General features: G+C 56.8%; 55 protein-coding genes and 1 riboswitch (1 of these 56 cut by a window edge). Of the genes, 30 read left to right on the top strand and 25 right to left on the bottom strand.

Features of this window, described 5'->3' with window-relative positions:
• Nucleotides 1-307: 307 nt before the first annotated feature.
• Nucleotides 308-970, bottom strand: coding sequence for a fructose-6-phosphate aldolase (fsa, locus tag ACRDD5_RS07415; protein ID WP_438676355.1), 663 nt, complete (start codon nucleotides 968-970; stop codon nucleotides 308-310).
• 127 nt (nucleotides 971-1,097) lie between these two features.
• Between fsa and ACRDD5_RS07420 the strand changes: the two genes are divergently transcribed.
• From ACRDD5_RS07420 to ACRDD5_RS07435, 4 genes are all read left to right on the top strand, one after another.
• Entirely contained in the window at nucleotides 1,098-1,997 is a 900-nt protein-coding gene (locus ACRDD5_RS07420) for a glycyl-radical enzyme activating protein (protein WP_438676356.1), read from the top strand.
• A 4-nt stretch (nucleotides 1,998-2,001) separates the two neighbouring features.
• Nucleotides 2,002-4,434, top strand: coding sequence for a formate C-acetyltransferase/glycerol dehydratase family glycyl radical enzyme (locus ACRDD5_RS07425; protein WP_438676357.1), 2,433 nt, complete (start codon nucleotides 2,002-2,004; stop codon nucleotides 4,432-4,434).
• 175 nt (nucleotides 4,435-4,609) lie between these two features.
• Nucleotides 4,610-5,425 (top strand): Cof-type HAD-IIB family hydrolase, encoded by an 816-nt coding sequence (locus ACRDD5_RS07430; RefSeq protein WP_438676358.1) that lies wholly within the window; start codon nucleotides 4,610-4,612, stop codon nucleotides 5,423-5,425.
• 151 nt (nucleotides 5,426-5,576) lie between these two features.
• Nucleotides 5,577-6,839 (top strand): DUF1479 domain-containing protein, encoded by a 1,263-nt coding sequence (locus ACRDD5_RS07435; RefSeq protein ID WP_271281602.1) that lies wholly within the window; start codon nucleotides 5,577-5,579, stop codon nucleotides 6,837-6,839.
• Here the strand turns inward: ACRDD5_RS07435 and ACRDD5_RS07440 are convergent.
• Nucleotides 6,836-7,909, bottom strand: coding sequence for a LacI family DNA-binding transcriptional regulator (locus tag ACRDD5_RS07440; protein WP_438676359.1), 1,074 nt, complete (start codon nucleotides 7,907-7,909; stop codon nucleotides 6,836-6,838). The genes ACRDD5_RS07435 and ACRDD5_RS07440 overlap by 4 nt on opposite strands.
• Nucleotides 7,910-8,177: 268 nt before the next feature.
• Here ACRDD5_RS07440 and ACRDD5_RS07445 point away from each other — a divergent pair, with 268 nt between their 5' ends.
• Both ACRDD5_RS07445 and ACRDD5_RS07450 read left to right on the top strand, forming a co-directional pair.
• Nucleotides 8,178-9,479, top strand: a complete 1,302-nt coding sequence (locus tag ACRDD5_RS07445; protein WP_271281600.1) for an MFS transporter — start codon at nucleotides 8,178-8,180, stop codon at nucleotides 9,477-9,479.
• Between the two features lie 17 nt (nucleotides 9,480-9,496).
• A complete protein-coding gene (locus ACRDD5_RS07450; RefSeq protein WP_438676360.1) occupies nucleotides 9,497-11,860 on the top strand; it encodes a TIM-barrel domain-containing protein in 2,364 nt (787 codons plus the stop codon).
• 90 nt (nucleotides 11,861-11,950) lie between these two features.
• Here ACRDD5_RS07450 and ACRDD5_RS07455 read toward each other — a convergent pair whose 3' ends face one another.
• Nucleotides 11,951-13,546 carry an ABC-F family ATPase gene (locus ACRDD5_RS07455; RefSeq protein WP_271281598.1) on the bottom strand — a complete coding sequence of 532 codons (1,596 nt, stop codon included), beginning with the start codon at nucleotides 13,544-13,546 and terminating at the stop codon, nucleotides 11,951-11,953.
• Between the two features lie 218 nt (nucleotides 13,547-13,764).
• Between ACRDD5_RS07455 and ldtB the strand changes: the two genes are divergently transcribed.
• Nucleotides 13,765-14,685, top strand: coding sequence for a L,D-transpeptidase (gene ldtB / locus ACRDD5_RS07460; protein ID WP_271281597.1), 921 nt, complete (start codon nucleotides 13,765-13,767; stop codon nucleotides 14,683-14,685).
• 50 nt (nucleotides 14,686-14,735) lie between these two features.
• Here ldtB and ACRDD5_RS07465 read toward each other — a convergent pair whose 3' ends face one another.
• Together ACRDD5_RS07465 and mntR are read right to left on the bottom strand one after the other, a co-directional pair.
• Nucleotides 14,736-15,851, bottom strand: coding sequence for an anion transporter (locus tag ACRDD5_RS07465; protein WP_438676361.1), 1,116 nt, complete (start codon nucleotides 15,849-15,851; stop codon nucleotides 14,736-14,738).
• Nucleotides 15,848-16,321 (bottom strand): manganese-binding transcriptional regulator MntR, encoded by a 474-nt coding sequence (gene mntR, locus ACRDD5_RS07470; protein WP_271281596.1) that lies wholly within the window; start codon nucleotides 16,319-16,321, stop codon nucleotides 15,848-15,850. Before mntR ends, ACRDD5_RS07465 begins: the two co-directional genes overlap by 4 nt.
• Before the next feature lie 185 nt (nucleotides 16,322-16,506).
• Between mntR and mntS the strand changes: the two genes are divergently transcribed.
• Both mntS and ACRDD5_RS07480 read left to right on the top strand, forming a co-directional pair.
• Nucleotides 16,507-16,635 (top strand): manganase accumulation protein MntS, encoded by a 129-nt coding sequence (gene mntS / locus ACRDD5_RS07475; protein WP_271281595.1) that lies wholly within the window; start codon nucleotides 16,507-16,509, stop codon nucleotides 16,633-16,635.
• Between the two features lie 279 nt (nucleotides 16,636-16,914).
• Nucleotides 16,915-18,498, top strand: coding sequence for a phosphoethanolamine transferase (locus ACRDD5_RS07480; RefSeq protein ID WP_438676362.1), 1,584 nt, complete (start codon nucleotides 16,915-16,917; stop codon nucleotides 18,496-18,498).
• Between the two features lie 69 nt (nucleotides 18,499-18,567).
• On the opposite strand, the gene ompX is transcribed toward ACRDD5_RS07480, so the two are convergent.
• Nucleotides 18,568-19,086 (bottom strand): outer membrane protein OmpX, encoded by a 519-nt coding sequence (gene ompX, locus ACRDD5_RS07485; protein ID WP_271281593.1) that lies wholly within the window; start codon nucleotides 19,084-19,086, stop codon nucleotides 18,568-18,570.
• Nucleotides 19,087-19,440: 354 nt separating this feature from the next.
• Here ompX and rhtA point away from each other — a divergent pair, with 354 nt between their 5' ends.
• The 6 genes from rhtA to ybiO all read left to right on the top strand — a co-directional run bounded on the left by rhtA (nucleotide 19,441) and on the right by ybiO (nucleotide 26,027).
• Nucleotides 19,441-20,328, top strand: coding sequence for a threonine/homoserine exporter RhtA (rhtA, locus tag ACRDD5_RS07490; protein ID WP_271281592.1), 888 nt, complete (start codon nucleotides 19,441-19,443; stop codon nucleotides 20,326-20,328).
• A 302-nt stretch (nucleotides 20,329-20,630) separates the two neighbouring features.
• Entirely contained in the window at nucleotides 20,631-21,134 is a 504-nt protein-coding gene (dps, locus tag ACRDD5_RS07495; RefSeq protein WP_271281591.1) for a DNA starvation/stationary phase protection protein Dps, read from the top strand.
• Nucleotides 21,135-21,496: 362 nt separating this feature from the next.
• Nucleotides 21,497-22,243: a glutamine ABC transporter substrate-binding protein GlnH gene (gene glnH / locus ACRDD5_RS07500; RefSeq protein ID WP_271281590.1), complete on the top strand. Its 747-nt coding sequence runs from the start codon at nucleotides 21,497-21,499 to the stop codon at nucleotides 22,241-22,243.
• Between the two features lie 77 nt (nucleotides 22,244-22,320).
• The gene (gene glnP / locus ACRDD5_RS07505; RefSeq protein WP_271281589.1) at nucleotides 22,321-22,980 is read left to right on the top strand and encodes a glutamine ABC transporter permease GlnP; all 660 of its coding nucleotides are present in this window, start codon (nucleotides 22,321-22,323) and stop codon (nucleotides 22,978-22,980) included.
• Nucleotides 22,977-23,699, top strand: a complete 723-nt coding sequence (gene glnQ, locus ACRDD5_RS07510; RefSeq protein WP_271281588.1) for a glutamine ABC transporter ATP-binding protein GlnQ — start codon at nucleotides 22,977-22,979, stop codon at nucleotides 23,697-23,699. Before glnP ends, glnQ begins: the two co-directional genes overlap by 4 nt.
• A gap of 123 nt (nucleotides 23,700-23,822) precedes the next feature.
• On the top strand, nucleotides 23,823-26,027 hold the full coding sequence (gene ybiO, locus ACRDD5_RS07515; protein WP_271281587.1) for a mechanosensitive channel protein: 2,205 nt from the start codon (nucleotides 23,823-23,825) through the stop codon (nucleotides 26,025-26,027).
• A gap of 5 nt (nucleotides 26,028-26,032) precedes the next feature.
• Here ybiO and rlmF read toward each other — a convergent pair whose 3' ends face one another.
• Nucleotides 26,033-26,947, bottom strand: a complete 915-nt coding sequence (gene rlmF, locus ACRDD5_RS07520) for a 23S rRNA (adenine(1618)-N(6))-methyltransferase RlmF (protein ID WP_438676363.1) — start codon at nucleotides 26,945-26,947, stop codon at nucleotides 26,033-26,035.
• Between the two features lie 241 nt (nucleotides 26,948-27,188).
• Between rlmF and mcbA the strand changes: the two genes are divergently transcribed.
• The 5 genes from mcbA (at nucleotide 27,189) to ybiJ (ending at nucleotide 31,614) form a co-directional block, all read left to right on the top strand.
• The gene (gene mcbA / locus ACRDD5_RS07525; protein WP_271281585.1) at nucleotides 27,189-27,449 is read left to right on the top strand and encodes a DUF1471 family periplasmic protein McbA; all 261 of its coding nucleotides are present in this window, start codon (nucleotides 27,189-27,191) and stop codon (nucleotides 27,447-27,449) included.
• Nucleotides 27,450-27,721: 272 nt separating this feature from the next.
• On the top strand, nucleotides 27,722-30,010 hold the full coding sequence (locus ACRDD5_RS07530; RefSeq protein ID WP_438676364.1) for a catecholate siderophore receptor Fiu: 2,289 nt from the start codon (nucleotides 27,722-27,724) through the stop codon (nucleotides 30,008-30,010).
• Between the two features lie 41 nt (nucleotides 30,011-30,051).
• A complete protein-coding gene (ybiX, locus tag ACRDD5_RS07535; RefSeq protein ID WP_438676365.1) occupies nucleotides 30,052-30,729 on the top strand; it encodes a PKHD-type hydroxylase YbiX in 678 nt (225 codons plus the stop codon).
• Nucleotides 30,730-30,802: 73 nt separating this feature from the next.
• Nucleotides 30,803-31,069: a DksA/TraR family C4-type zinc finger protein gene (locus ACRDD5_RS07540; RefSeq protein WP_271281582.1), complete on the top strand. Its 267-nt coding sequence runs from the start codon at nucleotides 30,803-30,805 to the stop codon at nucleotides 31,067-31,069.
• A 284-nt stretch (nucleotides 31,070-31,353) separates the two neighbouring features.
• A complete protein-coding gene (gene ybiJ, locus ACRDD5_RS07545; protein WP_271281581.1) occupies nucleotides 31,354-31,614 on the top strand; it encodes a DUF1471 family protein YbiJ in 261 nt (86 codons plus the stop codon).
• A 110-nt stretch (nucleotides 31,615-31,724) separates the two neighbouring features.
• Here the strand turns inward: ybiJ and ybiB are convergent, their stop codons facing one another.
• From ybiB to rhlE, 3 genes are all read right to left on the bottom strand, one after another.
• On the bottom strand, nucleotides 31,725-32,687 hold the full coding sequence (gene ybiB / locus ACRDD5_RS07550) for a DNA-binding protein YbiB (protein ID WP_438676366.1): 963 nt from the start codon (nucleotides 32,685-32,687) through the stop codon (nucleotides 31,725-31,727).
• A 260-nt stretch (nucleotides 32,688-32,947) separates the two neighbouring features.
• The gene (gene dinG / locus ACRDD5_RS07555; RefSeq protein WP_438676367.1) at nucleotides 32,948-35,125 is read right to left on the bottom strand and encodes an ATP-dependent DNA helicase DinG; all 2,178 of its coding nucleotides are present in this window, start codon (nucleotides 35,123-35,125) and stop codon (nucleotides 32,948-32,950) included.
• 96 nt (nucleotides 35,126-35,221) lie between these two features.
• The gene (gene rhlE / locus ACRDD5_RS07560; RefSeq protein ID WP_438676368.1) at nucleotides 35,222-36,598 is read right to left on the bottom strand and encodes an ATP-dependent RNA helicase RhlE; all 1,377 of its coding nucleotides are present in this window, start codon (nucleotides 36,596-36,598) and stop codon (nucleotides 35,222-35,224) included.
• 230 nt (nucleotides 36,599-36,828) lie between these two features.
• Between rhlE and cecR the strand changes: the two genes are divergently transcribed.
• From cecR to ACRDD5_RS07585, 5 genes are read left to right on the top strand one after another with little or no spacing between them, the layout of a single operon-like run.
• Complete coding sequence (gene cecR, locus ACRDD5_RS07565; RefSeq protein WP_438676369.1) at nucleotides 36,829-37,506, top strand: transcriptional regulator CecR; 678 nt, start codon at nucleotides 36,829-36,831, stop codon at nucleotides 37,504-37,506.
• Nucleotides 37,503-38,498, top strand: a complete 996-nt coding sequence (gene hlyD, locus ACRDD5_RS07570; RefSeq protein ID WP_271281571.1) for a secretion protein HlyD — start codon at nucleotides 37,503-37,505, stop codon at nucleotides 38,496-38,498. The genes cecR and hlyD overlap by 4 nt, the downstream gene beginning before the upstream one ends.
• Nucleotides 38,491-40,230, top strand: coding sequence for an ATP-binding cassette domain-containing protein (locus ACRDD5_RS07575; protein ID WP_438676370.1), 1,740 nt, complete (start codon nucleotides 38,491-38,493; stop codon nucleotides 40,228-40,230). Before hlyD ends, ACRDD5_RS07575 begins: the two co-directional genes overlap by 8 nt.
• Nucleotides 40,220-41,353 carry an ABC transporter permease gene (locus ACRDD5_RS07580; protein WP_438676371.1) on the top strand — a complete coding sequence of 378 codons (1,134 nt, stop codon included), beginning with the start codon at nucleotides 40,220-40,222 and terminating at the stop codon, nucleotides 41,351-41,353. Before ACRDD5_RS07575 ends, ACRDD5_RS07580 begins: the two co-directional genes overlap by 11 nt.
• A gap of 9 nt (nucleotides 41,354-41,362) precedes the next feature.
• Nucleotides 41,363-42,469 (top strand): ABC transporter permease, encoded by a 1,107-nt coding sequence (locus tag ACRDD5_RS07585; protein ID WP_438676372.1) that lies wholly within the window; start codon nucleotides 41,363-41,365, stop codon nucleotides 42,467-42,469.
• Here the strand turns inward: ACRDD5_RS07585 and ACRDD5_RS07590 are convergent.
• Nucleotides 42,431-42,841, bottom strand: coding sequence for a YbhQ family protein (locus ACRDD5_RS07590; protein ID WP_271281567.1), 411 nt, complete (start codon nucleotides 42,839-42,841; stop codon nucleotides 42,431-42,433). The two genes, ACRDD5_RS07585 and ACRDD5_RS07590, sit on opposite strands and share 39 nt — an antisense overlap.
• Nucleotides 42,842-42,974: 133 nt before the next feature.
• Here ACRDD5_RS07590 and ACRDD5_RS07595 point away from each other — a divergent pair, with 133 nt between their 5' ends.
• Genes ACRDD5_RS07595 through ACRDD5_RS07605 form a run of 3 tightly spaced genes read left to right on the top strand, consistent with a single transcriptional unit; the run spans nucleotide 42,975 to nucleotide 45,936 of the window.
• The gene (locus ACRDD5_RS07595) at nucleotides 42,975-43,736 is read left to right on the top strand and encodes an endonuclease/exonuclease/phosphatase family protein (protein ID WP_271281566.1); all 762 of its coding nucleotides are present in this window, start codon (nucleotides 42,975-42,977) and stop codon (nucleotides 43,734-43,736) included.
• Entirely contained in the window at nucleotides 43,733-44,974 is a 1,242-nt protein-coding gene (gene clsB / locus ACRDD5_RS07600) for a cardiolipin synthase ClsB (protein WP_271281565.1), read from the top strand. The genes ACRDD5_RS07595 and clsB overlap by 4 nt, the downstream gene beginning before the upstream one ends.
• Complete coding sequence (locus ACRDD5_RS07605) at nucleotides 44,974-45,936, top strand: lysylphosphatidylglycerol synthase domain-containing protein (RefSeq protein WP_438676373.1); 963 nt, start codon at nucleotides 44,974-44,976, stop codon at nucleotides 45,934-45,936. The genes clsB and ACRDD5_RS07605 overlap by 1 nt, the downstream gene beginning before the upstream one ends.
• A 31-nt stretch (nucleotides 45,937-45,967) precedes the next feature.
• On the opposite strand, the gene ACRDD5_RS07610 is transcribed toward ACRDD5_RS07605, so the two are convergent.
• The 4 genes from ACRDD5_RS07610 to ACRDD5_RS07625 form a co-directional block, all read right to left on the bottom strand.
• Entirely contained in the window at nucleotides 45,968-46,312 is a 345-nt protein-coding gene (locus tag ACRDD5_RS07610) for a bestrophin family ion channel (RefSeq protein WP_438676374.1), read from the bottom strand.
• The gene (locus ACRDD5_RS07615) at nucleotides 46,309-46,587 is read right to left on the bottom strand and encodes a bestrophin family ion channel (protein ID WP_438676375.1); all 279 of its coding nucleotides are present in this window, start codon (nucleotides 46,585-46,587) and stop codon (nucleotides 46,309-46,311) included. Before ACRDD5_RS07615 ends, ACRDD5_RS07610 begins: the two co-directional genes overlap by 4 nt.
• Nucleotides 46,584-46,994 (bottom strand): hypothetical protein, encoded by a 411-nt coding sequence (locus ACRDD5_RS07620; RefSeq protein ID WP_438676376.1) that lies wholly within the window; start codon nucleotides 46,992-46,994, stop codon nucleotides 46,584-46,586. Before ACRDD5_RS07620 ends, ACRDD5_RS07615 begins: the two co-directional genes overlap by 4 nt.
• 350 nt (nucleotides 46,995-47,344) lie before the next feature.
• Entirely contained in the window at nucleotides 47,345-47,521 is a 177-nt protein-coding gene (locus tag ACRDD5_RS07625) for a helix-turn-helix domain-containing protein (protein WP_438676377.1), read from the bottom strand.
• A gap of 214 nt (nucleotides 47,522-47,735) precedes the next feature.
• Between ACRDD5_RS07625 and ACRDD5_RS07630 the strand changes: the two genes are divergently transcribed.
• Nucleotides 47,736-47,894 carry a hypothetical protein gene (locus ACRDD5_RS07630; protein WP_438676378.1) on the top strand — a complete coding sequence of 53 codons (159 nt, stop codon included), beginning with the start codon at nucleotides 47,736-47,738 and terminating at the stop codon, nucleotides 47,892-47,894.
• Nucleotides 47,895-47,978: 84 nt separating this feature from the next.
• Here ACRDD5_RS07630 and ACRDD5_RS07635 read toward each other — a convergent pair whose 3' ends face one another.
• From ACRDD5_RS07635 to moaA, 6 genes are all read right to left on the bottom strand, one after another.
• A complete protein-coding gene (locus ACRDD5_RS07635; protein ID WP_438676379.1) occupies nucleotides 47,979-48,686 on the bottom strand; it encodes a Bax inhibitor-1/YccA family protein in 708 nt (235 codons plus the stop codon).
• A gap of 58 nt (nucleotides 48,687-48,744) precedes the next feature.
• A complete protein-coding gene (gene moaE, locus ACRDD5_RS07640; protein WP_438676380.1) occupies nucleotides 48,745-49,197 on the bottom strand; it encodes a molybdopterin synthase catalytic subunit MoaE in 453 nt (150 codons plus the stop codon).
• Between the two features lies 1 nt (nucleotide 49,198).
• Complete coding sequence (gene moaD, locus ACRDD5_RS07645; RefSeq protein WP_271281557.1) at nucleotides 49,199-49,444, bottom strand: molybdopterin synthase sulfur carrier subunit; 246 nt, start codon at nucleotides 49,442-49,444, stop codon at nucleotides 49,199-49,201.
• Nucleotides 49,437-49,922 (bottom strand): cyclic pyranopterin monophosphate synthase MoaC, encoded by a 486-nt coding sequence (gene moaC, locus ACRDD5_RS07650; RefSeq protein WP_438676381.1) that lies wholly within the window; start codon nucleotides 49,920-49,922, stop codon nucleotides 49,437-49,439. Before moaC ends, moaD begins: the two co-directional genes overlap by 8 nt.
• A 3-nt stretch (nucleotides 49,923-49,925) precedes the next feature.
• A complete protein-coding gene (moaB, locus tag ACRDD5_RS07655) occupies nucleotides 49,926-50,438 on the bottom strand; it encodes a molybdenum cofactor biosynthesis protein B (RefSeq protein WP_271281555.1) in 513 nt (170 codons plus the stop codon).
• A gap of 20 nt (nucleotides 50,439-50,458) precedes the next feature.
• Nucleotides 50,459-51,448, bottom strand: coding sequence for a GTP 3',8-cyclase MoaA (gene moaA / locus ACRDD5_RS07660; protein ID WP_438676382.1), 990 nt, complete (start codon nucleotides 51,446-51,448; stop codon nucleotides 50,459-50,461).
• Nucleotides 51,436-51,570: riboswitch (molybdenum cofactor riboswitch) on the bottom strand. Its footprint overlaps the gene before it by 13 nt.
• Nucleotides 51,571-51,795: 225 nt before the next feature.
• On the opposite strand from moaA, the gene yvcK reads away from it, so the two are divergent.
• Entirely contained in the window at nucleotides 51,796-52,704 is a 909-nt protein-coding gene (gene yvcK, locus ACRDD5_RS07665; RefSeq protein WP_271281553.1) for a uridine diphosphate-N-acetylglucosamine-binding protein YvcK, read from the top strand.
• Between the two features lie 10 nt (nucleotides 52,705-52,714).
• Here yvcK and ACRDD5_RS07670 read toward each other — a convergent pair whose 3' ends face one another.
• The 4 genes in view from ACRDD5_RS07670 to tssG are tightly spaced (at most 24 nt apart) and all read right to left on the bottom strand, a layout consistent with a single transcriptional unit that may run on beyond the window.
• Complete coding sequence (locus ACRDD5_RS07670) at nucleotides 52,715-53,821, bottom strand: VasL domain-containing protein (RefSeq protein WP_438676383.1); 1,107 nt, start codon at nucleotides 53,819-53,821, stop codon at nucleotides 52,715-52,717.
• Between the two features lie 24 nt (nucleotides 53,822-53,845).
• Entirely contained in the window at nucleotides 53,846-54,301 is a 456-nt protein-coding gene (gene tssE / locus ACRDD5_RS07675) for a type VI secretion system baseplate subunit TssE (RefSeq protein ID WP_438676384.1), read from the bottom strand.
• Nucleotides 54,301-54,846, bottom strand: coding sequence for a type VI secretion system lipoprotein TssJ (gene tssJ / locus ACRDD5_RS07680; protein ID WP_438676385.1), 546 nt, complete (start codon nucleotides 54,844-54,846; stop codon nucleotides 54,301-54,303). The genes tssE and tssJ overlap by 1 nt, the downstream gene beginning before the upstream one ends.
• Nucleotides 54,824-55,870, bottom strand: partial view of a type VI secretion system baseplate subunit TssG gene (gene tssG, locus ACRDD5_RS07685; protein ID WP_438676386.1) — the 3' portion only. Its footprint extends 39 nt past the window's final position; 1,047 of the gene's 1,086 nt are visible here — the last part of the coding sequence; the start codon falls outside the window, past its right edge — the gene reads right to left on this strand; the stop codon is at nucleotides 54,824-54,826. Before tssG ends, tssJ begins: the two co-directional genes overlap by 23 nt.

Genomic DNA, 55,870 nt, shown 5'->3' on the forward strand with positions numbered 1-55,870 from the left:
CGTGACCTACATGGATGTAGGATCGCGCCCGACCCGAAGCCGGAAGGAATAAGCTGAGGGTATCGCGTAGCGACGATTTTCTTGCCGGGAGCCCGGGTAGCCAGGGCGGTGGCGATTGAGCCGCCCTGGCACGTTCACGTGTGACGCGACTGACAGAGAAGCACAACACTTAAAGTGAACGGAACCACCACCGGAGCCGCATGCTCCCCCTCACCCCAACCCTCTCCCTGAATGGAGAGGGGGCCGACCGTGCCAATTTTTTGTGGGGATCCCTCAGCCCTGTGGGAGAGGGACAGTTCCGTGCGCGTTAAATCGATGTCCGTCCAAACGCGCCCTGCCAGTCCTGCTCGAACTTCGCAATCGCAGCATCGACCGCCGGAGAGGTAATCAGCTGCTGCGCCACGTCCAGCGGCAGGGTGATAGATTCACAGCCTGCCAGCAGGCAATCCAGCGCCTGACGCGGGGTTTTAAAGCTCGCCGCCAGCACTTTTGAATTCGGTACATGAAGCGTCAGCAGCTGCTGTAATTCGGCAACGGTCTGGATCCCGTCCCCGCCCTGCGCATCCACGCGGTTAACGTACGGAGCAACATATTCCGCCCCGGCCAACGCCGCCATCATTCCCTGCGCCGCGCTGTATACCGCCGTACCCAGAGTCGGAACCCCTTGTGCTTTCAGCATCTTGATCGCCGCCAGCCCTTCTGCCGTGACCGGCACTTTCACCACCAGATCGGCCAAGATGGCGCGCAGCTTAAGCGCGTCTTCTACCATGCCTTCAGCGGTGGTTGCCATCACCTGCGCAAACAGACGGCCCTGACCGCCCATCGCCTCCTGCAGCTGAGGCAGTAACACCTCCAGCGGCGTTTTACCGGCGGCGACAATGCTTGGGTTAGTCGTGACACCTGCCAGCGGAAATACGCGGGCCAGTCGTTTAACAGCAGCTACGTCAGATGTGTCGAGATACAGTTCCATGATGTGGTCCTCAAAAATGAATCTGCAGTAACCCTATCACGAGAAAACCTGCCTCAGAGTTGATGCACGTCAAGATAACTTTCATTCGAAAGTAATTTAATCTTCATACGCAACAAGAGGCGATATTATGATCTTCAACATTCAGCGCTATTCTACCCATGACGGCCCGGGTATCCGCACCGTGGTATTTATGAAAGGCTGCTCGCTGAGCTGCCGCTGGTGTCAGAACCCGGAGAGCCGCGACCGCGCCCGGGAGGTGCTGTTTGATGCTCGCCTGTGTCTGGAAGGATGCAACCTCTGCCAGCAGACGGCACCGGGGGTTATCCACCGCGCGCTGAATGGCCTGGTTATCCACCGGGAAAAACTCGACGCCCCGCTGCTCGACGCCCTCACCGACTGCTGCCCGACGCAGGCGCTGACCGTCTGCGGTGAGGAGCAGCAGGTGGCGGATATTATGGCCACCGTCCTGCGCGATAAGCCGTTTTACGATCGCAGCGGCGGGGGAATCACCCTCTCCGGCGGTGAGCCGTTTATGAACCCGGAGCTGGCCCGCGCGCTGTTTGAAAGTAGCCATGCGCAGGGGATCCACACCGCAGTAGAAACCTGCCTGCATGTGCCGTGGCACTATATCGAACCTTCATTACCGTTCATCGATCTGTTTCTGGCGGACCTGAAGCACGTCGATGCCGAGGTCTTCAAACAGTGGACCGACGGCTCCGCGAAACGGGTGCTGGACAACCTCAAGCGCCTGGCCGCCGCCGGAAAACAGCTCACCATCCGCGTGCCGCTGATCCAGGGCTTTAACGCCGATGAAGCCTCGATTACCGCGATTACTAATTTTGCCGCCGATGAACTCAACGTCCACGACATCCATTTTCTGCCGTACCACACGCTTGGCATGAACAAATATCACCTGCTCGGCCAACCTTACTCTGCCCCTGATAAACCGCTCGATAACCCTGCCTTACTGGATTTTGCCCGGCACTATGCCGCCCAGAAAGGGTTAACCGCGACCTTACGAGGATAATGTTATGACACAGCTGAATCTTACTACCCTGAGCGAACGCATTAAGGCGCACAAATCGGCCCTGATCCACATTGTTAAGCCGCCGGTCTGTACCGAACGCGCCCAGCACTACACCGAAATGTACCAGCAGCATATGGATAAGCCGATCCCGGTGCGTCGCGCGCTGGCGCTGGCCCATCATCTGGCGCAACGCACCATCTGGATCAAACATGACGAGCTGATTATCGGTAACCAGGCAAGCGAGGTACGCGCCGCGCCGATCTTCCCGGAATATACCGTCTCGTGGATTGAAAAAGAGATCGACGACCTGGCGGATCGTCCGGGCGCGGGCTTTGCGGTCAGCGAAGAGAATAAGCGCGTGCTGCACACGCTCTGCCCATGGTGGCGTGGTCAGACGGTGCAGGATCGCTGCTACGGCATGTTCACCGACGAGCAGAAAGGCCTGCTGGAAACCGGCATTATCAAAGCCGAAGGCAACATGACCTCCGGCGACGCGCACCTGGCGGTGAACTTCCCGCTGATGCTGGAAAAAGGGCTCGACGGTATGCGCCACAAAGTCGATGAGCGCCGCACCCGCATTAACCTCACCTGCCTTGAGGATCTGCATGGCGACCAGTTCCTGAAAGCGGTAGATATCGTGCTGGAAGCGGTAAGCCTGCATATCGAACGTTTTGCCGATCTGGCCCGCGAGATGGCGAAAACCGAAACCCGCGAAAGCCGCCGCGACGAGCTGCTGGCGATGGCAGAAAACTGCGACGTGATCGCCCACGAACCGCCAAAAACCTTCTGGCAGGCGCTGCAGCTGTGCTACTTCATTCAGCTGATCCTGCAGATTGAATCTAACGGCCACTCGGTGTCGTTTGCCCGTATGGACCAGTATCTCTACCCGTACTACCGCCGCGACGTGGAGCTGAACCAGTCCCTGGATCGCGAGCACGCTATCGAGCTGCTGCACAGCTGCTGGCTGAAGCTGCTGGAAGTGAACAAGATCCGCTCCGGCTCGCACTCCAAGGCTTCTGCCGGGAGCCCGCTGTATCAGAACGTCACCATCGGCGGCCAGATGCTGGTGAATGATGTGCCGATGGATGCAGTGAACCCGCTCTCCTACGCGATTCTGGAATCCTGTGGTCGCCTGCGCTCCACCCAGCCAAACCTGAGCGTGCGCTACCATGCAGGCATGAGCAATGACTTCCTCGACGCTTGCGTGCAGGTGATCCGCTGCGGCTTCGGGATGCCGGCGTTTAACAACGATGAGATTGTGATTTCAGAGTTCATCAAGCTCGGCGTCGAAAAAGCTGATGCCTATGATTACGCGGCGATTGGTTGCATCGAAACCGCCGTCGGCGGCAAGTGGGGCTACCGCTGCACCGGGATGAGCTTTATCAACTTCGCCCGCGTGATGCTGGCGGCGATGGAAGGCGGCCGCGATGCCACCAGCGGGAATGTGTTCCTCCCGCAGGTGAAAGCCCTTTCGGCAGGCAACTTCAACAACTTCGACGAGGTGATGGCCGCCTGGGATCGTCAGATTAAATACTACACCCGTAAATCCATCGAAATTGAGTACGTGGTGGACACCATGCTGGAAGAGAACGTCCACGACATTCTATGTTCGGCGCTGGTGGACGACTGCATCGAGCGCGCAAAAAGCATCAAACAGGGCGGCGCGAAGTATGACTGGGTGTCCGGCCTGCAGGTGGGTATTGCCAACCTCGGCAACAGCCTGGCGGCGGTGCGCAAGCTGGTGTTCGAACAGGGCGTGATCGGTCAGCAGCAGCTGGCCGCTGCACTGGCGGATGACTACGAAGGACTGACCCACGAACAGCTGCGTCAGCGTCTGATTAACGGCGCACCGAAGTACGGCAACGACGATGACAGCGTGGATCTGCTGCTGGCCAGGGCGTATCAGACCTACATCGAGGAGCTGAAGCAGTACCATAATCCGCGCTATGGCCGTGGCCCGATTGGCGGCAATTACTATGCGGGTACGTCGTCTATCTCGGCTAACGTGCCGTTTGGTGCCGCAACCATGGCGACGCCGGATGGACGTAAAGCGCACACCCCGCTGGCGGAAGGGGCCAGCCCGGCTTCCGGTACCGACCATCTGGGCCCGACCGCGGTGATTGGCTCTGTCGGGAAACTGCCGACTGAAGCGATCCTCGGCGGCGTGCTGCTGAACCAGAAGCTCAACCCGGCGACGCTGGATAACGATTCGGACCGCCAGAAGCTGATGGTGCTGCTGCGCACCTTCTTCGAGGAGCACAAAGGCTGGCATATCCAGTACAACATTGTCTCCCGCGAGACGCTGCTGGAAGCGAAGCAACACCCGGACCAGTATCGTGATTTGGTGGTGCGCGTCGCAGGTTATTCGGCATTCTTCACCGCCCTGTCGCCGGATGCGCAGGACGATATCATCGCCCGTACTGAACATACGCTGTAGTTTGATCCCCTTTCCCACAGGGAGAGGGAGAAAACCCATAAAACGGCAACCCTGTTGCCGTTTTGCTTTTACCTCGGCTGCCCGGCTTTTTTGACTTTCATTCGAAATTAAATTTGTGCTCCCCATCACCTTGTTATTAGAATGTTTCAAACGCAGTGATTCAGGAGCGCAATGTATGACCGTTAAAGTTATCGTCACAGATATGGACGGAACTTTTCTTGATGACGCCAAGCAGTACGATCGTGACCGCTTTCAGGCGCAATTCCAGCAACTTCAGGCACGTAATATTGAGTTCGTTGTCGCCAGCGGCAACCAGTATTACCAGCTGATCTCGTTCTTCCCGGAACTCAAATCGCAGATCTCGTTCGTTGCGGAAAATGGCGCGCTGGTGTTCGATCACGGCGAGCAGATTTTCCACGGCGAACTGACTCAGCATGAATCGCAGGTGGTGTTCGGCGAACTGCTGAAAGATAAGTCCCTGAACTTCGTCGCCTGCGGGCTGCAGAGCGCATACATCAGCGATAAGGCACCAGAGGCGTTTGTCGCGCTGATGTCAAAGCACTACCACCGCTTACAGCGCGTCAGCGACTACCGCGAGATCGACGATGTGCTGTTTAAATTCTCGTTGAACCTGCCCGACAGCGACATCCCAAACCTGGTCGATGCGCTGCATGTCTCCCTCGACGGGATCATGAAGCCGGTCACCAGCGGGTTCGGCTTTGTCGATCTGATTATCCCCGGTCTGCACAAAGCCAACGGCATCAGCCGCCTGCTGAAGCGCTGGAAAGTCTCCCCGCAAGAGTGCGTGGCGATTGGTGACAGCGGCAACGACGCCGAAATGCTGAAGTTTGTGAACTATTCGTTCGCGATGGGCAATGCGGGCGAGAGCATAAAAGCCCTCTCCCGCTTCCAGACCGACGACAACAACCAGCAGGGCGCGCTGAATGTGATTCAGGCCGTCCTCGATAACACCCCACCGTTCAGCCTCTGATCGTCTCGCCGGAGATCCCTCCGGCGCATTTCCCCTTTCTTTTCTCAGCCTGTGCACTTCATCAAGTTTTTTAACTTGCATTAACTTATTCTTAACCTAAAGTATCACTTGTAATCACTTTTACTTTCGAATGAAAGATAGCGAGGCTGTTATGTCCTTAACGTTTACCAGTGAAACCTTGCCTGCCGATCACAAAGCGGCGATCCGCCAGATGAAGCGCGAACTGCGGGCGCAGATTGGCGACGTGCAGGCGGTGTTTGATCGCCTGAGCGACAAGATTGCCAGCCGGGTGGCAGAGATTAACGCCCTGAAAAGCAAAGGTGACGCCGTCTGGCCGGTGATCCCGTTTGCCGACGTGCAGAGCGGTAACATCAGCCCGGCGCAGCGCGAGGCCGTCAAACGCCGCGGCTGCGCGGTGATCAAAGGTCATTTCCCGCGTGAGCAAGCGCTGGCGTGGGATAACGCCATGCTCGACTATCTGGATCTCAACCGTTTCGACGATGTCTACAAAGGACCAGGGGATAACTTCTTCGGCACCCTGACCGCCTCCCGCCCGGAGATCTACCCGATCTACTGGTCACATGCGCAGATGGAAGCCCGCCAGAGCGAAGAGATGGCCCAGGTGCAGTCGTTCCTGAACCGTTTATGGACCTTTGAGAGCAACGGCAAGCAGTGGTTTAACCCGGACGTCAGCGTGATTTACCCGGACCGCATTCGCCGCCGTCCGCCGGGAACCACCTCCAAAGGACTTGGGGCGCATACCGATTCCGGGGCGCTGGAGCGCTGGCTGCTCCCGGCCTATCAGCAGGTCTTCGCCCGGGTCTTCGATGGCAATATCGATCAATACGATCCATGGAACGCCGCGCACCGTACCGACGTGGAAGAGTACACCGTGGATAACACCACCAAATGCTCGGTGTTCCGCACCTTCCAGGGCTGGACAGCGCTGTCGGACATGATCCCGGATCAGGGCCTGCTGCACGTGGTGCCGATCCCGGAAGCGATGGCCTATATTCTGCTGCGTCCACTGCTGGATGATGTGCCGGAAGATGAGCTGTGCGGCGTGGCGCCAGGCCGCGTGCTGCCGATTTCCGCGCAGTGGCACCCGCTGCTGATTGAAGCCTTAACCTCTATTCCGGCGCTGGAAGCGGGTGATTCCGTGTGGTGGCACTGCGATGTGATCCATTCGGTTGCGCCGGTGGATGACCAGCAGGGCTGGGGCAACGTGATGTACATTCCGGCGGCCCCGATGTGCGAAAAAAACCTCGCCTACGCGAAGAAAGTCAAAGCGGCGCTGGAGACCGGCGCATCGCCGGGCGACTTCCCGCGTGAAGACTATGAAGCACAATGGCAGTCACGCTTCACGGTTGAGGATTTGAATATCCACGGCAAACGCGCCCTCGGCATGGCTTAATCATCGTACAGCCCTTCACGATCAACGGCGGTGCGTCTTTTCCCCTGACGTATCCGCCGTACCGACTCCCGCACCGCCAGCGTGCCGTTGAGCAGTAATGTCCCGACCGGCGCTTCCGGGCGCAAAAACCGCTGCTGGAGCATATGCACCGCTTCGGCGCCCAGTTCATCCCGCGGAACATGGACTGCCGTTAACGGCACATCCTGGATCGCCGCCAGATTAAAACCGTCAATACTCATCACCGACACATCCTGCGGAACCCGCAAACCCTGCTTTTGTAACGCGCTGATCGTCCCTGCAGCCATAAAATCGCCCCCCACCAGAAAGGCGGTCGGCAGATTTTTCGCCGGGGTTTGGCTGAGCCATTCGCTGACCCGTTGCTCGGTTTCTTTGGCACTGAAGCTCGGCACCACCAGCAGATCGCGTTTATCGTGGAACCGGAGATTGCGCGACTGCCACGCGTCCCGGATGCCCGCCAGACGCAGCTCCATGGTGTAACGGCGCAGACAGAGCACATTGACCACTTCACGATGCCCCATTTCAAACAGGTATTCTGCTGCCAGCTCGCCGATAGCACGGTGATCGGGTGCCACCGCCGGCAGACGCATCCGCCGATCCCGACAGTTAATCAGCATGCAGGGTTTACCCACATCCACCGCCAGATCGTGAATATGCGGATCGTCTATCCCCAGCAAGATCGCCGCCTGGGTGTCAGCCTCGTTCATGCGCGCCAGAAACAGCTGGGCATCGCCGTCATTCTCTTCCAGCGCGCAGTAACGCAGCCTGACTTCATGCGATGCCAGCGCTTTACTCACGCTCTGGATCACCCGGTAATAAAAGATGTCGGACCGCTCGTCAAACGCCCGCTGCGGGGCGAAGACCATCAGGCTATTCAGCAGCAAACGCCCGGCCGCCATCCCGTCCATCACCCCCAGCTCGCGCGCACATTCCAGCACTCTTTTGCGCGCTTTTTCGCTGGTGTTAGCCTTCCCTGCCAGCACCCTCGAAACGGTGCTGATGGAGAGCTGGGTACGGGCGGCGATTTCGGCGATTTTTAGCCTTTTTTCCATTTTGTGATCTTCCCCCGAATGTTAAATGAATAAATTTTCACAACGCGTAAACCGCTCAATAACGCATTTAATTATCATACTTACCGTGCATTAAGAACAGATATGAAAAAATTTGCACAAAACTCACTATTTCTCGTTCTCGTTCTGTCTTAAGTTCAATTTGTCACACCACTCCCATACTAGTTGTATAGCAACAACACTTAAAACTGATAAGCGGTGTGACACCTCAACCTACATACCCTGCAGTCCGTCTTGTGGAGACCGAAGAATGAGTCAGGACATCAATCACACCGTCGCGGTCGGCAAAACCCGCCGCGTCATTAAAAATCTGCGCTGGTATGTTCTGGTGCTGTTTTTGCTGGGCGTTACCGTTAACTACATCACCCGTAACTCCTTAGGCATCCTCGCCCCCGAGCTGAAAGAGAGTATGGGGATCACCACCGAACAATACTCATGGATTGTCGGTGCCTTCCAGATTGCCTATACCCTTTTCCAACCGCTGTGCGGGTGGCTGATCGATGTGATTGGCCTGAAAATTGGCTTTATGGTCTGTGCCGGTATCTGGGCACTGATGTGTATTCTTCACGCCGGGGCAGGCAGTTGGCTGCATCTGGCGATCCTGCGCTTCTTTATGGGGGCGTCGGAAGCGGCCGCCACCCCCGCTAACGCCAAAACCATTGGTGAATGGTTCCCGAAATCAGAACGTCCGATCGCCGCAGGCTGGGCGGGCGTGGGCTTCTCGGTTGGGGCGATGCTGGCACCGCCGATTATTTACTTTGCCCATGCTTCCTTCGGCTGGCAGGGTGCGTTTATGTTTACCGGCGTACTGGCCCTGCTGTGGGTGATTTTGTGGTGGGCGTTCTACCATAATCCGGAACAACACCCGAACCTGGGCAAGGACGAACTGGCCTTCATCCAGCAGGATAACGAGCCGCCTGCGGTAAAACTGCCTTTCCTGACTGCGCTAAAAACCGTCTCGAAAAACAAACGCTTTTACGGTATCGCCATCCCGGCCTTTATGGCCGAGCCGGCCTGGGCCGTGCTGAGCTTCTGGGTACCGCTGTATCTTGCCAAAGAACACGGCATGGACCTGAAACAGATTGCGATGTTTGCCTGGCTGCCGTTCCTGGCCGCCGATCTTGGCAGCGTCGCCAGCGGTTATCTCACCCGTCTTTACACCCGCCTGTTCGGCTGCTCCCGCGTGAACTCGGTGGTCGCCAGCTCCGTCACCGGCGCATTTTTGATGATCTCGCTGGCAACGGTGGCCATTACCCGCGACCCGTATATCACCATTGCGCTGATCTCCATCGGTGGGTTCGGCCACCAGATTATCTCCTGCATGCTCAGTGCGCTGGTCGTCGAGTCGTTTGATAAAGGTCAGATGGCGACCGTCAACGGGATGCGCGGCTCGGCGGCGTGGATCGCCAGCTTCCTGTTCTCTCTGTTAATTGGTGTGACCGCCGACAAAATCGGCTTCAACCCGCTCTTTATTGCCATGGGTTTCTTTGACCTGATTGGCGCTGTTTTCCTGGTGGCATTTATTGCTGAACGTCGCGCCAAGCGCGCCTGATAGTGGATGTGATACGTATGAAGACCCTTAAAAACTGGACCCTGGATAAGCAGTCAGCGAACCATCTGGAACTGCTGGTCGATAATCAGCACCGCCTGTGCCTGTATGTGCTGGAAGAGAATCTGTTCCGCGTGCTGATTAAGCGCAAAGGCGAGCTGGCGCTGGATAAAACCTGGAGCATTGCTCCGCAAAAAGATGTGCCGTGGGAAGGCCGTTCTCGTGAAGATCTTAGCGGCTTTACCTGCCCCTCCTGGACGTTGACCCACACGGACGAGGGCCTGACCGTCGCCACTGAGCACCTGCGCGTGACCGTCCACCAGCCCCTGTGGCTGGAGTGGCAGTATCGCAAGGAGGCCGGTGAGTGGCAGGCGCTGGTTAACGACCGCCCCACCAGCGCCTATCTGCTGAATGCCCACGGCGACGGCGTCGCACACTACCTGAGCCGTCGTAAAGACGAACGCTTTTACGGCCTGGGCGAGAAAGCGGGTAATTTGCAGCGTAACGGCAAGCGCTTTGAGATGCGCAACCTGGATGCGATGGGTTACAACGCGGTCAGCACCGACCCGCTGTACAAGCATATTCCGTTCACCATCGCCCGCCGCGATGACGTGAGCTACGGCCTGTTTTATGACAACCTCAGCAGCTGCTGGCTGGATCTGGGCAACGAGATCGACAACTATCACACCGCCTACCGCCGCTGGCAGGCCGAAGCGGGCGATATCGATTACTACATTTTTACCGGCAAACGCGTGCTGGATGTGACCAAGGCGTTTGTTCGCCTGACCGGCAAAACGCTGTTCGGGCCAAAATGGAGTCTCGGTTACAGCGGCTCGACCATGCACTACACCGACGCGCCGGATGCGCAAAACCAGCTGATGAACTTTATCCGCCTGAGTGAAGAGCATGCCATTCCATGTGATTCGTTTCAGCTGTCGTCGGGCTATACCTCTATTAACGGTAAGCGCTACGTCTTTAACTGGAATTATGACAAGGTGCCGCAGCCGAAGGTGATGAGCCAGGCGTTTCACGATGCCGGGTTGAAGCTGGCCGCTAACATCAAGCCGTGCCTGCTGCAGGATCATCCGCGCTACAACGAAGTGGCGGAAAAAGGACTGTTCATTCGCGACTCTGAAACCGACGCGCCCGAGCATTCAAGCTTCTGGGATGACGAAGGTTCGCACCTCGACTTTACGAATCCAGGCACGGTCCAGTGGTGGCAGAACGGCGTCACCACCCAGTTGCTGGAGATGGGGATCGACTCCACCTGGAACGATAACAACGAGTTTGAAGTGTGGGATGGCGAAGCCCGCTGCCATGGGTTTGGGCAGGAAATTGCCATCAAACATATTCGCCCGGTGATGCCGCTGCTGATGATGCGCGCCTCGATGGAAGCGCAGCAGCGTTTTGCACCGGATAAACGCCCCTACCTGATCTCCCGTTCCGGCTGCGCCGGTATGCAGCGCTACGTGCAGACCTGGAGCGGTGATAACCGCACCAACTGGGACACCCTGCGCTATAACACCCGCATGGGACTGGGTATGAGCCTGTCCGGACTGTTTAACGTAGGCCACGATGTTGGCGGCTTCTCCGGCGATAAACCGGACGCGGAACTGTTCGTGCGCTGGGTGCAAAATGGCGTCATGCATCCGCGCTTTACCATCCACTCGTGGAATGACGATCGTACGGTGAACGAGCCGTGGATGTATCCGGGCGTGACGCCTGCCATTCGTGGCGCAATTGAGCTGCGCTACCGCCTGCTGCCGTATCTGTATACCCTGCTCTGGCAGGCTCACGCCGACGATGAACCGATGCTGCGCCCGACCTTCCTCGATCACGAGCATGACGAGCAGACATTCGAAGAGTGCGATGATTTCCTGCTGGGCCGCGATCTGTTAGTCGCCAGCGTCGTCGAGGCCGCCCAGCGCGAACGTCGTATCTGGCTGCCGGACAATGAAACCGGCTGGTACGATTTCTATACTCACGAATGGTTCTCCGGCGGTCAGTGGATCGTTCGCGACGCACCGCTGGAAAAACTGCCGTTAATGGTTCGCGCCGGTGCCGGTCTGCCGCTCAGCGAACGTATCACTCATGTGAGCGCCGAGAAAGACAACACCCGCGAACTGCAATTGTTCCCGGTGAAAGGCGTGGGGACAACCTCTGGTCTGCTGTTTGAAGATGATGGCGAAAGCTGGGGCTACCAGAAAGGCAATGCGCTGTGGCTGGAATGGGAAATGGTGTGCGATGGCGCAACCATCAATCTGAACGTGGCCTCTCGCGGGGATTATCGCCCGGCCTGGAAAGCGCTTAAGGTGTCGTTACCTGCGGGGGAAAAACGCCAGCTGCGGGTGAACGGCGTTGAAGGGCGTGAGTGGGTGGTGTAACCGCCCCTCACCCCGACCCTCTCCCCATAGGGGTGAGGGTGAAAAACGCACCGAGCGGTCCCCTCTCCCCTATGGGAAGAGGGGTTTATTTTAGTTATCAATGCCTTTGCTACGCAGATAATCTTCGTAGTTACCGGTGAAGTCCACTACGCGCTCCGGCGTAATTTCAATCACGCGGGTCGCCAGCGAGCTGACAAACTCACGGTCGTGGGAAACGAAGATCAGGGTGCCCTGATACATTTCCAGCGCCATGTTCAGCGATTCGATCGATTCCATATCCAGGTGGTTGGTCGGTTCGTCCATCACCAGGATATTCGGTTTCTGCATCATCAGCTTGCCGAACAGCATGCGTCCTTTCTCACCACCGGAGAGCACTTTCGCCGGCTTTTTAATATCGTCCTGGCTGAACAGCAGGCGACCCAGGAAGCTGCGCACCACCTGCTCGTCATCACCTTCGGATTTCCACTGGCTCATCCAGTCGAAAACCGTCAGATCGTTATCGAAATCGTCAGCGTGATCCTGCGCATAGTAACCAATCTGCGCGTTCTCGGACCATTTCACGGTGCCGTTATCCGGCGCCAGTTCACCGACCAGCGTTTTCAGCATGGTGGTTTTACCCACGCCGTTAGCACCGAGGATGGCAATCTTCTCGCCCACTTCCAGCAGCAGATTGAATTTTTTGAACAGCGGACCGTTGTCGAAACCTTTCGCCAGATCTTCGACGGTCAGTGCATTACGGAACAGCTTCTTGTCCTGCTCAAAGCGGATGAACGGGTTCTGACGGCTGGAGGCTTTAACTTCGTCGAGCTTGATCTTGTCGATCTGACGCGCACGAGAGGTTGCCTGACGCGATTTAGAGGCGTTGGCGCTAAAGCGGCTCACGAAGGATTGCAGGTCAGCAATCTGCGCTTTTTTCTTGGCGTTATCAGACAGCAGACGCTCACGCGCCTGGGTGGCTGCGGTCATGTATTCGTCGTAGTTACCGGCGTACACGCGCAGTTCGCCGTAGTCCAGATCGGCCATGTGAGTACAGACCATGTTCAGGAAGTGACGGTCGTGCGAAATGATGATCATGGTGCTGTCGCGATCGTTCAGCGTCTGCTCCAGCCAGCGAATGGTGTCGATGTCCAGGTTGTTCGTTGGTTCATCGAGCAGCAGGATGTCCGGATTAGAGAACAGCGCCTGCGCCAGCAGGACACGCAGCTTCCAGCCTGGCGCGACTTCGCTCATCAGACCGTAGTGTTGCTCAACGGGAATACCCACGCCCAGCAGCAGTTCGCCCGCGCGGGACTCTGCAGAATAGCCGTCCATTTCGCCGTACAGCACTTCAAGATCGGCTACTTTATAGCCATCTTCTTCGCTCATTTCAGCCAGGGCGTAGATGCGATCGCGCTCCTGCTTCACTTCCCACAGTTCACCGTGACCCATGATCACGGTATCGAGCACCGTGAACTCTTCAAAAGCAAACTGATCCTGACGCAGCTTACCGATGCGCTCGTTCGGATCGAGGGAAACGTTACCCAGCGACGGCTCTAAATCGTTGCCGAGGATCTTCATGAAGGTGGATTTTCCGCTACCGTTGGCACCAATCAGGCCGTAACGGTTGCCGCCGCCAAATTTGACGGAAATGTTTTCAAACAGCGGCTTACTGCCAAACTGCATAGTGATGTTGCTGGTAACTAACACGGGGAATTCCTGCAAGAAGTGTGATAAACCCGGCATTATGCCACAATTCAATAATGAGATCGCGTGTAACAACGTGGTGCTAAAGGTTATTAATATGGAAAAAAGTGTGATTTAGTACACATCCGAATTCCATGCTGCGGTGAATGCACATATAATGCGCGCCTAAACCGTTCATACCTTTAACTACATGCCGTAGTGGCACAGATACCTCGCACACCATGAATATGAAATTTACATCGCTTTTTGCAGTGGCGTTTGCCGTAGTAGGGTTTTGCAAGACCGCTTCTGCTGTCACCTATCCTCTGCCAACCGACGGTAGCCGTCTGGTGGGTCAGAACCAGGTCGTGACCATTGAGGAAGGCAACACTCAGCCGCTGGAGTATTTTGCCGCGGAATACCAGCTGGGCCTCTCCAACATTATGGAAGCTAACCCGGGCGTCGACCCGTACCTGCCGAAAGGCGGCACGGTGCTGAACATTCCTCAGCAGCTGATCCTGCCGGACACCGTCCATGAAGGCATCGTCATCAACAGCGCCGAAATGCGTCTGTACTACTACCCGAAAGGCACCAACACCGTCATCGTGCTGCCAATCGGTATTGGCCAGTTAGGCAAAGATACGCCGATGAACTGGACCACCAAAGTTGAGCGCAAAAAAGCGGGTCCAACCTGGACGCCAACCGCCAAAATGCACGCGGAATATATCGCCGCAGGCGAGCCGCTGCCAGCCGTCGTTCCGGCAGGCCCGGACAACCCTATGGGTCTGTACGCGCTGTATATCGGCCGTCTGTATGCGATTCACGGCACCAATGCTAACTTCGGTATCGGCCTGCGCGTAAGCCACGGCTGCGTGCGTCTGCGTAACGACGACATCAAATTCCTGTTCGAGAACGTGCCGGTCGGCACCCGCGTGCAGTTCATTAACGAGCCGGTAAAAGCCACGACCGAGCCGGATGGCAGCCGCTACCTCGAAGTACACAATCCGCTGTCCACCAGCGAAGATCAGATCAACAATAACGTTACCGTCCCGGTCACCCTGACCAGCAACGTGCAGGCCATCACCAGCCAGCAGGATGTGGACACCACCGTTGTGGATCAGGCGATTCAGAACCGTTCCGGTATGCCGGTTCGTCTGAACTAATCGCATTACAGGCATAAAAAAGCGGGCTACGATGCCCGCTTTTTTTTATCTTATGTCTGCAGAAGAAGGTGTAATCCGTACCCTATCAGCCCCGCCCAGAGCAGCATCGGCAGCGACCAGAGATGGAAACGCCACCAGATACGGCGATTGTTGGCCATCCTGAGTGCGATGAGATTGGCCAGCGATCCCGGCAGTAAACCAAAGCCCCCGACGTTCACCGCCCACGCCAACATCGCCGTGGGTGGCACATAGTTGAGCAACAAAATGGTGGCCGGAACGTTGCTGATAAACTGCGACAGGCCGATGGCCGTCAGCCACAGTCCCGGCTGCGAGAGCCCACCAACGCTGTGCAACATCCCCTGCAGGGCCGGAACCTGAATCAACAGGTGCACGTCGATAAACATCGCCATAAACACCAGCAGCAGCGTCCAGTCCACGCTAATCAGCACCCGTCGCGCCAGCAGTAAGAAACCGCCCGCCACCAGCAAGGCCCCCCACAGCTCCTGTTTTAGCTCCAGGGCTGCGACAAAGACAATATAGAGCGCCAGACAGCTCCAGATCAGGCGTGGCTTCCACTGCGGCGCGGAGGTGCCGCTATGGTAGTTCAGCGCTTTCGCCGGGAAGGCAAACCAGCACACCAGCCCGAGGGTTAACATCATGGCCAGCGCCAGCGGCGCCATCTGCCAGGTAAAGGCGGCAAACGACAGACCGGAGCGCCCCCACAGGAGGATGTTTTGCGGATTGCCAATCGGCGTCAGCAGCGACCCGGCGTTGACCGCCAGCGCTTCAAAGATAATCAGCCGGTTAACCGGGATTTCGCACAGCTTGCGCAGGGTAAGCGTCAGCGGAACTACGATAAACAGCGCCACGTCATTGGTGAGGAACGTCGACAGCAGCGCCGCGGAGAACACCATAAACAGCGACAGCCGCCGCTCGGTGGCAAAACGGCGCACCAGCTTGCGCCCTAATACATCAAAGAAGCCGCTCTGCTCGACCCCTTTGGTCAGCATCATCAGCCCGGAGAGGGTAATAATGGTGTGCCAGTCGATGGCGGCAGGCCAACGCTTTGGCGCGAAGGGAACCAGAAAGCTGAGCCCCACGCCGACAACCAGTAACAGATGAAAGAAACGATCGCGGGCCAGCGCCCGCAGGCCAGGAAGGGTCATTCAGCGGAAGATCCGTGTTTGAGGGTAAACGCATGAAACTGCTGCAGCGTCTCTTCGCTGACATGGTGCTCCATCCCCTCGGCGTCGCGGCGGGCGATATCCGGGCTGACGCCCAGCACCAGCAGGAAGTTTTCGACGATTTGATGACGTTCGCGGCTCGCCTGCGCCAGCTTCTCCCCTTCCGGGGTCAGAAACACCCCGCGCCACGGGATCAGTTCGATCAGACCTACCGTCGCCAGACGCTTGAGCATTTTTGCCACCGTCGGCTGGGAGACGCCAAGGCGTGCAGCCATATCCACCTGACGGGCCTCCCCCACCTCGCGGATCAGATCGGAAATCAGCTCAACGTAGTCGTCGATCAACTCCCGACGATGCGCCTCGCGGACCTGACGAAAGCCTTCGACATGCTCTTCAACATTGACCAGCTGCGTCATTTTTTTGGTTATGGGTTTACCTGCACGGCGGTTCATTGGTGCTTCCTCTTGCGGATGACGCATCCAGCAAATCAATATACGGGCGGCCATTGTAAACCATCACTACATAAGCACAAAAAATTAACGTAATAGCCTTGGCTATACAATATAGCCTGTGCTATATCTGTATGTAATGCAGTCACCCTTCATGGATCGAAGGGATCACTTAACAGGAGGTCACAATGAACGAATTCAAGAGGTGTATGCGCGTGTTTAGCCACTCTCCCTTTAAAGTACGCTTAATGCTGCTGAATATGATTTGCGACATTATTAACGGCAAACCTCAGCAGAACGACAAACCTTCACGCTAAGCGGCGTCCTGGTACGCCGCGTCATTTTTCTGTCATCTCCCCCGTCCATACTGCCCGTTTGAGCGCTATTCCCCGATCTTTTTTACGGAATTGTAATCCTCTTCTCATATCACCCACTTTATAACTATTGACCTGGAACGCCGCTGGCTCTATCTTCTTGCAGCCCTGCACTTTTTGCGGCTCGCAGACGCGGACCTCACTTCCCCTTCTACGCATTCTCAGGCAGGTTTTGACCCTTGGCGCCAGGGTGAGCACATGGCGTTTTCACGATAGTGACCTATGAATTTAACCCTGAAAGACACGCTCATTACCCGCAGCCGGGCCTTAAGCCCGTGGACGGGATTCTACTTTTTACAATCGTTGCTTATTAACTTTGCCTCTGGCTACCCGTTCAGTTTGCTGTATGCCGTGGCGTTCACCTGTATTTTGCACCTGCTCTGGCTGCGCGCACCGCGCCTGCAGAAGGGTGTGCTCGGGCTTTGCTCGCTGATCGCGGCGTTATATTTCCCGTTCTCTCAGGCCTACGGCTCGCCCAACTTTAATACCCTGCTGGCGATGCACTCCACCAACATGGAAGAGTCGACGGAAATCCTGACCATTTTCCCGTGGTACAGCTACGTGGTCGGCCTGTTTATCTTTGCCCTTGGCGTGATTGCCGTGCGACGTAAGCCGCAGGCAAAAAAAGCCTGGAGCAAATTAGATACCCTGTGCCTGGTGTTTAGCGTCGCGACTTTCTTTGTCGCGCCTGTGCAGAACCTGGCCTGGGGCGGCGTGTTCAAGCTGAAAGATACAGGCTACCCGGTGTTTCGGTTTGTGAAAGACGTGGTGGTGAACAACCAGGAAGTACTGGATGAGCAGGCGCGGATGAGCGCCCTGTCGCAGATCAAGGACACCTGGAACGTGCTGTCGGTAAAGCCGAAATACCACATCTATATGGTGGTGATCGGTGAAAGCGCCCGTCGCGATGCGCTGGGGGCGTTTGGTGGACACTGGGATAACACCCCGTTTGCCAGCAAAGTAAACGGCACATTGTTTACCGATTATATTGCTGCCAGCGGTTCAACGCAGAAATCGCTCGGGCTGACGCTTAACCGGGTGGTGGACAACAAGCCGCAGTATCAGGATAACTTCGTGACGCTGGCTAACCGCGCGGGCTTCCAGAGCTGGTGGTTCTCTAATCAGGGACAGATTGGCGAATACGATACAGCTATTGCCAGTATCGCCCGACGGGCAGATGAAGCGCAGTTCCTGAAAAGCGGGGATTTTGAGGCAGATAAGAATACTCAGGATACGGCGCTGCTGAAAATGACCGAGCAGGTATTCAGCACCCAGCGTACTCAGCCGCAGCTTATCGTGTTGCACCTGATGGGTTCACACCCGCAGGCCTGCGATCGCACCCAGGGGAAATACGCGGAGTTTGTGCAGTCGAAAGAGACGTCCTGCTATCTTCAGACCATGACCCAGACCGACGACCTGCTCAGCAAGCTGTATACCCAGCTGCAGAACACGGGCGAGAGCTTCTCGATGGTCTATTTTTCCGATCACGGGCTGGCTTTCAAAGAGCGTGGGAAAGAGGTGCAGTATCTGGCGCACGACGACGGTTTCCAGCAGAACTTCCAGGTACCGTTTATGGTGCTCTCCAGCGATGATAAATCGCATCGCATCATCAAAGCGCGCCGCTCTGCCAATGATTTCCTGAGCTTCTTCTCACAGTGGACGGGGATTCGCGCGAAAGAGATCAACACCCCTTATCGGTTTGTGTCGAACGACAAAGCGCCGCCGGTTTACGTTACCAACTTCAAGTTACAGAAAGTTGACTACAACCATCTGGGCACGGATCTGTTTGAGACGAAAAGCCGGTAGGTAAAGCAGAAAAAGCAGATAAAAAAAATCCGCCATACTGGCGGATTTTTTATTGGCTCACCGAAGTGATTAGAAACGGTAGCCTACGCCAGCGATCCAGGTGCCAACGTCAACGCTACGGATGCGGCTCTGCTCATAAGAGAAGTCCAGCGCAACGTTTTCGATTGGGTTGAACTGCAGACCTGCGCCGTAAGAGAAGCCGTAGTCGCTGGTGCTATCAGTGTGTGCCAGGGCCTGGTTTTCATTGCTCTGGAATTTACCGTAACCCACACCCACAACACCGTAGATGCTCGCCCAGTCGTTCAGACGGTAAGCTGGACCCGCAGTGATGCCGTAGTACTGAGATTTGTTATAAGAGTCCGCATGCGAACGATCTTTCTCAGTGTAGGTAAAGGAACCGATAACACCCAGTGGGTTGCTATCCTGCTCGTAGCGATATTTCAGGTTGAAACCGTTAGTTTTATTCATCACGCCCTGCATATCGCTCTGAGCGTAACCGCCAGAAACGGTAGAGGTTGCCGCAACAGCGGAACCTGCAGAAACAGCGAGAACCGCAGCCAGTGCTGAAAGACATGCAATTTTTTTCATAACCACCTCAAATGTGCTTCAAGTAAATCCGTAAGTTTTAAATATATCAAAAAATCTTGTGAAACTCTTTCTCGATCGTGATGTCTAACGCGAATTTTCCTGTAACCAAACATTTCCTGCGTCAGCTATCTCTTTCAAAAAACACTAAATTTATATTTTAAAACACTCATAGTGCGCTGCAGAGACGATACATTCATCCAGACAATTCCTAATCTGTTTGGTGAATTATCCAGCTCACCGAGGCCATTCTACGGATTTCTGGGGACTTTTTTTCAACAAAGTCTCAACCGTCCGACGTTATTTACTTTACACTCCACCCTTTACTCCCTTTGACATAAATTGACAGGAGAAAGGATGCCTGGGTTGTCTCGCAGGGCGCCGGTCTGGTTGCCCATCGTCGTTATCCTTATCGCCATGCTCTCGATCCAGAGCGGCGCGTCGCTGGCAAAATCGCTTTTTCCCATTGTGGGTGCTCAGGGTGTAACGGCGCTGCGTATTGCGCTAGGGACCCTGATCCTGATTGTGATTTTCAAACCCTGGCGTCTGAGGTTTAAGAAAGAGCAGCGGCTGCCTCTGCTGCTGTACGGCCTGTCACTGGGGGCGATGAACTACCTCTTTTACCTGTCGATTCAGACCGTTCCGCTAGGTATTGCCGTCGCGCTGGAGTTTACCGGCCCGCTGGCGGTCGCGCTGTTCTCCTCCCGCCGGGCGGTGGATTTTGTCTGGGTGGTGCTGGCGGTGCTGGGGCTGTGGTTCCTGCTGCCGCTGGGTCAGGATGTATCCCAGATCGATTTAACCGGTGCGCTGCTGGCGCTGGGCGCGGGTGCCTGCTGGGCCGTCTATATCCTCACCGGGCAACGCGCCGGGGAAGAGCACGGGCCTGCCACCGTGGCGCTCGGGTCGCTGATCGCCGCCATCGTGTTTGTTCCCCTCGGCATGGCGCAGGCGACGGAATCTATCTGGCAGTGGTCGATACTGCCGGTGGGGCTGGCCGTGGCGGTGCTCTCCACCGCTCTCCCCTACTCGCTGGAGATGATCGCTCTGACCCGCTTGCCGACGCGTATTTTTGGCACCCTGATGAGCATGGAGCCCGCGCTTGCGGCGATGTCCGGGATGGTGTTCCTCGGCGAAACCCTGACCTTTACCCAGACGCTGGCGCTCTGTTCTATCATTGCCGCCTCGATGGGCTCGACGCTGACCCTGCGCCGGGAGAGCAAAGTCGAAGAGGTGGATATCCGCTAGCGGCACGTTATTCTGCATGCGGGCTTATCCGCATGCAGAATAACAGCCAGATACCCGAACACCTTATTTATCAGCATAATTTGTCATCAGCCTGAAATATTTCTTCACATGCCAGCCTGCAGGTCACAAATAAGATAGTTTTACCCTTCAATATAACTTCACCAGTAAAATCATAATCTTAACCACTTCAATTACCTTCTCACTATTAAACCGATAGGCAGCACCCAATCGCAACGCCAGATACCGGTGCTATACTTGATTCCGTTAATTACTGGGACAACACATCAAGAGGATATGACATTATGAGTACTGCTAAACTGGTCAAAACCAAAGCACCAAGTCTGCTTTACACCCGTAACGATGTCTCAGACAGCGAAAAGAAAGCGACGATTGAGTTGCTGAATCGCCAGGTGATCCAGTTCATTGACCTGTCACTGATAACCAAGCAAGCCCACTGGAATATGCGCGGCGCCAACTTTATCGCGGTGCATGAAATGCTGGACGGCTTCCGCACTGCGCTGACCGAACATCTGGATACGCTGGCAGAGCGAGCAGTGCAGCTGGGCGGTGTGGCGCTGGGTACCACTCAGGTTATCAACAGCAAAACCTCGCTGAAAAGCTATCCTCTGGATATCCACAGCGTACAGGATCACCTGAAAGAGCTGGCGGATCGTTACGCGGTGGTTGCCAACGATGTACGTAAAGCGATTGGCGAAGCGAAAGACGAAGACACCGCCGATATCCTCACTGCGGCCTCCCGCGACCTGGACAAGTTCCTGTGGTTTATCGAATCTAACATCGAATAATCCATCACACTTGTGAATACCACCCTCGCCTTCGGCGGGGGTGTTGCACTTTTATGGTGCGCCACTTTCCCCCTTCCCCGCCGCAAACGTAAAATATTTGTAATAATCACCTCACACAATCGTTAACGAAAGATTGTTTTCCCACCAATATTTGCGCTAAATAGCATAACTGTTGGTGATAAAAGATCGCTGCACCAAAATAGCGCTCCGTTATGGTGCAACCGATCCGTATTGCCACTCTTTTTGTGCAATGAAATGCGTGTTACCCTCAGCAAAACAATCGGTTATAAAGTTGGCACGATTTTTTCATACAACCGTTCGTTCTCGCAGGGGATCGCCCCGTGGATATAAAAGGAAATGCTATGAAGTCTGTATTAAAAGTTTCACTGGCTGCACTTACCCTGGCTTTTGCGGTTTCTTCTCAGGCTGCGGATAAAAAACTGATTGTCGCCACCGACACCGCCTTCGTACCGTTCGAATTTAAACAGGGCGACCAGTACGTCGGTTTTGACGTGGATCTGTGGGCGGCCATCGCGAAAGAACTGAAGCTGGATTACACCCTTAAGCCAATGGACTTCAGCGGTATCGTTCCGGCACTGCAAACCAAAAACGTTGACGTGGCGCTGGCCGGTATCACCATTACTGACGCCCGTAAAAAAGCGATCGACTTCTCAGACGGCTACTACAAAAGCGGCCTGCTGGTGATGGTTAAAGCCGACAACAACGACGTGAAAAGCGCGAAAGATCTCGACGGCAAAGTGGTCGCGGTGAAGAGCGGTACCGGTTCTGTTGATTACGCGAAAGCCAACATCAAAACCAAAGACCTGCGTCAGTTCCCGAACATCGATAACGCCTACATGGAGTTGGGCACCAACCGTGCTGACGCCGTGCTGCACGACACGCCAAACATCCTGTACTTCATCAAAACTGCCGGTAATGGCAAGTTCAAAGCGGTAGGTGAGTCTCTGGAAGCGCAGGAATACGGCATCGCCTTCCCGAAAGGCAGCGACGATCTGCGTACCAAAGTGAACGGCGCGCTGAAAACCCTGCGCGACAACGGCACTTATAACGAAATTTATAAAAAATGGTTCGGCGTTGAGCCAAAATAATAATTAAGCTCTGAGCAGCTATCCTGGGGGCGTCCTTCGCCCCCTGTTGTTTTCACCACGGTATACAGGAACACATCATGGAGTTTGACTGGAGCGCCATCTGGCCCGCCATTCCTCTTTTGCTTGAAGGCGCCAAAATGACCCTGTGGATTTCGGTCCTCGGTCTGATCGGCGGGTTAATTATCGGCCTCGTTGCCGGTTTTGCCCGCACCTACGGCGGCTGGATTGCTAACCACGTAGCACTGGTATTCATCGAAGTGATCCGCGGCACGCCGATCGTTGTGCAGGTGATGTTTATCTACTTCGCCCTGCCAATGGCGTTTAACGATCTGCGCATTGACCCGTTCAGTGCGGCGGTGGTCACCATCATGATCAACTCCGGCGCCTATATCGCCGAGATCACCCGCGGTGCGGTGCTGTCGATCCACAAAGGCTTTAGCGAGGCCGGTCTGGCGCTGGGTCTGTCCCGTCGCGAAACCATCCGCCACGTGATCCTGCCCCTGGCGCTGCGCCGCATGCTGCCACCGCTGGGTAACCAGTGGATCATCAGTATTAAAGATACCTCGCTGTTCATTGTTATCGGCGTCGCGGAATTGACCCGCCAGGGCCAGGAGATCATTGCCGGTAACTTCCGCGCACTGGAAATCTGGAGCGCCGTGGCGGTGGTCTATCTGATTATTACGCTGGCGCTGAGCTTTGTTCTGCGTCGTCTGGAAAGAAGGATGAAAATCCTGTGATTGAATTTAAAAACGTCTCCAAGCACTTTGGTCCAACCCAGGTGCTGCACAACATTGATTTGAACATCCAGCAGGGTGAAGTCGTGGTAATTATCGGGCCGTCCGGCTCTGGGAAATCGACCCTGCTGCGCTGCATCAACAAGCTGGAAGAGATTACCAGCGGCGACCTGATCGTTGATGGCCTCAAGGTGAACGACCCGAAAGTGGACGAACGCCTGATCCGCCAGGAAGCAGGCATGGTGTTCCAGCAGTTCTACCTGTTCCCGCACCTGACGGCGCTGGAAAACGTAATGTTTGGTCCGCTGCGCGTGCGCGGGGCCAACAAAGCGGCGGCAGAGAAGCTGGCGAAAGAGCTGCTGGCGAAAGTCGGCCTGGCTGAGCGCGCTCACCACTTCCCGTCTGAGCTCTCCGGCGGCCAGCAGCAGCGCGTGGCGATTGCCCGTGCGCTGGCGGTTAAACCGAAGATGATGCTGTTCGATGAGCCGACCTCGGCCCTCGACCCGGAACTGCGCCACGAAGTGCTGAAGGTCATGCAGGACCTGGCGGAAGAAGGGATGACGATGGTGATTGTGACCCACGAAATCGGCTTTGCCGAAAAGGTGGCCTCACGGTTGATTTTCATTGATAAAGGCCGCATTGCCGAAGACGGTAATCCGCAAACCTTAATTGAGAACCCGCCAAGCCAGCGTTTGCAGGAGTTCCTGCAGCACGTGTCGTAAGCTGTTGTGTTTTCCAGGCCGGGTAACAACCCGGCCTTTTCACCAGAATCCTCCCAAAATCCTCCCGTCCCCGCTAGCCTTCTATACTTATCATTTTGCTCGATATTGTCACCGGAGGACGCCGTGCCGTGGATCCTGCTGCTCCTGTTTAGCCTGTTTTGCACGCCTGCCCAGGCGGCCGCACTGCCTGGCATGCCTGCGTCCACGACGCAGACTAGCCCGCCCGCCGAGCCGGACGTTGAGCAGAAGAAGGCCGCCTATTCGGCCCTCGCGGACGTGCTGGACAACGACGCCTCGCGCAACGAGCTGATCACCCAGCTGCGCAGCGTGGCCGCCACGCCGCCGGAAACGCCGGTACCGACCATTACCCCACCGGATATTGTTGAGCAGAAAACGGTGCTGGAAAACGTCACCGACGTCAGCCGCCACTACGGCGAAGCCCTCTCCTCCCGTTTCGCCCAGCTGTACCGCAACCTGATAGGAACCCCGCATAAAGCCTTTAACCCGGACACCTTCACCCACGCCGCGCAGCAATTTCTGATGCTGGCCGGGGCCGTGTTCGCCTTTTTCTGGCTGGTGCGCCTGTGCGCCTGGCCGCTGTACCGCAAAATGGGCCGCTGGGGGCGCAAGAAGAACCGGGAGAAGAGCAGCTGGTTCCACCTGCCGCTGATGATCACCAGCGCCTTTATCATCGACCTGCTGCTGCTGGCGCTGACCCTGTTTGTCGGCCAGGTGTTGAGCGAAAACATGAACGCGGGCAACCGTACCATCGCCTTCCAGCAGGCACTGTTCCTGAACGCCTTCGCATTGATTGAGTTTTTTAAAGCGATTTTGCGGCTGATATTTTGCCCCCGGGTGCCCGACCTGCGCCCCTTTGCGATTGACGATCGCACCGCGCACTACTGGGCGCTGCGCCTGAGCGTGTTGAGCGGCCTGATTGGCTACGGCCTGATGGTGGCGGTGCCAATTATCTCTAACCAGATCAACGTCCAGTTTGGCGCGCTGGCCAACGTGCTGATTATGCTGGGCATCACCGTCTGGGCGCTGTATTTAATTTTCCATAACAAGCGCGCCATTACCGAAGGGCTGCTGCACCTTGCCGACCGCTCCCTCGCCTTCTTCAGCCTGTTTATTCGCGCCTTTGCGCTGGTGTGGCACTGGCTGGCCTGCGCCTATTTCATCGTGCTGTGCTTCTTCTCCCTGTTCGATCCGGGAAACAGCCTGAAGTTTATGATGGGGGCCACCTTCCACAGTCTGGCGATCGTGGGGATCGGGGCCTTTGTCTCTGGCCTGCTGTCACGCTGGATCGCCAAAACTGTCACTCTGTCGCCTCAGGTTCAGCGCAGCTATCCGGAGCTGCAAAAGCGGCTGAACGGCTGGATCTCCGTCTCACTGAAAGTGGCGCGGATCCTGACGGTCTGCGTCGCCATTATGCTGCTGCTCAGCGCCTGGGGTTTGTTTGATTTCTGGAACTGGCTGCATAACGGCGCAGGCGAAAAAACAGTGGATATTCTGATCCGCATCGCGCTGATCCTGTTCTTCTCGGCCATTGGCTGGACGCTGCTGGCAAGCCTGATTGAGAACCGGCTGGCCTCGGATATTCACGGCCGCCCGCTGCCGAGCGCCCGGGCCCGCACGCTGCTGACCCTGTTCCGTAACGCGCTGGCGGTGGTGATCAGCACCATTACCATCATGATTGTGCTGTCGGAAATCGGGGTCAATATCGCCCCGCTGCTGGCGGGTGCCGGGGCGCTGGGGCTGGCGATTTCGTTCGGCTCACAGACGCTGGTGAAGGATATCATCACCGGGATCTTTATCCAGTTTGAAAACGGAATGAACACCGGGGATCTGGTGACCATCGGGCCGCTTACCGGCACGGTGGAGCGGATGTCGATTCGTTCGGTGGGGGTGCGTCAGGACACCGGCGCGTACCACATCATCCCGTGGTCTTCGATCACCACCTTCGCTAACTTTGTGCGCGGCATAGGATCAGTGGTCGCCAACTACGACGTCGACCGGCATGAAGATGCCGAGAAAGCGAAAGCGGCGCTGAAAGCGGCGGTGGATGAGCTACTGGAGAAGGAAGATATTCGCGGGCTGATTATCGGCGAGCCGTCATTTGTCGGGATTGTCGGGCTGACCAGCACCGCCTTTACGCTGCGGGTGTCGTTCACCACCCAGCCGCTGAAGCAGTGGACGGTGCGCTTCGCCCTCGACAGCATGGTGAAAAAACACTTCGATCTGGCCGACGTGCGGGTGCCAGTGCAGATGTATCAGCTGTTACCGTCGCCGAACGCTGCACCGCCATCCCAACAGCCGACCTTATGACGCGCTTAACGCTGACGGCGTTTGGCGTTGTCCATAAACGTCCAGGCGATAAAGCGGCTCTGCTTCTGGCCCTGCGCCATCTCTTTTTTCACCACTTTTACTGCACCGACGTCCGTCAGGGCGCGGTACAGCGGGGGCAGATTTTCGCCGCGTGATACCAGAGTGGTGAACCACTTCACCTGACGGCCAAACTGGGCGCTCTCGGCAATCATTTTCAGGATAAAGGCCACTTCACCGCCCTCGCACCACAGCTCCTGCTGCTGGCCGCCAAAGTTCAGCGCGGCATCAGCGGCCTGGCCGAGATTGCGGCGCTTGCGCTCGCTGCCTGCGCGCGCGGCTTCGACAGAATCATGGAATGGCGGGTTACACAAAGTGGCATCGTACTGCTCGTTTTTATGGATCACCCCGGCGAAAATTGCCGAGGCGTCCTTCTGGCGACGCAGGCGAATAGCGCGAGTCAGGCCAGCGTTGCCGTTAATAATGGTGGTAGCGTTGGCAAATGCCTGCGGATCCACTTCGCTGCCGGTGAAACGCCAGCCGTATTCATGCACGCCAATCAGCGGATAGATCAGGTTGGAGCCGGTGCCGATATCCAGAATCGTGGCCTGAGCGGGCACGGTGCCGTCGTTGCCTTCTGCCAGCAAATCAGCGAGATGGTGAATGTAATCTGCGCGCCCCGGTACAGGTGGGCAGAGATAGCCTTCCGGGATATCCCACTGCGCGACGCCGTAAAAATGGGCAAGCAGCGCTTTGTTCAGCGTCTTCACGGCCTGCGGATCGGCAAAGTTCACCGTCGGCTCGCCGCCAGGCGTCTGGGTGATAAATTCGCGCAGCGCCGGACAGCTCTCGCATAAGGCATTCATGTCGTAACGGCTGCGGTGGCGGTTGCGTGGGTGCAACCCCGGCTTCTCGGGTGTCATGGCGTTCTCCTTTAAACAGCGGCGTAAGATACCCGTTGCCGGGGTCAGGGTAAATAATTCTCTGCAGCGCAGAATAAATCGCTAAAATTCATATACCTGTATGTCACTGATTTGTCATAAAATTGTCAATATATGTTGTTCAAAAAATAAGCAGATCATCATCAATTTTTTGCACTAAATCACACTCTGACCCGTTCTACACTTAGTGTGCATCACCCGTTGTCATTCAGAGGAAGTGATCATGAAAAAATACCTGGTAATGCTGGCTGCCGCTACACTGGCAGGCGCATCGTTTGCTGCGTGGTCGATCGAATCACTCAGCAACGGCGATACCGGTCAACTGAGGCCAGCAGGAACCGTTCAGGTTTCTGGTGCAACCGACCTTGGCGATCTGCAGGACAAACTGGCTGAAAAAGCGCGTGAACAGGGCGCAAAAGGCTACGTCGTTAACTCTGCCAGCGGCGACAACCGCATGTTTGGTACTGCCACCATCTACAAGTAATCCCCCTCCTGCACTGCATACTGCATCCTTTTGGGTGCAGTTCGTTTTTTCGCCATCCTGCACTTTGTGAAGATTTTTCGTCAGTAATGTAAATTTACGTATTTCATTTTCGTGACGAGAATGATAAAAAGTCACGCCAAATGATAATGTTTATCGTAATTATTATCATTTGTAGGTTCATTACGGAGATAAGCGTGGCACAGGAGACGGGCTCAGACCTGCCCTGACGTAATGGAAATTTTGATACTAAAAATTATAAGTTACTAAACAATATGGATAAAAATCGCAACGTTCCTTTCAGCAGCTTTAACTCGCTGACCTTTTTCACCGGCCTGTGTATCGGTCTTTCCCCGGTGGCGACGGCTCTCGCGGCGGACAATACAGAAAAAAAATCTGACGACACGCTGGTCGTCGAAGCGCAGCAGCCCTCGCTGTATGCCCCGGCGAAATCCGCTGACCCTAAATTCAGCCGTCCTGTCGCCGACACCACCCGCACTATCACGGTTATCTCTGATCAGGTGCTGAAGGATCAGGGTGCAACCAACCTGACCGATGCCCTGAAAAACGTTCCGGGCGTGGGCGCATTCTTTGCCGGTGAAAACGGCAACTCCACCACCGGTGACTCGGTGTATATGCGCGGTGTAGACACCTCAAACAGTATTTACGTGGACGGCATTCGCGACATCAGCAGCGCCACCCGCGATACCTTCAATACCGAACAGGTAGAAGTGATCAAAGGCCCATCCGGCAGCGACTATGGCCGCAGTGCGCCAAGCGGCTCGATCAATATGATCAGCAAGCAACCGCGTCTGGACTCCGGCATTGATGCCTCCGCCAGCGTCGGCAGCGCGTACATGCGCCGTGGCACGATCGATATCAACCAGACGATGGGTGAAACCTCCGCCTTCCGTCTGAACCTGATGGGCGAGAAAACCCACGATGAAGGTCGGGACAACATTCAAAACGAGCGCTACGGCGTGGCTCCCTCGCTGGCCTTCGGTCTGGGAACGGAAAACCGTCTTTACCTGAACTACCTACATGTCACCCAACACAACACACCGGACGGCGGCATCCCGACCATCGGTCTGCCGGGCTACTCGGCGCCGTCGGCAGGCACCGCGGCACTGAACAGCTCCGGTAAAGTGGATACCAGTAACTACTACGGTACAGACTCTGATTACGACGACTCTACCGCTGATACCGCGACGATGCGTTTTGAACACGACATCAACGACGCCACCACCGTGCGTAACACCACGCGCTGGTCGCGTGTAAAGCAGGATTATCTGCTGACGGCGATCATGGGCGGTGCCACTAACATTACCCAGCCGGATCGCAACAGCGTGGACACCTGGACCTGGTCGCGCAATGCCAACACCAAAGATGTCAGCAATAAGATCCTGACCAACCAGACCAACCTGACGACCAAATTCTATACCGGCAGCGTGGGCCACGACATCAGTACCGGGGTGGAGTTCACCCGCGAAACCCAGACCAACTACGGCGTGAATGCCCTGACGCCGCCGCCGGTGAATATCTATCACCCGAACAGCAACGTCAGCATTGGCGGCTTAACCCGAAACGGTGCCAACGCCAACGGCCAGACCGATACCTTCGGGATTTACGCCTTCGATACGCTGCAAGTCACCCGTGATTTTGAGCTGAACGGCGGCATTCGTCTCGACACGTATCACACCGAATATGACAGCGCCAGCATCTGCGGCGGCACCGGTCGCGGCGCAGTAGCTTGTCCAACCGGCGTGGCGAAAGGTTCGCCGATCACCACCGTGGACACCGCGACCTCTGGCAATCTGGTTAACTGGAAAGCCGGTGCGCTCTACCACCTGACCGAGCACGGCAACGTGTACGTCAACTACGCCATCTCTCAGCAGCCGCCGGGCGGCAACAACTTTGCGCTGGCGCAGGGCGGAACGGGCAGCAGCGCCAACCGCACCGACTTTAAACCGCAAAAGGCCAAAACCAGCGAGCTGGGCACCAAATGGGAAGTGCTGGATAAACGCCTCCTGCTGTCGGCAGCCCTCTTCCGCACCGACATCGAAAACGAAGTCGAGCAGAACGACGACGGCACGTACTCCCAGTACGGTAAAAAGCGCGTCGAAGGCTATGAACTGTCGGCGGCGGGCAATATCACCGCCAACTGGCAGGTGATTGGAGGTTACACCCAGCAGCGTGCCAGCGTGCAGACCGGCAATAACGTCGCGCAGGACGGTACCTCGTCGCTGCCGTACACCCCGGAACATGCCTTTACCCTGTGGAGCCAGTACCAGGCGACGGACGATATCTCCGTTGGCGCAGGCGCGCGCTACATTGGCAGTATGCACCGAGGTTCCGACGGTGCGGTCGGCACGCCGTCCTTTACCGAAGGCTACTGGGTGGCGGATGCCAAGCTGGGCTATCGCGTCAACCGCAACCTCGATATGCAGTTGAACGTCTATAACCTGTTTGATGAAGATTACGTCTCCTCCATCAACAAGAGCGGCTACCGTTACCATCCAGGTGAACCGCGCACCTTTATGTTAACGGCGAACATGCACTTCTGATCAATCGTGGGGCTTCGGCCCCACTTTTTGAGGAACCCTTTATGATGTATCACATTCCGGGCGTGCTGAACGCCGACGAGGTGGCGCAGTTCCGCACCCAGCTGGATCAGGCGCCGTGGGTTGACGGGCGTGCCACCGTGGGCAACCAGGGCGCGCAGGTCAAAAATAATCAGCAGGTGGATACCCAGAGTGAACTGTACATGACCCTGCAGGCGGCCGTGCTACAGGCAGTGAATCAGCACTCGCTGTTCTTTGCCGCCGCCCTGCCGCGTCAGATCTCCAGCCCGCTGTTTAACCGCTATCAGCAACAGGAGACGTACGGTTTTCACGTTGACGGCGCGGTACGCAGCCATCCGCAGACCGGCTGGATGCGCACCGATCTCTCCGCCACTCTCTTTTTAAGCGCCCCCGACAGCTACGACGGCGGCGAGCTGGTGGTGAATGACACCTTCGGCCAGCACAGCGTCAAGCTCCCGGCGGGGGATCTGGTGCTGTATCCGTCCAGCAGCCTGCACTGCGTGACCCCGGTAACCCGCGGCGTGCGCGTGGCGTCCTTTTTGTGGATCCAGTCGATGATCCGCGATGACAAAAAACGCAACATGCTGTTCGACCTGGACCGCAACATCCAGACCCTGCGCGGCCGCCATGGTGAAAGCGACGAGGTGCTGTCCCTGCTGAATCTCTACCACAACCTGCTGCGCGAATGGTCTGAAATCTGACCCTCAACCTTGGATTGTGCGTTTTTTGACCCCATAGTTACTGTAAGGCGAAAAGACCTGTCAGGAGGGGCGTATGGCTTCCGGTTGGGCGAACGATGATGCGGTTAACGAGCAGATCAACAGTACCATTGAAGATGCGGTGGCGCGGGCGCGGGGTGAAATTCCGCGCGGCGAGAGTCTGATGGAATGTGAAGAGTGCGGGGTACCGATCCCCGAAGCGCGGCGCCAGGCCGTGCCCGGCGTCAGGCTGTGTATCGCCTGCCAGCAGGATAAAGATTCACATTCCGCTTCACACGCAGGATATAATCGCAGAGGATCGAAGGACAGCCAGTTACGTTGACTTGCTGCAACCCTGAGAGCCGCGCAAGCGGTTTCGTCTTTGCGCACGTATTTTAATCCAGGGTTTCGCAAAAAGTGCCCTCCTTTCGCCGTCTGTAAAGCACAACGGCAAGAAAGGTAAAGACATTAACCGAATTGATTAATATTCAATAACTTATTTGTCATTCAAATTTTTCGAATGACGACGTCAATTCTCTTCGATTTTATCTCTCGCAAAAAAGCGTGATACTTATCACATCGACGGAACATCGTCCCCTTAACAGAATAACCTGCGAGATATTAACTATGAAAACCATCAAATATGCTGTTGCTGCTGTTGCCCTGACTACTCTGTCTTTCGGTGCTTTTGCCGCGGAGTCTGTGTCCGCTGCTCAGGCAAACAGCATGAACAAAATCGGTGTGGTAAGCGTTGAAGGCGCCACCACGCTGGACGGTCTGGAAGCACGCCTGGCTGAGAAAGCACAAGCCGCTGGCGCAACCGGCTATACCATTACTTCTGCAAACACCAATAACAAAATGAGCGGCACTGCCGTTATCTATAAGTAAGCTGAATCCGATCTCCACCCGCTCGCCAGTTCGCTGGCGGGCAGCTCCAACCCTCATTGACCCTGTTGTTACTTTTTTGGCCCGTCCATCGCTGGACGGGCTTTTTTTATTTAAAAACTCTGGTTAACCCGCGCCAGCCCGGCCTGGACCGTCTCGGCCAGCCCGGTCGCCAGCAGGCAGCAGGCCATCTGCAGCTTGATGGCGTGAGGAACCGCTTCACGTCCGGAGAGGCAGTGCTCAATCCAGCGGGCCGTGGTTTCGGCGTCTTTGGCCTGCGGCAGCGCCACGTTACTGTTCTCTTCACCGCGCTCCAGCACCACCCGGGTACCGGCCGGTTCAATCAGCGTTTGCTGCGGACAGCGCTGCGGATTGGCATAGACCTCCCCTTCGGTGCCGTGCATCAGCAGCCCTCTGCCACCGATATCGGCAAAGAACGTCGCGACGCGGGTGACATATTCCGGGTGCGAGACGCTGGAAAGACGCAGGGCCTCCTCTTCACCAAACGGTGTTGCCAGCTTCGCCAGCGTGTGGGCGCTGTTTCGCACCCCCATCCGCCAGCGCATCGCCAGCTGTTTTTCCAGCGGTGGGCACAGCGTGCTCACCGGGATGTACACCGGCTGATGCCCTTCCAGCTTCGCCTGCGCCTGCCCACCGTGGCGGACAGGCTCGATGCCCATCAGGGTAAAAATAGTTTCAGTCAGCACCCGGGTCGGATCTTCACTGACCCCGTGCACCACCACCGGGAACCCGAGCTTGTTGAGCAGAATCGCCAGCAGCGGGGTAAGGTTCGCCTGCTTGCGCGCGCCGTTATAGCTGGGGATCACCACCGGCATCGGCTTTGCTACAGGCGGCGTCAGGCGCAGGGTTTGCGCCTGCATCGCCTCATAGAAGCCGCGCATTTCGGCCTCACCTTCCCCTTTAATACGCAGCGCAATCAGAATGCCACCCATCTCCAGCTCCGGCACCTCGCCATTCAGCATCAGGGTATAGAGCGCCCGGGCAGTCTGCTGATCCAGGTCGCGAGCGTGGTTTTTACCCCGTCCGACCTCTTTGATAATTTTGCGATAATCCACGACAACTCTCCTTGCGACAGCTTTTTAACACTATAGCGTCGATAAGGCGGCAGCGAACAGACATTTCTCTTATTGCCCTTAACCCCATCCCTTTGCGCCCGGGCAAACTCATCCCTCTGTAATCTAAGAAAAAAGAGAAACTCAACAGGAAAGCGAAATATTATGCGTAAGGTTCTCTCCGCCACACTAAGCGTCGCTGCGTTAAGCTGCGCCGTCTCTGTCTGAGCTGATTCCGCCTGCCAGGTGGTGGCAGAGCACCGTCACTTACCAGTAGGACCGCGCCTCTTAGCATGGATGCTTTTTTTACGCCCGGCGGCGGGTTTAGTCGGGCGTTTTTTTACCTCGGGCACTTCTGGCTGGTCAATGGGAAACACCGGCAGCGCATTCAGCAGACGCTTGCCGTAATTTTTTGTCAGCAGGCGCTTATCGTAGATCACCACTTCACCCCAGCAGCTATGGCTACGGATCAGACGCCCGACCTGCTGGATAAGGTTAAACGACGCCGCCGGCAGGCTCTGCACTTCGAACGGGAAGCGGTTGAGGCTTTTCAGCCACTCCCCCTCGGTGAGCACCACCGGGCTGTCGATGGGCGGGAAGGCAATCTTGTGAATGTGCACCTGGGTGAGGTAATCACCCTTCAGATCCAGCCCTTCGGCAAACGACTGGAGCCCCACCAGCACGCTGCGCTCCCCGCTGTCTATCCGTTTACGGTGCAGCTCCACCAGTCGGTAGCGGGGTTGATCCCCCTGTACCAGCAGGAGCAGACGCAGATCGGTCACGAAGGTTAAAAACAGATTCATCGCCCGGGCGCTGGCGAACAGCACCAGCATGCCGGGGTATTTTTTGCTTTCCAGCTGTTCGCGGAAGTAGGCCGCCATCTCGGCAAGATGCTGCTCTTCGTTATCAATCAGCGGCTCATACTGCATGCGCGGGATCACCAGCTTGCCTTGCTCGCAGTGGTTAAACGGTGAGTCAAGGGCCACAAAGCGATCCCCGGCTTTCTCTTTCAGGCCGCTCATCTCCTGCAGGCGCGAAAAGCTGTTCAACGAGCGCAGCGTGGCGGAGGTGACCACCACATGCGGCACGCTGCGCCAGAGCAGTTTTTCCAGCTGATCGCTGACGCGAATGCCCGCGCAGTGGAAGAAAAGATGCACCTGCCCCTCCCTCACTTCCCGCGTCGCCCACTTGGTGACCGGCGCACCGGAGGCCTGAGCCATTGACGCCAGCCGCCAGAGCTTGCTCTGCCCCTCGAACATGCCCAGCGCGCGGTTCATCTGCAGCAGCACCCGGTGTACACGCACCACGTCGTGGGTGCCGGTTTTTTCACTGAGATCGTTTAAGAACAGCTCCGCCAGCCCGCGCAGCTTTTCGATAAGCTGGGCCAGCTCGCGGCAAAGGGTCATGATCTCATCCGGCAGCGCGCCCATCTCAAAGCGGTGTTCCGCTTCCTGACCGGGCGGAAGATAGAGGTCGAGGATGTTATTCAGCGAGGCGATATGGCCGTATATCGTTTCGCAGTGCTCGCTCAGCCGCTCCGGGACAGACAGCGGCGGTATCGTTTTGGGACGGAACTGATCCATGCAGGTGGCGACCAGCTTGCAAAACAGATCGAGCTGCAGGCGAAACCACGGGGCCGTGATTTCGGCGCTCATCTCCAGCGCGTCGCGGGCGACGTCCGGCAGATGGTGGCCTTCGTCCAGCACCAGCAGGAGGTTTTTCGGGTCTGGCAGAACCGCTTCGCTCTCCATCGCAGCCATCACCAGCGCGTGGTTTGCGACCACCACTTCGGCTTCCTGGATCTCGCGGCGGGCGACAAAGAACGGGCACTCCCGGTAGTAGTGACAGTTGCGATTCAGGCAGCTGGCCTTGTCGGTGCTGAGTCGGCGCCACAGGTCGTCCGCAATGGCTTTATCGGTATGATCGCGCAGACCGTCCCATTTGTAACCGTCGAGATCAAGCTTCAGCCGGGCGCACAGCTCCTGCTCGGCTTTGTTATTCGGCGTGAGATCGTCATCGAGGAACGCCAGCAGATCCTGCTGGGTGGGTTCGCTGCTGGCAAGCGCCGCCAGATTGCGCGGGCAGACATAGCGCCCGCGGCCAAAGGCGGCAGTAAAGCGCAGGTCGGGGATAATCTTGCGCAGCAGGGGCAGGTCTTTGCTGTAGATCTGATCCTGCAGGGCGACGTTGGCGGTGCTCACCACCAGCGTTTTTTGTTCTTCCCGGGCGATGGCTATGCCGGGGATCAGGTAGGAGAGGGTTTTACCGACACCGGTCGGCGCCTCAATTGCCAGATGCCTGCCCTCGTCCCCGGCGAGCGTTTTCGCCACATCGGCAATCATCTGCCGTTGCGGTGCGCGGGGGATAAAATCGGGGATCTGCTGTTGTAGCGCCTTATACCAGGCGGCAATTTGCGCTTTCAGCGCGGCGGTTAAAGCCATGATGAACCTGAAATACTGTATAAACAGCCACTATTGTGGCACTTTCGCTGGCGGGCCGCAAAAAGAAAAGCCCGGCTTTACGACCGGGCTTCCAGATTACTGCGCGCTAGCAGGTTTGCGCGGACGGCGTCGGCGCTGCTGTTCGCCTGCCGGTTTGGCATCACCCTCGCGACGCGGTGGCTTGCTGGCCGCCTTCGGTGCGGCGCTTTCGGAACGACCATCAGTACGGCGCGGCTGCTGTTGACCACGGCCACCGCCGCCCTGCCCGCGTCCACCGCCCTGTCCACGACCGCCACCCTGGCGACCGTTCTGAATTGGCTCAGCTTTGATGGACGGATCCACCTCGTAGCCTTCGATAGCGATACGCGGAACTTCTTTTTTCAGCAGGCGTTCGATGTCACGCAGCAGTTTGATTTCATCCACGCAGACCAGCGACAGGGCTTCACCGGTTGCGGCTGCACGACCGGTACGACCGATACGGTGCACGTAATCTTCCGGCACGTTCGGCAGCTCGTAGTTAACCACGTGCGGCAGCTCTTCGATGTCCAGACCACGGGCAGCGATGTCGGTTGCCACCAGCACGCGGATGTCGCCGGACTTGAATTCCGCCAGCGCGCGGGTACGGGCGCCCTGGCTTTTGTTACCGTGGATCGCCGCGCTGCGGATCCCGTCTTTGTTCAGCTGTTCTGCAAGGTGGTTCGCCCCGTGTTTGGTGCGGGTAAAGACCAGCACCTGCTGCCAGTTGCCTTCGCCGATCATCTGGGACAGTAGCTCGCGCTTACGCTTTTTATCCACCATGTGAACATGCTGGGTCACCTGCTCAGAGGCGGTGTTGCGACGCGCCACTTCCACTTCCAGCGGGTTGTGCAGCAGTTTTGAAGCGAGCTGTTTGATTTCGTCAGAGAAGGTCGCAGAGAACAGCAGGTTCTGGCGACGCGCAGGCAGCTTAGCCAGCACGCGGCGAATATCATGAATAAAGCCCATGTCGAGCATGCGGTCGGCTTCGTCGAGCACCAGGATTTCAACGCTGTCGAGCTTGACGGCGTTCTGATGTTCCAGGTCGAGCAGACGGCCCGGGGTGGCGACCAGCACGTCAACGCCGCTGCGCAGTTTCATCATCTGTGGGTTAATGCTCACCCCACCGAATACCACCAGTGAGCGGATATTGAGATAGCGGCTGTACTCACGCACGTTCTCACCCACCTGGGCGGCCAGTTCACGGGTTGGGGTCAGGATCAAGGCGCGCACCGGGCGACGGCCCTTTGCATGCGGTTCATTCTCAATCAGACGTTGCAGCAGCGGCAGGGTAAAGCCCGCCGTTTTACCGGTACCGGTCTGGGCGCTCGCCATCAGGTCACGGCCCGCCAGTACGGCAGGGATCGCCTGCTGCTGAATAGGGGTAGGTTCGCGGTAGCCCTGTTCTTCTACAGCACGCAGAATTTCCGGGTTCAGGCCAAGGGTATCAAAAGACATAACAACTCCGAACCGCCCCGACCGTTTCAGGTGTAGTTTTCAGGGAGATAATGACAAAAAAGAGGACAAAAACCACAGTGTCGCGAAGCAGCGGAGTGTAGCAGCTTTTGTGACATGGCGCATAAAATATCCCGCAGCGATTCATCAGCGAAATATTTCTCCGGCTGGCTGGACTTATCTCAAATCCGACATAATATTAATCAATCGATTGATTAACTCTGTGAACAGTGATGAATCCAGTCCCGACCACCACTAAAGGCGAGCAGGCTAAAAGCCAGCTAATTGCCGCCGCACTGGCGCAGTTTGGCGAGTACGGTATGCATGCCACCACGCGAGATATCGCCGCCCAGGCCGGGCAGAATATCGCCGCCATCACCTACTACTTTGGATCGAAAGAGGATCTGTACCTCGCCTGCGCCCAGTGGATCGCCGATTTTATCGGCACGAACTTTCGCCCTCACGTGGAGGCGGCCTCCGAACTGCTGGTTGCCCCCAGGCCGGATCGTGCGGCTATCCGTCAGCTGATCCTGAATGCCTGCCACAACATGATTCAGCTGCTCACCCACGACGATACGCTGAACCTGAGTAAGTTTATCTCACGCGAGCAGCTCTCGCCTTCCGCTGCCTACCAGCTGGTACACGATCAGGTTATCGCGCCGATGCACACCCATCTGACCCGGCTGGTGGCGGCCTATACCGGACGTGATGCCAGCGATACGCAGACCATTTTGCATACTCATGCGCTGCTGGGTGAAGTGCTGGCGTTTCGCCTGGGCCGCGAGACGATTTTGTTACGCACCGGTTGGACGGAATTTGATGAGGATAAAGCCGCGCAAATTGGTCAGGTCATTACCTGCCACGTCGATCTGATCCTGCAAGGTTTAACGCTAAGGAGCCTGGAGTCATGAAAAAACCTGTAGTCATTGTTCTGGCAGTGGTGGTTTTGCTGGCCGCCGGATGCGGCGGCTGGTGGTGGTATCACAGTCAGCAGGATAAACCGCTGACCCTGTACGGTAACGTTGATATTCGCACCCTAAACATGAGCTTTCGCGTCGGCGGGCGACTGGCCTCGTTAGCCGTCGATGAAGGGGATGCGATTGCCGCCGGCCAGACGCTGGGCGAGCTGGATAAAGCCCCGTACCAGAATGCGCTCCTGCAGGCGCAGGCCGGGGTGTCCGTGGCCCAGGCGCAGTACGATTTAATGCAGGCAGGCTACCGTGACGAAGAGGTGGCTCAGGCCGCCGCCGCCGTCAAACAGGCGCAGGCCGCGTATGACTACGCGCAGAACTTCTTCGCCCGCCAGCAGGGGTTGTGGAAAAGCCGCACCGTGTCGGCCAACGATCTGGAAAACGCCCGCTCCTCACGGGATCAGGCCCTGGCGAGCCTGAAATCGGCGCAGGATAAATTGCGCCAGTACCGCTCCGGCAACCGTGAGCAGGATATCGCCCAGGCGAAAGCCAGCCTTGAACAGGCTCAGGCCCAGCTGGCGCAGGCCCAGCTCGACCTGCACGACACCACCCTGGTGGCCCCGGCTAACGGCACGCTGATGACCCGCGCCGTGGAGCCGGGCAGCATGTTAAGCGCGGGCAGCACGGTGCTGACCCTCTCCCTGACCCGCCCGGTCTGGGTGCGTGCCTATATTGATGAAACCAGTCTTGGCGATGCGAAGCCGGGGCGCGAAGTGTTGCTCTATACCGACGGACGACCGGATAAGCCGTACCACGGCAAAATCGGGTTTGTCTCACCGACGGCTGAATTCACGCCTAAAACGGTCGAAACCCCGGATCTGCGCACCGATCTGGTTTATCGCCTGCGCATTATCGTCAACGATGCCGACGACGCCCTGCGCCAGGGGATGCCGGTGACCGTCAGCTTCGATAATGGACAACGCCATGAATGACGCGGTAATCCAGCTCTCGGGGCTGGTCAAACGCTTTGCCGGGATGGACAAACCCGCCGTCGCACCGCTCGACTGCACGCTGCATAAAGGCTATGTCACCGGGCTGGTCGGCCCGGACGGTGCCGGGAAAACCACCCTGATGCGCATGCTCGCCGGGCTGCTAAAGCCCGATGAGGGCACGGCCAGCGTGCTGGGACTCGATCCCATCAAGGACGATCGCGCCCTGCACGCCATGCTGGGGTACATGCCGCAGAAGTTCGGCTTATACGAAGATCTGACGGTGATGGAGAACCTGACCCTGTACGCCGATCTGCGCAGCGTCACCGGCGAGGTGCGGGAGAAAACCTTCCAGCGCCTGCTGGAGTTCACCGCGCTCGGGCCCTTTACCGGCCGCCTGGCGGGCAAACTCTCCGGTGGGATGAAGCAGAAGCTGGGGCTGGCCTGCACGCTGGTGGGCGAACCGCAGGTATTGCTGCTGGATGAACCCGGCGTCGGCGTTGACCCGATCTCGCGCCGGGAGCTGTGGCAGATGGTGCATGAGCTGGCGGGCGACGGGATGCTGATCCTCTGGAGCACGTCGTATCTCGACGAGGCCGAACAGTGTCGGGACGTGCTGCTGATGAACGAGGGAGAGCTGCTGTATCAGGGCGATCCAACCGCCCTGACCCACAGCATGACCGGGCGCAGCCTGCTGCTGCACACGCCGCAGGAGAATAACCGCCGCCTGCTGCAGCGGGTGCTAAAGCTACCCGAGGTCAGCGACGGGATGATCCAGGGCAAATCGGTGCGGGTGATCGTTAAAAAAGGGGCCAGCGCCGAGGATATCCGCCAGGGTGCGGGCCTGTCGGAGCTGACCCTCGACGACACTGCCCCGCGCTTTGAAGATGCGTTTATCGACCTGCTGGGCGGGGCAGGCACCGCGGAATCCCCTCTCGGGGCGATCCTGCATACTGTTGATGGGACGCCTGGCGAAACGGTGATCGAAGCTAAATCGCTGACCAAAAAGTTTGGCGATTTTGCCGCCACCGACGACGTCAACTTTGCCGTGAAGCGCGGGGAAATTTTCGGCCTCCTGGGCCCTAACGGCGCGGGCAAATCCACCACCTTTAAGATGATGTGCGGCCTGCTGGTACCGACCTCCGGCAAAGCGCTGGTGCTGGATATGGATTTAAAAGTCAGCTCCGGCAAGGCGCGGCAGCATCTGGGCTATATGGCGCAAAAGTTTTCCCTCTACGGCAACCTGACCGTCGAGCAGAACCTGCGCTTTTTCTCCGGCGTGTACGGCCTGCGTGGGCGGGCGCAGAACGAAAAGATCGATCGTATGAGTGAGGCCTTTGGCCTGCGCAGCATCGCCAGCCACGCCACCGATGACCTGCCGCTCGGCTTCAAGCAGCGGCTGGCGCTGGCCTGTTCCCTGATGCATGAGCCGGATATTTTGTTTCTCGATGAGCCCACTTCCGGGGTCGATCCCCTCACCCGCCGCGAATTCTGGCTGCATATCAACAGCATGGTGGAAAAAGGGGTGACGGTGATGGTCACCACCCACTTTATGGATGAGGCGGAATATTGCGACCGGATTGGGCTGGTCTATCGCGGCAAGCTGATTGCCCACGGCACCCCGGACGATCTGAAAGCCCAGGCGGCGGACGAAAGCCAGGCCGACCCGACCATGGAGCAGGCGTTTATTACCCTGATTAACGACTGGGATAAGGAGCATGGTCATGTCCAGTAGCGCCCTCTCCTGGCGCCGGGTGCGCGCCCTGTGCATTAAAGAGACGCGCCAGATTGTGCGCGATCCGAGCAGCTGGCTGATTGCGGTGGTGATCCCCCTGCTGTTGCTGTTCATTTTTGGCTACGGCATTAACCTCGACTCCAGCAAGCTGCGGGTCGGCATTCTGCTGGAGCAGCGCAGCGAAGAGGCGCTGGACTTTACTCACGCCATGACCGGTTCGCCGTATATCGACGCCACCATCAGCGACGATCGCCAGCAGCTGATCCAGATGATGCAGGCCGGGCGCATTCGCGGCCTGATTGTTATCCCGGTAGATTTCGCCGCCCAGATGGCGCGCCCAAATGAAACCGCCCCCATCCAGGTGATCACCGACGGCAGCGAGCCCAACACGGCCAACTTTGTGCAGGGCTACACCGAGGGGATCTGGCAGCTGTGGCAGATGCAGCGGGCCGAAGATCGCGGCGAGAAATTCGAACCGCTGATCGACGTCCAGACCCGCTACTGGTTTAACCCGGCGGCCATCAGCCAGCACTTTATTATCCCCGGCGCGGTGACCATTATCATGACGGTGATCGGCGCGATTTTAACCTCGCTGGTGATCGCCCGCGAGTGGGAGCGCGGCACCATGGAGGCGCTGCTCTCCACCGAAGTGACGCGCACCGAGCTGCTGCTGTGTAAGCTTATCCCCTACTACTTCCTCGGGATGCTGGCGATGCTGCTCTGCATGCTGGTGTCAGTGTTTATTCTCGGCGTGCCTTATCGCGGCTCGCTGGTGGTGCTGTTTATCATCACCAGCCTGTTTTTGCTCAGCACGCTGGGGATGGGACTGTTGATTTCCACCGTCACCCGCAACCAGTTTAATGCCGCCCAGGTGGCGCTGAACGCCGCCTTTCTGCCGTCGATTATGCTGTCCGGGTTTATTTTCCAGATCGACAGTATGCCCGCGGCGATCCGCGCGGTGACCTACATTATTCCGGCACGCTATTTTGTCAGTACCCTGCAAAGCCTGTTTCTGGCGGGCAATATCCCGGTGGTGCTGATCGTCAATCTGCTGTTTTTAATCGCCTCGGCGGTGATGTTTATCGGGCTGACGTGGATGAAAACCAAACGGCGGCTGGATTAAGGAGCAACGATGTTTTATCGCTTATGGACCTTGATTCGTAAAGAGCTGCAGTCCCTGCTGCGCGAACCGCAAACCCGCGCAATTCTGGTGCTGCCGGTGCTGATCCAGGTGCTGCTGTTCCCGTGGGCGGCGACGCTGGAGGTGACCAACGCCACCATTGCCGTCTACAACGAAGATAACGGTAAGCATTCGGTGGAGCTGACCCAGCGCTTTGCCCGGACGAAGGCTTTTACCCACGTGCTGGTGCTGAACAGCCCGCAGGCGATCCAGCCGACCATCGACACGCAAAAAGCATTGTTGCTGGTGCGCTTCCCGGCAGATTTCTCACGCAATCTGGACCGGTTTGAAACCGCCCCATTGCAGCTGATCCTTGACGGGCGTAACTCTAACAGCGCCCAGATTGCCGCCAACTATCTGCAGCAGGTGGTGAAGGATTATCAGCAGGAGCTGATGGAGGGCAAACCGAAACCGAACAACAGCGAGCTGGTGGTGCACAACTGGTATAACCCGAACCTCGATTACAAATGGTTTGTGGTGCCGTCGCTGATCGCCATGATCACCACCATTGGGGTGATGATCGTCACTTCGCTGTCGGTGGCCCGCGAACGCGAGCAGGGCACGCTAGATCAGCTGCTGGTCTCGCCGCTGGCGACGTGGCAAATTTTTGTCGGCAAAGCGGTTCCGGCGCTGATTGTTGCAACCTTTCAGGCAACCATCGTGCTGGCGATCGGCATCTGGGCCTATCACATACCCTTTGCTGGTTCGCTGGCGTTGTTCTATTTCACGATGGTGATTTACGGGCTGTCGCTGGTGGGATTTGGCCTGCTGATTTCGGCACTGTGCTCGACCCAGCAGCAGGCGTTTATCGGGGTGTTTGTCTTTATGATGCCGGCGATTTTGCTCTCGGGGTATGTTTCGCCGGTCGAGAATATGCCGGTGTGGCTGCAGAATTTAACCTGGGTCAACCCGATCCGGCACTTTACCGATATCACCAAGCAAATCTACCTGAAGGATGCGAGTCTGGATATTGTGTGGGGGAGTTTGTGGCCGCTACTGGTGATAGCGGCCGTGACGGGCTCAGTGGCGTACGCGATGTTCAGGCGGAATATCGCGTAGCTTTTTCTCTTTCGCTACCAGGGAAACAACCGCTGGCCCTGCAAGGATAGCCAGCCCCGCGAGGGCCAGCAGCAGGTTGTTTTGCAGCACGCGTGACAGCAGCCACAGCACGATGACTGCCGCGCCGAAATACCACGTGGTGGTGAGCTCTTCAAGCACGTCAGCCACTTCACGCCAGCGCGGATCGTGATGGCGCTGTAAAAAAAGCATCATTAATACGGTGACACCGTACAGGACACATAATCCTAAGCCGACGCGCACCAGCGCCCCGCTCATCCATGCCATCACCACAACGGCGACAACCAGCAAATGCAACATAATCTGCCAGCAACTGAGGCCGGTCGCGACACGTATGCGTTGTTGCCATTTCATGGGTACTCTCCTGAAGGATCTTTGTCTGCTTGTTCAGACTATCGCACTTTACGGAAAATTCCGTAACACAGCACCTTTTTGTGACGCCGACTACACTTTATTTTCATCAGGATAGTGATGCCGGAAGGAATATATGAGCCCACAAGCGCGCCATTTTTCGTTGAAAGTATTGACGATTAATATCCATAAAGGATTTACGGCTTTTAACCGCCGCTTTATTTTGCCCGAATTACGCGATGCGGTACGTACCGTCAGCGCCGATATTGTCTGCCTGCAGGAGGTGATGGGGGCGCATGAAGTGCACCCGCTGCACGTGGAAAACTGGCCGGATACCAGCCACTATGAATTTCTCGCCGACACCATGTGGAGCGATTATGCCTACGGGCGCAACGCGGTCTATCCCGAAGGGCATCACGGCAATGCGATCCTCTCCCGCTACCCCATCGAGCATTATGAAAACCACGATGTTTCGGTAGGCGAGAGCGAAAAGCGCGGCCTGCTGTACTGCCGGATTGCGCTGCCGGAAAAGGGAGGTGCGCTGCACGTCGCCTCCGTTCACCTTGGCCTGCGTGAAGCCCACCGCAAGGCGCAGCTGCAGATGATGGCCGAATGGGTCAATGCCCTGCCCGAGGGCGATCCGGTGGTGGTGGCCGGTGATTTTAACGACTGGCGTCAGCGCGCCAACCATCCGTTGAAAACACAGGCCGGGCTGGATGAGATCTTCACCCGCGCGCACGGCAGACCGGCGCGTACTTTTCCGGTGAACTTCCCGCTGCTGCGCCTCGACAGGATCTATGTCAAAAATGCCCATGCCAGCAGCCCGACCGCGCTGGCGCTGCGCAACTGGCGCCATCTTTCCGACCATGCGCCACTGAGTGCGGAGATTCACCTATGAAATGTTCATGGCGAAGTGGGAACCGGATCGCGCTGCTGGAAAATGGCGATAGCTATTATCCGGCGGTGTTTGCCGCCATCAATAAAGCCCAGAACCGCATCCTCCTCGAAACCTTTATCTGGTTTGACGACGGTGTAGGCCGCAAGCTGCACGACGCCGTCCTACGTGCGGCCCAACGCGGCGTGCATGTTGAGGTACTGCTCGACGGCTACGGCTCTCCCGACCTTGACGATAACTTTGTCGGCGAGCTGACGTCGGCAGGGGTGGTATTCCGCTACTACGATCCGCGCCCTCCCCTGTTTGGCTTGCGCACTAACGTGTTCCGCCGGATGCATCGCAAAATCGTGGTGGTGGATGACAAGACTGCCTTTGTCGGCGGCATTAACTATTCCGATGAACATATGTCTGACTATGGCCCGGAGGCCAAGCAGGATTATGCGGTGCAGGTCGAAGGCCCGGTGGTGCAGGATATTTTGCAGTACGTGCTGGAAAATCTGCCCGGCAAAGTCGCAGGCCGCCGCTGGTGGAAGCGCCGTCATCGCGCGGAAGAGAATGTGAAGCCCGGTGAGGCGCAGGCGCTGTTTGTCTGGCGCGATAATGAGGAGCACCGGGATGACATTGAGAAGCACTATCTGAAGATGCTAACCAACGCCAGGCGCGAAGTGATCATCGCCAACGCCTACTTCTTCCCGGGCTATCGTCTGCTGCACGCCATGCGCAATGCGGCCCGGCGCGGGGTGCGGGTGAAGCTTATCGTGCAGGGTGAGCCGGATATGCCGATTGTGACCGTGGGCGCGCGCCTGCTGTATCACTATCTGGTGAAGGGCGGGGTTCAGATCTTCGAATACCGCCGCCGTCCGCTGCACGGCAAGGTGGCGCTGATGGACGATCACTGGGTGACCGTCGGTTCCAGCAACCTTGATCCCCTCAGCCTGTCTCTGAATCTGGAGGCTAACCTGATCATTCACGATCGCCAGTTTAATCACACCCTGCGCGAGAATCTGTCCGCCATCATTGCCAAAGACTGCGTGCGCGTGGATGAGTCGATGGTGCCGAAACGCACCTGGTGGAACCTGAGCAAAAGCGTGCTGGCGTTCCACTTTTTACGTCATTTCCCGGCGCTGGTGGGCTGGTTGCCCGCGCACACCCCTGAACTGTCGCAGGTGCCGCCGCCGGTGCAGCCTTCCATTGAGACCCAGGATCGCGTTGAAGCAAGCGACACGGGGGCAAAACCCTGATGACGAAAAAAAATTCGCGCTGGCGTCTGGCAAAAAAAATCCTCACCTGGCTGTTTTTTATCGCCGTGGCGGTGCTGCTGGTGGTGTATGCGCAGAAGGTCGACTGGGAAGAGGTCTGGAAGGTCATTCGTAACTATGACCGGGTGTCGCTGCTGAGCGCGGTGGCGCTGGTGGTGGTGAGCTTCCTGATCTATGGCTGTTACGACCTGCTGGGGCGGATCTACTGCGGCCATAAGCTGGCCAAGCGTCAGGTAATGCTGGTGTCGTTTATCTGCTACGCCTTTAACCTGACCCTCAGCACCTGGGTGGGCGGCATCGGCATGCGCTATCGCCTTTACTCGCGTCTGGGCCTGCCCAGCGCCACCATCACCCGCATCTTTTCCCTCAGCATCACCACCAACTGGCTGGGCTATATTCTGCTGGGTGGGGTGATTTTTACCGCAGGCGTGGTGCAGCTGCCGGACCACTGGTATATCGATCAGATGACGCTGCGCATTATCGGCATCGTGCTGCTGCTGATGATCAGCTTCTATCTGTGGGCCTGCGCGTTTGCGAAGCGACGCCATATGACCATCAAAGGGCAGAAGCTGGTGCTCCCGTCCTGGCGCTTTGCGCTGGCGCAGATGGGGATTTCCGCCGCCAACTGGATGGCGATGGGGGCGATTATCTGGCTGCTGATGGGCGAGGACGTGAACTACTTCTTCGTGCTCGGCGTGCTGCTGGTGAGCAGTATTGCCGGGGTGATTATGCATATCCCGGCGGGGATCGGCGTGCTGGAGGCGGTGTTTATCGCCCTGCTGGCCGGGGAGCATGTCTCCCACGGGACGATCATCGCCGCCCTGCTGGCCTACCGCATGCTGTACTACTTCTTACCGCTGGCGCTGGCCACCATCTGCTACCTGATCCTTGAAAGTCGGGCGAAAAAGCTGCGGGCGAAAAACGAACAGGCGATGGATAAATAGCGCTTAACGGGGGCGCAAGCCCCCTCATGCGTCACAGCAGACGAAAATTTTTATCCGGTAGCATTCTTTCCGGCAGGCGGCTGTCTTTGACCATCTCGCGTAAGTCGATCTCCAGCGTGTTGCAAATCGCGTTGAGCGGCAGATCGTTATCTTCAATACCGAAAGGATCTTCCAGCTCGGTGGCAATCGCATCCAACGCCAGTAGCGCGTAAGTGGTGAATACCGAGAACAACAGCGTCAGTACCCCAAAGTTGTTAATCAGCAGCAGTGGATAAATGGCGCAAAAAATTCCCACCGTCCGGTGCAGCAGCAGCGAGTACGCGAAGGGGATCGGCGTGTTGCTGATGCGTTCGCAACCGCCCTGAATGGCGCTCATTTTATCCAGATAGTGCCTGAAATTCTGGTACACAAACGAAGCCAGGCGGTATTGTTGCGAAACCCCAGAAACACCGAAATCGAAATGGTGATACCAATAAAATAGACCGAGCTCTCTTTTGCCACCAGACCGTGCAGATGCAGCAGCGGCAAAAAATAGAGATAGGCGATGTTTAACAACACAAAGAAACACATCTGCCGGGTGATTTTGCGCATGATTGAGCCGCGCCATGAGAACAGTTTGCGCAGCCAGCCCTGCTCGGGCCTGACGATCATTCCTGCCCGGCCCTGGCAGAAAATTGCAGGATGTGGTTATAGATAAGGTTGAGTTTGTTCAGGTAATGGTCAAAAACCTGTTCACTGTCCGCGAGGACAATATCATCATCCAACATTCCATTCTGGTGCAGGCGTGATGAAGGCACCTCGATAGCACCCAGCTCGGCGGATTCCACCAGATAGTCGATATTAATTGAGCCGAACGTCCCGCAGCGGATAATATTGATATGTACACTACCGAATACGCGCACCAGCAAGCGGTCTTTTTGATATGGCACAATCTGATGATGATATAAACGCTCACTGGCGGTTATCTTCTTAATTAATGCCATCGCATAAATATTCCACAACTTATCCATTTTGCACTTCTCGGCATTGATTAATGCGGCCTTCTCTTTTAAAACCATTTTCGTATTCATTTTTTCGATGTATGCCAGAAAGCTGCCAGTGAATAACAGCTTATGTTTGATTCATATGACTATTAAGGACTAGCAGAATATCATATACAGCTTTCGATAATATTATACTTCACAACAAAGTTAATATAATCATGAAGGATTACGGGATTATTGATCTTACTTTGGTAAATCATCCAAAGCTCGATTTGTTGAACCGATCAGTCTGTGAGAATCACCTGTAGCTGTCCGCTCTCAATAAAGGGCTTCACAATGTATCTGGCAAAATCGCAAAGATGCAGTTTCTGCATCGTTTGCGCGCCGCGCGCGCTGGCATTCAGCTCCTCTTCCAGGCAACTGACTCACTGGCTGATCCTGGATTTTGTCATTCCCAATTCTGCGGCTGTTCTGGTAAATGAACCCTTTTTTACCAGTAGCGCAAAAAGCGCCATATCCTGAATATGCTTGAACATGACCTGACCCGGCAGTGAGATGAATTCAGATTGTACGCCCCGCGTCGGATATTGTATACGCGCCATTGTTTAATATATCGCGAGAGATTGTTTAATTACTTGCCGTAATACATCCTACCGATTCAGTTACAATAGCGCCCTGTAAGGCGACGATACTACCCTGTATTTTAAAGTGGGATATGTTTGCGCCAAAAGATAACTACCAGGCAGCACCCAAACCCACCCATAAAGGGGTATTCAGACGTGTGTTATATTTTTACAGGATCAGGAAATCGCCATCATGCGACGTAAAGAAAAATTAACTTCAAATACTTTAATTTGCTTACTGCCAATAAACATGGTTTTTGATGCCTTTCTTGGGGCTGAACGGCTTAACTATCGCCATTTTTTTTCGCCGGTTCGTTCTGTCTGGCCATCGCCGCGCAGGGAATGGCGCTGACAAAACTGTTTCGTCCTTCTCGCGCTAAAAAAAGACAGGCCTGAAAACAGGCCTGTCCTATTGATAACCAAAGTGATGGGGCGGTTAGCGACGGTTGCCGAAAATACGCAGCAGCATCAGGAACAGGTTGATGAAGTCCAGATAGAGGGTTAACGCCCCGAGGATGGAGTATTTGCGCAGCATCGAGCTGTCACGCACGTCAATCTGCTCGCCGATGTTTTTGAGCTTCTGGGTGTCATAGGCCGTCAGGCCTACAAAGACGATGACCCCGATATAGGTCACTGCCCACATCAGCGCTTCGCTTTTTAGCCAGAAGTTCACTAATGACGCCAGCACGATGCCTATCAGCGCCATAAACAGCATATTGCCAAACCCGCTCAGGTCGCGTTTAGTGGTGTAGCCATACAGGCTCATGGCACCAAACATCCCGCCGGCCACCACGAAGGTGCTGGCGATGGAGGAGTAGGTGTAGACGATAAAAATGCTGGAGAGCGTCAGGCCCGTGAGCGCCGAATAGAGCATAAACAGCGTGGTCGCCATTCCCGCGCTGAGCTTATGCACCAGCCCGGAGAGCACAAACACCAGCGCCAGCTGAGCGATAATCAGCCCAAAAAAGGTAATTTTGCTGGAGAAGACAAACATCATCACCGCGGGCGTGTTGGCCGCATACCAGGCGATAAACGCGGTTAACAGCAACCCGCAGGTCATCCAGCCATAGACCTGCGCCATGTAGGTTTGCAGCCCGCTGCGGGTCTGCTGGACGATAGAATCGGAACGCGGAAAACGGTCCATAACTCACTCCTGTTTAAGTGGACACCCAATTAAAGCCTAACACATCCCGGCAAACCGGCTACCAGCGGCTGGCCGCCTCTTTGTCGCTGTCGCGGGACTCAACCCACCGATCCCCTTCCGGGGTGGCTTCGCGCTTCCAGAACGGGGCGCGGGTTTTCAGGTAATCCATGATGAACTCCCCCGCCGCAAACGCGCTGCCGCGATGCACGCTGGTGACGCCGACAAAGACGATCTCTTCGCCAGGCCACATTTCACCGATGCGGTGGATCACCGTCACCCGGCCGAGCGGCCAGCGCTCGCGCGCCTGCTCGACGATCTCCGCCAGCGCTTTTTCAGTCATCCCCGGATAGTGTTCCAGCGTCAGGGCGCTCACGCTGTCGCCGAGGTTATGGTTACGCACTTTGCCGGTAAAGGTAACCACCGCCCCGTCTTCGTCACGTTCGGCCAGCCAGTTGTATTCGGTGCCAACGCTAAAACGCACCGCGTCGACAACAATTTTTGTCTCTGCCATCTTAGCCTCCGGTCACCGGTGGGAAGAATGCCACTTCATCGCCTGCGGTGAGCGGATGGCTAAAGTCCACCAGCGTCTGGTTCACCGCCGCCAGCAGTTTGCCCGCGTCCAGCGCCAGCGCCCAGCGATCGCTTTGCGCCGCCAGGTGCGCGCGCAGCGCTTCTACGTTGTCGACGGGAATGTCCAGCGTCAGGCTGTCGGTATTGACCAGCTCGCGGACCTGCGCAAAAAATAGAACTTTAATCATGACGTTCCGCCCTGAAATCACCCGATTTACCGCCGCTTTTCGCCAGCAGGCGAACCGGGCCAATCACCATATCTTTCTGGACCGCTTTGCACATGTCGTAGATGGTTAACGCCGCCACCGACGCGGCGGTTAAGGCTTCCATCTCCACCCCGGTTTTTCCGGTCAGGCGGCATAATGATTCGATACGCACGCGGCTATGCTCCGGCTCTGCCAGCAGGTTGACTTCCACTTTGCTGAGCATCAGCGGATGGCACAGCGGGATCAGCTCCCAGGTGCGTTTTGCGGCCTGAATCCCGGCGATCCGCGCGGTGGCGAAGACGTCGCCTTTATGGTGGCTACCGTCAACGATCATGGCCAGCGTCTCGGGCAGCATAGTGACGAACGCTTCGGCGCACGCTTCACGCACCGTCTCGGCCTTGCCGGAGACATCCACCATATGGGCTTCGCCAGCGGCGTTAATGTGGGTAAGTTGCGACATGTTTTACTTCTTCAAATGAGGATAAAAATTACACGGACGGGTGCGGGCATCGAGCTGCGGGGCAATGATATTTTCCCACGCGGTACGGCAGGCTTTGGTCGAGCCCGGCATCGCAAAAATCAGCGTCTTGTTGGCGATACCGGCCACCGCGCGCGACTGCAGCGTCGAGGTGCCAATCTCTTCGAACGAGAGCATGCGGAACATTTCGCCAAAGCCTTCGACCTCGCGATCGAACAGCGGCAGCAGCGCCTCCGGGGCCTGATCGCCTGCGGTAAAGCCGGTGCCGCCGGTGACCAGCACCACCTGCACGTTGTCGCTGGCTACCCAGCGTGAGACTTCAGCGCGGATGGCGTAGCGGTTCTCTTTGACAATCACTTTGTCGACAATCTGATGCCCGGCGTCGTGCGCCGCCTCACGCAGCCAGTGGCCGGAGGTATCATCCTCTTCGCCACGGCGTTCAGAAACGGTAAGAATAGCAATACGCGTCGGGATAAATTCTGCGCTTACCTGACTCATCTTCGAATTCCTTGTAGCGATTACCCGCCAATGTATGACAGGTTCTGGGTGATCCCGGTGTTGCCCTGATGCAGGAAGTGGGTCTGTTTTTTGTGCATCAGCGCGTCTGAAATACGCGCTTCGAGCGCCTGCTGCTGGGCATCTTCCGCCAGCAGATCGCGCAGATCGACGCCACCATCGCCAAACAGGCACAGGTGCAGCTTGCCCACCGACGAGACGCGCAGGCGATTACAGCTGGCGCAGAAGTCTTTTTCATACGGCATGATCAGGCCGATTTCCCCTTCGTAATCCGGGTGACAAAAGACCTGCGCCGGGCCGTCGCTGCGCTGGCGAAGCTGATGGATCCAGCCGCGTTTGAGCAGTTCATCGCGCAGCACCATGCCGGAGATGTGATGGCGGGAGAACAGATCGTTGCCCTCGCCGGTTTCCATCAGCTCGATAAAGCGCAGTTGAATGCGGCGCGGTTTGATCCACGCCAGGAAGGTGTCCAGCTGATGATGGTTCACATCACGCATCAGCACGGTGTTGACTTTCACCTTGTCGAAGCCCGCCGCAAAGGCGGCATCGATCCCCTCCATCACCTGATGGAATTTATCCTGTCCGGTGATGGCGTGAAACTGACGGGCATCCAGGCTGTCGACGCTGACGTTGAGGGCGGTGAGCCCTGCATCGCGCCACTGGGCCACATCACGCGCCAGACGGTAACCGTTGGTGGTCACCGCAATCTGACGAATGGCGTCGTTTTCACGGATAGCCGCAACGATGTCGGTGAAGTCACGGCGCAGCGAGGGTTCGCCGCCCGTGAGACGGACCTTCTCGGTCCCCATGGCGGCAAACGCGCGCGTAATGCGGCGCACTTCGGCCACGGAGAGAAAGCCATTATTGGTGACGCCGCCCGGCTTGTAGCCATCCGGCAGACAGTAGGTGCAACGGAAATTGCACACGTCGGTAATCGACAAACGCAGGTAAAAAAACTGACGTGCGAATGCGTCGGTAAGTTGTGAAGCCATGTACACCTTTCCTGATACGGGAGGCACAGTCATTTCTTCCTGTACCCTGGTGGCGATACCGCCACGGCCAGCACGCCATATCTGTCGACACAGGCGCGAAGGCTAGAGTGTATGTTTTCGATTAAGAAAACGTGGTTATGACGATAGTAGCCTGTTGATGTGGGTTTCGCTATCTTCGGCTTTCGCTATATAATTTTGAATATAACGACCTGATCGTGCACTTTCGAATCAGAATACGTATTTAGCGAATTTTTGCATTGATATAAGTCATTTTGGCCCGTCTGGAGCATCGTCTTTTAGGGGTAGTTGAGTTACTGTTAATACGTTCGTCATACTAAGGAATTTCTATGCGCAATCGCACTTTTGCGGATCTTGATCGCGTGGTCGCTCTCGGCGGAGGGCACGGACTGGGCCGGGTGATGTCATCGTTGTCTTCACTGGGTTCGCAGCTCACCGGGATCGTCACCACTACCGATAACGGTGGCTCCACCGGGCGTATTCGTCGCTCCGAAGGCGGGATCGCCTGGGGGGATATGCGCAACTGTCTGAACCAGCTTATCGCTGAACCAAGTGTCGCATCGGCAATGTTTGAGTATCGTTTTGGCGGTAACGGCGAACTTTCTGGGCATAACCTCGGAAACCTGATGTTAAAGGCGCTGGATCACCTCAGCGTGCGGCCTCTGGAAGCCATCAATTTAATTCGAAACTTACTCAAAGTGGATGCATTCCTGATCCCAATGTCCGAACATCCGGTCGATTTGATGGCGATCGACATCAACGACCATGAAGTCTATGGCGAAGTGAATATCGATCAGTTGGTGGTCCCGCCAAAAGAGCTGATGCTCTACCCTGCCGTCCCTGCCACCCGTGAAGCGGTAGAGGCGATTAGCGAAGCGGATCTCATCCTGATTGGCCCGGGCAGTTTTTACACCAGCCTGATGCCCTTGCTGCTCATTAAAGAGATGGCCCAGGCCCTGCGGCGCACGCCTGCGCCTGTGGTATATATTGGCAATCTGGGCCGCGAGCTCAGTCCGGCCGCCGCCAGCATGTCGCTGCCGGCCAAGCTGGCGCTGATGGAGCAGTATGTGGGTAAAAAGATTATTGATGCGGTGGTGGTAGGACCAAAAGATGACGTGACCGGGCTGGAAGGCCGGGTGGTGGTGCAGGAGCCGCTTGAGGCGAGCGACATTAAGTATCGCCACGACAGGCATCTGCTGCGCGTGGCGCTGGAGAAGGCGATTCAGGCGTTGGGTTGAGACTATCGCGTTAGTTTGCTGCAGCCGTTCTCGCTTTTTCCTGCATCAGCACCGCCATTTGTGCGCGCAGATACTGTTCTGTTTGATAAACCTGCTGCTGCCTGGCAGCTGAATTATCCGGTAGAAGCTGGATCTTACGCAGCCGATCCTCTGTCGGTTCCGCCTGGCGAAAATGGGTCAGCATGTCGAATGTTGCAGACTTTAGTTCACTGACCGTGATGTACTGACCCCGTTTCTCATCCAGCGCATTCAACCGATCCGCCAGCTGCTGCAGCCGGACCATGCCCTGATGCCAGCCGTTGAGGTTTTCTGTCGTAATGGCGGCAGCATTAAGCTGCTGTTGCCCCTGAAGGTCGGGAGCTGGTTTAAGAGCAGACTGCCAGCTCCAGGCCAGCACACCACTTATCAGCAACATAGTGCACATCCCCGCCGCAAATGCTCGCCATGGTTTTGCCGCTGCTGCCCGTGGCGTTACCCCCTCTGATGCTGGCTGAGCGACGTAAACCCATTTTGGAGGTTCCGGTGGCATAGCAGGTCCGGCAGGCAATGCGATCTCCTGCGCTGTTTGACTCTCCCTCCCGGTGACACTCTCGTCATGCTTCACCCGGGCCGCTGCGTTGCGCAGCATTGTCAGCAGGGTATCAAACTGGGTTAACGGCTCAAGTTCCAGACGCTGCAGCACCTGGCCCATGCGACTCAGGTACTGTTCGGTCTGGTGAAGTGAGTCCTGGTCGGAATACGCCAGGGTTAAGGTACGCAACATCTGCTGCAGGCGTGTGCTGAGCGTTTTCAGTAGCGCGACCCGAACAGGAACGGCTTGCGGCCAGAGTCCCTGCCACTGATGCATCAGCAAAGCTTCCAGAATTGCCAGTCCTTCGTTAAGACCCGTTATGCCCGAAAGACGCGTGCGCGCCAGCGTGTATCCGCACGCCGTCTCAAGTTCTACGCCATTCTGGCGAAACAGCGACAGACTCAGCTGTTCAACGCGATTCCAGCCAACATCCGGGCGCGCGGGATGCGAAAGCTTCGCCAGCTCATGGCGCAGAGCGATATAATCCGGCAATGCGCGCGGGTCACCGCCGGTTTTCAGCGTTTCAGGATTGTTCACGGGTCCCATTTCTGTCACCTCCGTTAAGGCCGTTTAAGTTCGAGAGTGAGGGTCGAGAAACTGCTGTTGCTTCAGATGGCGTAGCAGGACGCGGCCCTCCGGCATAAATTCGGTGCCATAGCGCACAAGACCAAGGCCTTTCAGCTCAGCATCAATGGCGTAGCGCAGTTCGCCTGGCTGCAGCTGTTCAAGCAATACCACGCTGATATTTTTCAGCCGCGGCTCATATTTCAGCAACACCGATGAGAAGGTGCTCATCAGCTGATGAGCGTTGCCCGGCATGCCCTGCAAAATTTTGGTCATGTCCGGCAAACCATAATCCGGCAGATGCGCCAGCGTCCCTGCGCGGCAGTTGAGGATCCGCTGCATATTGTCGAGTACGGATAGAATCACCTGGTTCTGCTCGCTGACGCGGTTAAGCTCAAGCCCGCCGGTAAAGTTGCCCGCCAGTATTTCATAGAGCGATGGCGCGTTATGTCCCTGCGGCATTAGTTATCCTTTAACGCGTGTAACGTCAGGTGGTTATTTCCGGCCTCGATAATGCGTGGCTTATCAGGATCCAGTTCTTCACGCGACAACACCAGCCGCCAGCTGTTTTGCTCGCTGTCCGGATGACGAAACAGCCCGGTCACCGCCACGAACTGCGCGTCAGTCTCCATGGGCATATCGAGACTGGCATCGCCACCCGGTTTGATCACCACGTCCCGACGGGCCAACAGATCTTCTTTTAATACGCTGTCACCCTCTTTCAGTAGCTGCTGATAGACCGTTTTGTCGAACGTCTTGCGGTCTTTCAGCTGATAAACGCGCACCACCATCGGCTCAGAGAGGGAATTGCTCTCCCGGGCGTCGGTGTTAAGCGCCTCACGCGCGGTAAAATCCAGGTGTAAGACGTTTACCTTCTTATAAAAAACCGAGGTTAATGCCGATTTGGTGCCGTCCGTCACGCTCTGCGTCAGGCCGCATCCCGTCAGGCTGAACGCCAGCAGCGGAAGCAGCCAGCGGGGAGTTTTAGTTAAACTGATAGGTAACACGTCGATTTCCTTGTTGTGATGTGGTGGGCTGCAAGCCGCGGTAGTAACCGAGTTCCGTGGTAAAGCTCGGCGGGATATCGTCCGAATGGTGATCCTCCTCAGCCCCCAGCACGCCATTCAGGCCAAGCCAGAACGATCCTTCACCCAACGGGGGGACGGTCAACAGGCGGGTGCTGACCGTTAGCTGAATTTTTGCCTTGAATCGCCAGCCCAGATATACCCGCAGCATCACCAGAAAATCCTGATACAGCAGGCCATCCGGCTTCCAGCCCTGGGCTTCATGCTCGTTATCCGTTGCCAGCGTAATCAGCAGCTGGCTGTTGGCATCCATCATCTCATCCCCCAGCGGCGAGTTCCCGTCGAGCAGGACGTCCTCATCGCCATAAAACCCCAGCGGCTGGCTGACCGCCACCGGGCGCAGGCAGTATGGGCTAACCCTTACCCGGGTCGCCGGGGCCAGCAGGCTCACCAGGGACTGCATGCCCTCCTGGGTTTTACCGGGCTGACGCAACACCCCAGCCAGCGCCAGAAAGCGCGAGACCGGCGTGCCAATGTGGTCTGCCGTTCCCGGGATCCCCAGGCCGACCAACCCCAGCAGCGACTGCGACAGGACATCCGTGCCACCGGGTTCAAAAGTGGCCGGATAAGAGTACTTACGCCAGATACGATAAAACTGGGTCAGGATGCGGTGACTGAAAATATCAAGAAACCCCTGCAGCGCCTCGTGCCCTTCCCGACGTTGGGTAATGTCATCCAGATACGCGGTCGGCAGCGGCGAATCGACCCCGTACAGGCCCATAAAGGTGGTGCGAATAACCGGCGGCTTGCGCGGATCGTCATCATCATATTCAACCGCTTTCAGTTCGCTTGCCGGAAAGCCCATACCCGGATGCGGGCAAAAGCGCACCGGGTCGTCTGACGGATGCCGGGTAGCGCCAATCAGGGGGGCGTTGGGCTGGCGTTTTTCTAACAGCTGGCAAAAGCGATAAAAGTTAATGCGGTGAAGGTCAGCTTCCAGCCGTGG

This window comes from Silvania sp. (genome assembly GCF_051656365.1).
GTDB lineage: Bacteria > Pseudomonadota > Gammaproteobacteria > Enterobacterales > Enterobacteriaceae > Enterobacter > Enterobacter hatchlandensis.

Excerpts from the sequence above, each read along its gene's own strand:
- fsa (WP_438676355.1), bottom strand. The coding sequence starts at position 970 with ATGGAACTGTATCTCGACACATCTGACGTAGCTGCTGTTAAACGACTG.
- ACRDD5_RS07420 (WP_438676356.1), top strand. The coding sequence starts at position 1,098 with ATGATCTTCAACATTCAGCGCTATTCTACCCATGACGGCCCGGGTATC.
- ACRDD5_RS07425 (WP_438676357.1), top strand. The coding sequence starts at position 2,002 with ATGACACAGCTGAATCTTACTACCCTGAGCGAACGCATTAAGGCGCAC.
- ACRDD5_RS07430 (WP_438676358.1), top strand. The coding sequence starts at position 4,610 with ATGACCGTTAAAGTTATCGTCACAGATATGGACGGAACTTTTCTTGAT.
- ACRDD5_RS07435 (WP_271281602.1), top strand. The coding sequence starts at position 5,577 with ATGTCCTTAACGTTTACCAGTGAAACCTTGCCTGCCGATCACAAAGCG.
- ACRDD5_RS07440 (WP_438676359.1), bottom strand. The coding sequence starts at position 7,909 with ATGGAAAAAAGGCTAAAAATCGCCGAAATCGCCGCCCGTACCCAGCTC.
- ACRDD5_RS07445 (WP_271281600.1), top strand. The coding sequence starts at position 8,178 with ATGAGTCAGGACATCAATCACACCGTCGCGGTCGGCAAAACCCGCCGC.
- ACRDD5_RS07450 (WP_438676360.1), top strand. The coding sequence starts at position 9,497 with ATGAAGACCCTTAAAAACTGGACCCTGGATAAGCAGTCAGCGAACCAT.
- ldtB (WP_271281597.1), top strand. The coding sequence starts at position 13,765 with ATGAATATGAAATTTACATCGCTTTTTGCAGTGGCGTTTGCCGTAGTA.
- ACRDD5_RS07465 (WP_438676361.1), bottom strand. The coding sequence starts at position 15,851 with ATGACCCTTCCTGGCCTGCGGGCGCTGGCCCGCGATCGTTTCTTTCAT.
- mntR (WP_271281596.1), bottom strand. The coding sequence starts at position 16,321 with ATGAACCGCCGTGCAGGTAAACCCATAACCAAAAAAATGACGCAGCTG.
- mntS (WP_271281595.1), top strand. The coding sequence starts at position 16,507 with ATGAACGAATTCAAGAGGTGTATGCGCGTGTTTAGCCACTCTCCCTTT.
- ACRDD5_RS07480 (WP_438676362.1), top strand. The coding sequence starts at position 16,915 with ATGAATTTAACCCTGAAAGACACGCTCATTACCCGCAGCCGGGCCTTA.
- ompX (WP_271281593.1), bottom strand. The coding sequence starts at position 19,086 with ATGAAAAAAATTGCATGTCTTTCAGCACTGGCTGCGGTTCTCGCTGTT.
- rhtA (WP_271281592.1), top strand. The coding sequence starts at position 19,441 with ATGCCTGGGTTGTCTCGCAGGGCGCCGGTCTGGTTGCCCATCGTCGTT.
- dps (WP_271281591.1), top strand. The coding sequence starts at position 20,631 with ATGAGTACTGCTAAACTGGTCAAAACCAAAGCACCAAGTCTGCTTTAC.
- glnH (WP_271281590.1), top strand. The coding sequence starts at position 21,497 with ATGAAGTCTGTATTAAAAGTTTCACTGGCTGCACTTACCCTGGCTTTT.
- glnP (WP_271281589.1), top strand. The coding sequence starts at position 22,321 with ATGGAGTTTGACTGGAGCGCCATCTGGCCCGCCATTCCTCTTTTGCTT.
- rlmF (WP_438676363.1), bottom strand. The coding sequence starts at position 26,947 with ATGACACCCGAGAAGCCGGGGTTGCACCCACGCAACCGCCACCGCAGC.
- mcbA (WP_271281585.1), top strand. The coding sequence starts at position 27,189 with ATGAAAAAATACCTGGTAATGCTGGCTGCCGCTACACTGGCAGGCGCA.
- ACRDD5_RS07530 (WP_438676364.1), top strand. The coding sequence starts at position 27,722 with ATGGATAAAAATCGCAACGTTCCTTTCAGCAGCTTTAACTCGCTGACC.
- ybiX (WP_438676365.1), top strand. The coding sequence starts at position 30,052 with ATGATGTATCACATTCCGGGCGTGCTGAACGCCGACGAGGTGGCGCAG.
- ACRDD5_RS07540 (WP_271281582.1), top strand. The coding sequence starts at position 30,803 with ATGGCTTCCGGTTGGGCGAACGATGATGCGGTTAACGAGCAGATCAAC.
- ybiJ (WP_271281581.1), top strand. The coding sequence starts at position 31,354 with ATGAAAACCATCAAATATGCTGTTGCTGCTGTTGCCCTGACTACTCTG.
- dinG (WP_438676367.1), bottom strand. The coding sequence starts at position 35,125 with ATGGCTTTAACCGCCGCGCTGAAAGCGCAAATTGCCGCCTGGTATAAG.
- rhlE (WP_438676368.1), bottom strand. The coding sequence starts at position 36,598 with ATGTCTTTTGATACCCTTGGCCTGAACCCGGAAATTCTGCGTGCTGTA.
- cecR (WP_438676369.1), top strand. The coding sequence starts at position 36,829 with ATGAATCCAGTCCCGACCACCACTAAAGGCGAGCAGGCTAAAAGCCAG.
- hlyD (WP_271281571.1), top strand. The coding sequence starts at position 37,503 with ATGAAAAAACCTGTAGTCATTGTTCTGGCAGTGGTGGTTTTGCTGGCC.
- ACRDD5_RS07575 (WP_438676370.1), top strand. The coding sequence starts at position 38,491 with ATGAATGACGCGGTAATCCAGCTCTCGGGGCTGGTCAAACGCTTTGCC.
- ACRDD5_RS07580 (WP_438676371.1), top strand. The coding sequence starts at position 40,220 with ATGTCCAGTAGCGCCCTCTCCTGGCGCCGGGTGCGCGCCCTGTGCATT.
- ACRDD5_RS07585 (WP_438676372.1), top strand. The coding sequence starts at position 41,363 with ATGTTTTATCGCTTATGGACCTTGATTCGTAAAGAGCTGCAGTCCCTG.
- ACRDD5_RS07590 (WP_271281567.1), bottom strand. The coding sequence starts at position 42,841 with ATGAAATGGCAACAACGCATACGTGTCGCGACCGGCCTCAGTTGCTGG.
- ACRDD5_RS07595 (WP_271281566.1), top strand. The coding sequence starts at position 42,975 with ATGAGCCCACAAGCGCGCCATTTTTCGTTGAAAGTATTGACGATTAAT.
- clsB (WP_271281565.1), top strand. The coding sequence starts at position 43,733 with ATGAAATGTTCATGGCGAAGTGGGAACCGGATCGCGCTGCTGGAAAAT.
- ACRDD5_RS07605 (WP_438676373.1), top strand. The coding sequence starts at position 44,974 with ATGACGAAAAAAAATTCGCGCTGGCGTCTGGCAAAAAAAATCCTCACC.
- ACRDD5_RS07610 (WP_438676374.1), bottom strand. The coding sequence starts at position 46,312 with ATGAGCGCCATTCAGGGCGGTTGCGAACGCATCAGCAACACGCCGATC.
- ACRDD5_RS07615 (WP_438676375.1), bottom strand. The coding sequence starts at position 46,587 with ATGATCGTCAGGCCCGAGCAGGGCTGGCTGCGCAAACTGTTCTCATGG.
- ACRDD5_RS07620 (WP_438676376.1), bottom strand. The coding sequence starts at position 46,994 with ATGGTTTTAAAAGAGAAGGCCGCATTAATCAATGCCGAGAAGTGCAAA.
- ACRDD5_RS07625 (WP_438676377.1), bottom strand. The coding sequence starts at position 47,521 with ATGGCGCGTATACAATATCCGACGCGGGGCGTACAATCTGAATTCATC.
- ACRDD5_RS07630 (WP_438676378.1), top strand. The coding sequence starts at position 47,736 with ATGCGACGTAAAGAAAAATTAACTTCAAATACTTTAATTTGCTTACTG.
- ACRDD5_RS07635 (WP_438676379.1), bottom strand. The coding sequence starts at position 48,686 with ATGGACCGTTTTCCGCGTTCCGATTCTATCGTCCAGCAGACCCGCAGC.
- moaE (WP_438676380.1), bottom strand. The coding sequence starts at position 49,197 with ATGGCAGAGACAAAAATTGTTGTCGACGCGGTGCGTTTTAGCGTTGGC.
- moaD (WP_271281557.1), bottom strand. The coding sequence starts at position 49,444 with ATGATTAAAGTTCTATTTTTTGCGCAGGTCCGCGAGCTGGTCAATACC.
- moaC (WP_438676381.1), bottom strand. The coding sequence starts at position 49,922 with ATGTCGCAACTTACCCACATTAACGCCGCTGGCGAAGCCCATATGGTG.
- moaB (WP_271281555.1), bottom strand. The coding sequence starts at position 50,438 with ATGAGTCAGGTAAGCGCAGAATTTATCCCGACGCGTATTGCTATTCTT.
- moaA (WP_438676382.1), bottom strand. The coding sequence starts at position 51,448 with ATGGCTTCACAACTTACCGACGCATTCGCACGTCAGTTTTTTTACCTG.
- yvcK (WP_271281553.1), top strand. The coding sequence starts at position 51,796 with ATGCGCAATCGCACTTTTGCGGATCTTGATCGCGTGGTCGCTCTCGGC.
- ACRDD5_RS07670 (WP_438676383.1), bottom strand. The coding sequence starts at position 53,821 with ATGGGACCCGTGAACAATCCTGAAACGCTGAAAACCGGCGGTGACCCG.
- tssE (WP_438676384.1), bottom strand. The coding sequence starts at position 54,301 with ATGCCGCAGGGACATAACGCGCCATCGCTCTATGAAATACTGGCGGGC.